We start from the raw sequence: 55,840 nt of genomic DNA, 5'->3' as shown, positions 1-55,840 counted from the left end.
CCTCGGTGAGCACCCGGTCGAGGTCGACCTCGGTGAACCCGGCGGTGATCCGCCCGATCCGGGAGAACGCCAGCAGGTCGTTGATCAGGCGCTGCATCCGCTGGGCGCCGTCGACCGCGAACGCGATGTACTGGTCGGCACGCTCATCCAGCTGGCCGGAGTAGCGGCGCTGGAGCAGCTGGCAGAAGCTGGCCACCTTGCGCAGCGGTTCCTGCAGGTCGTGCGATGCGACGTAGGCGAACTGCTCGAGGTCACGGTTGGACCGGGTGAGTTCCTCCGCCTGCACCTTGAGCTGCTCGTTGACCCACTCGATCTGGCCGCGTGCCTCGCGCACCTCGGCCAACTCGGTGGCGATCTTCTGGCGCATGCCGTCCACATCGGTGGCGAGGTCGGCCAGTTCCGGTGAGCCGCTGCTGCTGATGTGCCGCTCGTAGTCCCCGTCGGCGACCTCACGAACCTGCGCGGCCAACTCCACCACCGGGCGGCTGACCAGCCGGTCCAGGAGCAGGAGCAGGCCGGCCCCGGCGAGGATGATGATCGCGGCGGCGGCGATCTGGATCGACACCATGGTCTGGCTGCTGTCCTTGGCCGCGGCCGCCGAGGCGGTGCGCAGGGCCTGGATGTCGGTCTGCATCGCGTCGATCGCGGCGCGCAATGAGTCGAAGGCGGCGGTCGAGCCGGCCGCGATCAGAGCCTGACCGGCGTCCGGACCCTCGGTCCGCACCGCGGTGACCACCGGTTCGGCGACCTGGTCGTGCCAGAGCTGGGCGCGTTGCTTGACGATGTCGAGCGACGCCTGGATCGCGGTGTCCTCCGGGTTGATCAGCTCGTCCATGCGGGTCAGCAGGCGCTGTTCGTCGGCCATGCCGTTCGTGTACGGCCTGAGGTTGTCCTCCTTGCCGGTGATCGCGAAGCCCCGGATGCCGGTCTCCTGATCGACGAAGGCCGTGTTCAGCGACTCGCCGGCGGCCCGCATCGGACTGGCCCGGTTGAGCACGTCGTCGAGTTGGCGGTTGTGCTGGGTCGCGGTGATCGCGGCGAACACGCCGAGGACGCTGAGCAGGATGCCGACGGTGACGCACAACGCGGAGATTCGCCGGCGCAGGGTCCAGGTTCGCAGGTCGAAAATCTTCACCGGCCACCTCCGCGGGAGATCAGCAACATGGCCACGTCGTCGGCGAGCGGCCCGCCGTTGGCCTGCTCGGCCTGGCCGACCAGCCAGGCCGGCAGGGCCGGAAGTGGTACGCCCCGCGCGACCGGCTCGTCGAGCAGGTCGCACAGGCCCGCCACGTCGAGCCGCTCGGAGCCGTTGCCGACATGCCCTTCGATCAGGCCGTCCGTATACAACAACAGGGACCAGTCGTCGGGCGGCAGTTGCAGCACGGTGGGTGGGGCGGGGCGAGGGCGTACGCCCAGGACGATCCCGGGTTTGGCCGCGACCGGTTCGGCCCGGCCGGCGGCGAGCAGCACCGGCGGCGGGTGCCCGGCGAGCCGCACGGTGATCTGGTTGGCCGGGATGTCGAGCACCACCGACGCGACGGTGGCGAAGACCTCGCGGGCCCGCCGCTCGCTCATCAGCACCTTTTCCAGCGAGCTGAGCACCTGGTCCTCGGGTACGCCGCCGATCACCAGGGCCCGCCAGGCGACCCGGAGCTCGACGCCGAGCGCCGCCTCGTCCACGCCGTGCCCGCACACGTCGCCGACGATCACGTGCAGTTTGTCGTCACCCACCTGGACGACGTCGAAGAAGTCGCCGCCGAGCAGGCCCAGCGCCCGGCCGGAACGGTAGAACGTGTGCACCTGCACGGCTTCGGTGGACATCAGCGGCTGCGGCAGCAGGCCGCGCTCGAGACGAGCCGACTCGGCCTGGCGCAGCTCGACCTCGCGCAGCCGCTGGGCGTTCTCGTCGGCGCGTTTACGCTCGACCGCGTAGCGCAGGGCCCGGGTCAGCAGAACCCCGTCGACCTGCCCCTTGACCAGGTAGTCCTGGGCGCCCTCGGCGACCGCGGCCACGCCTAGGTGCTCGTCGGAACGGCCGGTCAGGACGCAGACCGCGGCGCTGCCGGCCACCGACAGCAGCCGGCGCAGGCCGTCGATGCCCTCGGCGTCGGGCAGTCCCAGGTCGAGCAGGATGCACTGGATGCCGCGCATCATCGAGGTGGCCTCACGCAGCGTGGTCGCCACCGCGAGATCGAACGGTGCGTCCGCCTCGCTCAGCAACTCGCGCACCAGGAAGGCGTCGCCCTCGTCGTCCTCGACCAGGAGGACGCGCAGGCGCTCCGGCTGGGCCGTGGAGCCGGTGCGGACGCGGGGGGCGACCGATCGTTCAGTCATGCCATTTCCCCACTCGATGTCACCGGACCGGACTCGAAGATGGTGTACCACTCCGGTCGGGCGCACAACTCCGCGGATCTCAAGTGTGATCCTCCGCGGCGACGCGCCGGGCGTGCTCGGCGATCACCTGGCCCAGGATGCCGTGCAAACGCCCGCAATCCTGGCAATGCAGGTTCTCGTCGAGGCGGCGGCCGCCGCAGCCGTTGCAGAGACCGCGGTCCTCCGGGTCGCGGTACGACGCCAGCGCCTTGCACAACGCGCGGATGACGTGGTCGCTCATCGGGAAGACGCCCTCGCCGAGCGCGGTGCGCACACCGACGATGGCGACCGGGTCGGCCCCTGGATTCGGGTCATAAGGGGCAACCGCGTCGATGAATTCGGCAAGGACTTCGGCCGGGTCGATCGGTGCGCTCACCCCGACAACGCTAGGCCACGCTTCAAACGATCTTCGGCCTACCCACTGTCGTACCCCTCCGCTTAGATGTCTCCATGAGCGCCCCCGCCCTGGCCGGCACCACCCACCGGGTGCCGGCCGCCCTGGCCGCCGTCGCCGCCCTGGTGGCGGTCGGCGCCGCCGCGATCTGGTCGGTCCAGCCCCCGGCCGGGCGCGACACCACCGCACCGGCCGCCGACTTCAGCGCGGCCCGCGCCTTCCAGCAGGTCGAAGCGATCGCCACGGAGCCGCACCCGGTCGGCAGCGCGGCGCAGGACCGGGTGCGGGAATATCTGGTCGGCACACTTCGCGGTCTCGGGCTCAGCCCGGAGATCCAGGACACGGTGTCGGTTCAGGGGGCAAAACTCTCCGCCAGCGCCGGTGGCGCCGGCTTCGCACACGTGCGAAACGTGGTCGCGACGATTCCCGGCACCGCTTCCACCGGCCGCGTCTTCCTGGTCGCGCACTACGACTCGGTGCAGGTCGGGCCGGGCGGCAACGACGACGCGGCCGGCACCGCCGCGATCCTCGAGACCGCCCGCGCCCTGACCAGCGGCCCCCGCCTGCGCAACGACGTGGTGCTGGTGCTCACCGACGGCGAGGAGGCCTGTGTCTGCGGTGCCCAGGCGTTCGTCGACCAGCACCCGCTCGCCCGGGACGGCGGCATCGTTCTCAACATCGAGGCACGCGGCAGCAGCGGCCCGGCGATCATGTTCGAGACCGCGAAGAACAACCGCCGCCTGGTCGACCTCTACGGGCAGGCGCCGAAGCCGGTCGGCACGTCCTTCGCCGTCGAGATCTACCGCTTGATGCCGAACGACACCGACTTCACCGCGTTCCGCGAAGCCGGGTTCACCGGGCTCAACTCCGCCTACATCGACGGGGCCGCCGTCTACCACGCCCCGACCGACGTGCCGTCCGCAATGGACACCGACAGCCTTCAGCACCACGGCGACAACGCCCTCGCGGTGACCCGGGCGCTCGGCGAACGCGACCTGTCCGCGCTGACCAGCGGTGACGACGCCACCTACTTCCCGGCGCCCGGCCTGCTGGTCCGCTATCCCGGGGAGTTGGTCCGGCCGCTGGCCGCGCTCGCCCTGATCGTGGTGATCGCGCTGGCCTGGCTGGCCCGGCGGCGTGCCCTCATCGACGGCAGGCGCCTGTTCACCGCGTCGGCGCTCACCCTGGTGCCGATCATCGTGGCGCCGCTGCTGGCCCAGCTCTACTGGGCGCTGCTCAAGCTGATCCGCCCGGAGTACGCGGAGATGCCCATCGACCCCTACCGCCCGGGGTGGTACAGGTTGGCCGTCGGCGCGATCGCCACCCTGGTCGTGCTGGCCTGGTTCGGCTGGTTGCGCCGCAAGGCCGGCCCGGCCACCCTCGCCATCGCCGGTCTCGGCTGGCTGGCCGTGCTCGGCCTGGTGCTGGCGGCGGTGACGCCCGGCGGTTCCTACCTGGCGGCACTGCCGGCGCTGGCCGGTGCGATCGCCGGCATCGTGGCGGTCCTGACCCGCGGCTGGTGGTCGGTGCTCGCGGTCACGGCCGGCGGCGCGGTCGCCGTGATCATCCTGCTGCCCACCGTGATCATGCTGTTCCCGGCACTGGGCCTGAGGCTCGGCGCCACCGGCGCCTTCCTCGCTGTGCTGCTCGGCCTGGCCCTGCTCCCGGTCCTCGATCTGATCCACCCGCGGGCCGAACGGCAGCACGGCCTGGACGCGCTGCGGGCCCGCCGCCGGGCCGCCCTGCCGACCGCCGCCGCGCTGCTCGCCGTGCTGATCTGCACGGTCGTCGGCCTGAGTGTCGACCGCTTCGACGCCAAGCACCCGGCGCTCACCCAGTTGATGTACGCGCTCGATGCCGACAACGGCACCGCGCAGTGGCTCAGCGACGAACCCCACGTGCAGAAATGGACCGCGCAGTACGTCTCGGGCGACCCGCACAAGGTCGACGAGGCGCTGCCCGCGTTCGGGCCGGAGGAGATGCGCACCGGCAAGGCGGAACCGGCCGCGTTGCCGGCGCCGAAACTGACCCTGGTGTCGGACACCCGGTCGGGTGACAGCCGGGTGATGAAACTCCGGTTGCAGCCGCAACGATCGGTCCGGCTCACCACGCTGCACGTCGCGTCCGGGGTGGACGTCACCGCGGCCACGATCGGCGGGCGTGATCTGGCCGTCGAGAAGGCCGAGGACGGGCCGTGGGGTTTCGGCTTCGTGTTCCACGCGCCGCCGGCCGAGGGTGTCGAGGTCACGCTGACCGTGCGGACCACCGGGCCGGTCAGGTTCCGGGTGATGGACGGCAGCGACGGGCTGACCGCCCTGCCCGGGTTCAAGGCACGGCCGGCCGGGGTCGGCATCGTCGGTTCGCACACCAGTGAACTGCTGGCGGTGACGGCCACCTACCGCCTCTGAGTCAGCGGCCGCGACCCCGGCGACCGGTGGGGGCGTCGTGCCGGAAGTGCACGAAGAGACGGCCCCAGTTGTCGCCGTCCTTCTCCACCCGGTGGTAGAGCTGCTTGATCTCCCGCTGGTCGAGGAAGCGCAGCACCTTTTTCTTCAGGGCGCCGCTGCCCTTGCCCGGGATGATCTCGACCATCGCGGCCTTCTTCTCGATGGCCTCGTCGATGATCCCGCGCAGGGCACGGTCGATCTCCTGGCCCCTGTTGAAGATGTCGTGCAGGTCGAGCTTGAGTTTCACGATCAGAATCCTATGCGTGCTCGGATTTGCCGAGCCACTCTTCGACCCGGCGGACGGCCTCGACGTAGTCGGCCTGCTGCTTCATCGCCGCCGCCAGGCGCAGGTGCGGCAGCGCCTCGCGAAAGCGGCCGGCCCGCTCCAGGGTCCGGCCTAATACATGGTGCGCGTAGTGATCCGACGGATCGTGCTCAATCAGCGCCCGGAGCTGGGCTTCCGCCCCGTTGAGCTGGGCCGAGTTGAAATATGCCCGGGCCAGCAGCTGGCGGACCGCGGTGTTGTGCGGCTCGGCCTCGACTATCGGCTCGAGCAGTCTGGCGGCTCCGAGCGGGTCGCCGGACTCGAAGAAAAAGGTGGCCCTGCGGTACTCCTCGAGAAGATCCACGTGCACGCTCCCCCACGCCCTCGCGCCGCCGACTCGGTCAACGCTGGCACAACATCGGGCCAACGGCGAGTGTTCCGACCCCCCAAGCTTCCCGACAATTCCCCTCATACAGCAACTTTGGCGCCGGAGAATGCCCAGCGTGGGGGACCTTTCGAGTCATGTCGTGTCCATGCCGGCCCGTCCACGATTCGGGCGCGCCCGGGCGACCGCCTTGGCGGTGTTCGCCTTCGCGCTGTGCCTGATGCTGTCGGGTGCCACCTCGTCGCCGGCGTTGCGCTCGCCGGCACTGCTGATCGCCGGGATGCGGGACATACCGTCCCCGCCGACCGGCACGCCGTGGCGGCCCGCGCCGGTCGACGCGAACGGCCTGAGCATGGTGTCGAGCGTCGACGGGCAGAAGTTCGTGCTGCACACCACGGCCGGGGACCGCACCTTCCTCCCCGGGGTTGACCTGGGCAACACCACGCCGGGTCACGTGCCGGCCGACGTCTCGGTCTCGGCGGCGCAGTACCGCGCCTGGTTCGCGGCGATGACCTGGCTGGGCATCCGGGTGGTGCGGATCTACGACATCCACCCGCCGGCGTTCTACCAGCAACTGGCGGCCTACAACCAGGCGAACCCGGATCGGCCGCTCTATGTGATGCAGGGCGTCTCGCTCGTCGGTGATGCGTACATAAAGAAGGGGAATCTCTACGACCAGCGGGTCACCGACGCCTTCCGGCAGGAACTGAAGGACGCCGCGCAGGCGGTGTCCGGGCAGTTGAACCGCACCACCCTGCCGGGGCGGGTCGGCGGCGAATGGACCGCCGACATCACCCCCTGGCTGGCCGGGTGGATCATCGGATCCGAGCTCGATCCGGCCGCGGCGGCCGCCACCGACCGCAAGAACGCCGACGCGAAGGCGATCTCCGGGAAGTACTTCCACAGCACCCCGGACGCGACCCCGACCGAGCGCTGGCTGGCGAACCGGATGAACGACCTGGCCGGTTACCAGGCGAAGAAAGGGCTGAGCGAGCCGATCGCGTTCGTGAACTGGGCGACCACCGATCCGCTCCGCCACCCGGAGGAGCCGCTGCGGCAGGAGGACCTGCTGCAGTTGGACGCCAATCACGTGCTGCCCACCGCGAACTGGCCGGCCGGAACCTTCGCCAGCTATCACGCGTACCCGTACTATCCGGATTTTTTGCGGCTGGAACCGGCGCTGCAAGCGCAGGCCGACCCCTACCTCGCCTATCTCGAAGCGCTGCGGAAGCACCATGACGGCATGCCCACGATGATCACCGAATTCGGGGTGCCGTCGTCGATCGGATCGGCGCACCTCGGGCCGCTCGGGCGCAACCAGGGCGACCACAGCGAGATCGAGGCCACCGAGATGACCGCCGAACTGCTGCGCGGCATGCAGGCGCGTGGGCTGGCCGGTGGGTTCCTCTTCGAGTGGGTCGACGAATGGTTCCGCTACACCTGGAACACGGTCGCCCACCAGGTCCCGAACCGGCGTCAGCTCTGGCGCGACCCGCTCACCAACGAGCAGCGCTTCGGGCTGCTGGCGATGGACGCGGCGCGCGAGACCGACCCGGCCGCGCTGATCGACGCGGACGGTGGCTGGCCGGCCGGGAAGGTCACCGCCCGGACCGACGAGTCGTATCTGCATCTCGAGATCAGGCTGGGCGATTCGCCGCCGGGGTCGCTGATGATCGGCCTCGACCCGCTGCCCGGCCTCACCGGCACGCCGATGGCCGGCAGCGCCGACCGTCGGCCGGACGCGATCTTCGCGCTCAATCTGGTGGGTCACACCGGGCAGGCGTACGTGCGGCGGCAACTCGATCCGCTGCAGCTCGACGGGAGCATCCCGGATTCGGCGCGCGGCCCGGCGCCGGACGGCTGGCGAGCCTACGAGCTGCTGGTGAACCGAGCCCGGACGGTGCCGAGCACCGGCGCGAAGCTGCCGATCGAGATGCAGAACGCGGGACTGGTGCGGCACGGGGTGTGGAACACCGACGACGCGAACGCGGACAGCCGGGCGCTGTGGCACCTCGACGGCAACAACCTGACCGTACGGGTGCCGTGGGCGATGATGGGCTTCGCCGACCCGTCGACGCACGCGGTCGGCGTGCCGAAGTCCGGCCGGCTGACCACCCAGCGCAGCCCGGGGGTGAGCGTCACCCTGTCGGCGTCCGGCACCGACCAGGCGCTCGGCCAGGTGACCTGGGACGACTGGAGCCAGCCGGCGGTAACCGAGCGGATCAAGCAGGGGGCGGAGCGGTTTCGCGACGCCGCTCTCGCGGTGACCAGCGACTGAGCATCAGCAGCGTCGCGCCCCCGGCGATCAGCAGCGCGCCGACCGTGACGAGCAGCATCGGGTTGCGTCCCGGGCGGTACTCGTCCGGGTAGTCGGCGCCCCAGCAGTAGACGTCGCCGGCGTCGGTCAGTGCACAGGTGCTGTCCCCGTCGGCGACGAGCTGCACGACCCGGCCCTTCAACCCGACCTGGACGAGGCGCGCCCGGCAATCGCCGGTGCACTCCCCTGCTCTCGCCTGTGCCGGTTGCGCCACCAGGAAGAGCGTCGCGAGCACGACCAAGATCGCTAATACCCGACGCATGATCCTCATGCAACCATTATGGGCGTTTTATACGCTTTCGAGAGTTTTCGACACGCGCCCACTGTCCGCCGCGACCTCGGCCAGCATCGCCTGACTCGTGATCGTGTCGGCGGCCGTGACCGTCGCGTAGCCGGCCACCTCGCTGGCCGCCCCGAGCCGGGTCGTCGCGGTCATCTGCGGTCCCAGAACGGCCGCCAAGGCGACCGCGGCACCCAGCGCCGCAAGACCCGAACGCCGCTTCCAGCCGAGCATCTGGTGCTTCATCGTCTGCGTCATAACCACCACGATCAGGGCGTACGGTGTCAGACGGCTGTGCGAACAATTTGCGCCTCCTGTGCGTCCGGGTCACAGGTGCTACACAGGAAGCGGAAAGGCGGCGCAAAGCGTGACCCGTGACAGTAGGGGCATGACGATGGCGAACCAAGAATCCGGCACCGAGCTCCGCCGCCCCGACGGTGGCCCGGTTCGAGTCCTCGTGGTCGACGACGAGCCGACGTTGGCCGAACTGCTGTCCATGGCCCTGCGCTACGAGGGCTGGGACGTGAAGAGTGCCGGCGACGGCCAGACCGCGGTGCGCACCGCGCGGGACTTCCGCCCGGACGCCGTCGTCCTCGACATGATGCTGCCGGACATCGACGGGCTCGAGGTGCTGCGCCGCCTGCGTGGCGAATCGCCCGAGGTGCCGGTGCTGTTCCTGACCGCCAAGGACTCGGTCGAGGACCGCATCACCGGCCTCACCGCCGGCGGCGACGACTACGTCACCAAGCCGTTCAGCCTCGAAGAGGTGGTGGCCCGGCTGCGCGGCCTGATGCGCCGGATGGGCCACTCCCCGATGCGGACCGAGTCGCAGCTCATCGTCGGCGACCTGTCCCTCGACGAGGACAGTCACGAGGTTCGCCGGGGCAGTGACCTGATCACGCTCACCGCGACCGAGTTCGAGCTGCTGCGCTACCTCATGCGCAACCCGCGCCGGGTGCTGAGCAAGAGCCAGATCCTCGACCGGGTGTGGAACTACGACTTCGGTGGCCAGGCCAACGTCGTCGAGCTCTACATCTCCTACCTGCGCAAGAAGATCGACGCGGGTCGCGCACCGATGATCCACACGATGCGCGGAGCCGGGTATGTCCTCAAGCCGGCTGACTGAGTCGCCCTCTCCTCGTCCCGCCCGCTGGCGCCGGCCGGCGGGCTGGTCGCTGCGCACCCGCATCGTGGCGACCATCATCGTGCTGCTCACCACGCTCGGCGTGGCCGTCGGCGGCACCGCCGAGATCTTCCTGCGCAAGCAGCTGTACGACCAGATCGACACTCGCCTCGACACGGCCATGCACCCGGGCCGCCCCAGCAACCAGCCGCAGAGCCCCAGCGGCGGAGTGTTCAAGCCGCCCGGCGGGTTCGACACCAGCCGCCCGTTCATCGGCTCGGAGATCGGCTCGATCTCGATCGTCTACGACCCCACCACGAACATCGTCGACGACGGCAGCGGCATCGTCAGCCCCAAGACCGAAGGCAGCTACGACACCGGGTACACCCCGCTGACCAGCGCGGCCGAGAACCAGTTGATGGCGCTCGAGGCGGACGGCACCAAGCAGGACATCGACATCGAGGGGTACGGCTCGTACCGGGTGATCGCCGAGGACACCGACAAAGGCACCATCCGGGTGATCGCACTCTCGCTCGACAACACCCGCAGCACGCTGCTCCGCGTTGCCCTGGTCATCGGCGGTGCCCTGCTCATCGCGCTGGCCATCGCCGGATGGGCCGGCGCGCTGATCGTGCGCGGCACCCTCCGGCCGCTGCGCCGGGTCGCGAGCACCGCCACCCGGGTCTCCGAGCTGCGGCTCGACCGCGGCGAGGTGCAGCTGGCACAACGCGTCCCGCAATCGGACACCGATCCGCGCACCGAGGTCGGGCAGGTCGGTGCGGCCCTCAACCAGCTGCTCGACCACGTCGGTAACGCCCTCGAGGCCCGGCACGCCAGCGAGATGCAGGTACGCCAGTTCGTCGCCGACGCCAGCCACGAGCTGCGCACCCCGCTCGCCGCCATCCGCGGCTATGCCGAGTTGAGCCGCCGCAGCCGGGCACCGATCTCCGAGGAGATCGCGCACGTGCTGAGCCGGGTCGAGTCCGAGGCCCAGCGGATGACCGGGCTCGTCGAGGATCTGCTGCTGCTCGCCCGCCTCGACGCCGGCCGGCCGCTCGGCCACGACCCGGTCGACCTGACCATGCTGGTGGTCGACGCGGTCAGCGACGCGCACGCCGCCGGGCCGCGCCACTACTGGCAGCTCGACCTGCCCGAGGAGCCGGTCACCGTGATCGGTGACGGCGCCCGCCTGCACCAGGTGGTCGCCAACCTGCTGGCCAACGCCCGCACCCACACCCCGGAGGGCACCACCGTCACCGTCGCGGTCCGGGCCGATCAGGACTCCGCGGTCCTGCACGTGATCGACGGCGGGCCGGGCATCGCGCCCGAGCTCCAGCCGCACATCTTCGAGCGGTTCGCCCGCGGCGACAGCTCCCGCTCCCGGGCGGCCGGCAGCACCGGCCTCGGCCTCTCGATCGTGCACGCCGTGGTCACCGCCCACCGCGGCAACGTGTCCGTGCAGAGCGTCCCCGGCCAGACCGTCTTCACCGTGGTCCTGCCGCTGCTCCCGCCGGACCTCATCCCAACAGCTGGTCAGTTGCCGCAGACGGCATCGCGGCCGCGGTGACGCGCTATGCTGTCCGACGTGTCTTGGACGTATCAGTGGTTTACGGGGCCGGCTCCAGCCGGTGCCTCGGTTATCACTGCATGACCTGAGACACCAAGCCAGAGCCGGCCCGAGGCAGCGACGACGTCGCTGCCTTTTGTTTTGCCCACGAGCATGCCGGCTCTCGCCTACGGGCGCCGGCTAAGGAGATGAACCACCGTGACCGTCCCCGAGGTCCAGCGCGTCCGTGACCAGCGCATCGCCGCGGTCGTTCCGCTGATGAGCCCCGCGCTGCTGCACCACGAGCTGCCCTTGACGGCCGATCTGCACGACACCGTGCTCGACGGCCGCCGACAGGTCGAAGACGTGCTCAACGCCCGAGATCCACGACTGCTGGTCGTCGTCGGCCCGTGCTCGGTGCACGACCCGGTCGCCGCCGGTGAGTACGCCGGGCTGCTGCGCGAACAGGCCGACCGGCTCAGTGACGACCTGCTCGTCGTGATGCGCGTCTACTTCGAGAAGCCGCGCTCCACGGTCGGCTGGAAGGGCCTGATCAACGACCCGGCGCTGGACGGCACCGGCGACGTCGGCACCGGCCTGCGCATCGCCCGCAAGCTGCTCCTCGAGATCGTCGGCCGGGGACTGCCGACCGCCGTGGAGTTCCTCGACCCGATCACGCCGCAGTACATCGCGGACACCGTGGCCTGGGGCGCGATCGGTGCCCGTACGGTCGAATCGCAGGTCCATCGGCAGCTGGCCTCCGGTCTTTCCATGCCGATCGGCATGAAGAACCGTCCCGACGGCAGCATCAGCACGGCGATCGACGCCATCCAGGCCGCGGCCGTTCCGCACGTCTTCCCCGGCATCGACTACTCCGGCACCCCGGCGATCCTGCACACCACCGGCAACCCCGACACCCACCTGGTGCTGCGCGGTGGCGGCGGCCGCCCGAACTACAGCGCCGCGGACGTGGAGGGTGCGCTGCAGCTGCTGCGCAAGGCCGGCGAGGCGGAGCGACTGGTGATCGACTGCTCGCACGGCAACAGCGGCAAGGACCACCTGCGTCAGCCGATGGTCGCCGAGGACGTGGCCGGTCAGGTCGCCGACGGGCAGCATGGCATCAGCGGCGTCATGCTGGAGAGCTTCCTCGTGCCGGGCCGGCAGGAGCTGGGTGGTTCGCTCACCTACGGCCAGTCCGTCACCGATGCCTGCATGGGCTGGGAACCGACCGTTTCGGTGCTGGAGAAGCTCGCTACCGCGTCGGCCAAGCGTCGCGCTCGGTAACTTACAGCGGGCACACAGGAATCCCACAAAAGCGGGACAGGGCGTACGTCGAGAGTTATCGAGTAAGAAAATCCACCAGCCTTCGTGGAGCCTCGATGACCTCGACGTTGCCCGCGCCACCCCCCGTGGTGGCCCCACCGCCGCCCCCCGCGGCTCCCACGTCCAGGTGGCACCGCCTCTGGCGCGGCAGACCGGACGACCCGGCCTGGGCGCGTCCGTCCCTGTACGCACTGCTACTGCTGACCGGTGTCCTCTACATCTGGGGACTGGATAAGTCGGGCTGGGCCAACGCGTTCTACTCGGCGGCCGCCCAGGCCGGATCGGTGAGCTGGAAGGCGCTGTTCTACGGCTCCTCCGACGCGGCCAACTCGATCACGGTGGACAAGACGCCCGCGGCACTGTGGGTGATGTCGCTCTCCGCCCGGATCTTCGGCGTCAACTCGTGGAGCATCCTGGTGCCGCAGGCACTGATGGGCGTGGCCAGCGTCGGCCTGCTCCACAGCAGCGTGAAGCGCTGGTTCGGACCGGCAGCGGGCCTGATCGCCGGCGCGGTGCTCGCGCTCACCCCGATCGCCGTGCTGATGTTCCGCTTCAACAACCCCGACGCGATGCTCGTCCTGCTGATGATCGCCGGTGCGTGGGCGACCTCCCGGGCGATCGAGAACGGCAAGACCAAGTGGCTGGTCTGGGCCGGCGTCTTCATCGGCTTCGCGTTCCTCGCCAAGATGCTGCAGGCGCTGCTCGTGGTGCCGGCCTTCGGCCTCGCCTACCTGATCGCCGGACCGCCCAAGCTCGGCAAGCGCTTCGTCCAGCTGCTCATCGCCGGGCTCGCCATCGTGGTCTCGGCCGGCTGGTACATCGCGATCGTCGAACTCGTGCCGGCCTCGATGCGACCCTTCATCGGCGGCTCGCAGAACAACAGCATCCTCGAGCTCGCCCTCGGCTACAACGGACTCGGCCGGCTCTCCGGCGACGAGACCGGCAGCGTCGGCGGAGGTGGCGGCGGCAGCGGCTGGGGTGAGACCGGGCTGCTGCGGATGTTCGACAGTTCGCAGGGCGGACAGATCTCCTGGCTGCTGCCCGGCGCACTGATCGTGCTGGTCGCCGGGCTGGTGCTCACCGCGCCGCGGATCCGCACCGACCGGCAGCGGGCCGGCTTCGTGATCTGGGGCGGCTGGCTCATGATCACCGGCCTGGTCTTCAGCTTCATGCAGGGCATCTTCCACGCGTACTACACCGTCGCCCTCGCCCCGGCGATCGGCGCGGTCGTCGGCATGGGGTCGGTTCTCCTCTGGCGCAACCGGCGCAACTTCATCGCCTCGGCGACACTCGCGGCGGCCATCGCGATCACCGCCTGGTGGTGCTATCACCTGCTGGCCCGCAGCTCGGACTTCCTGCCCTGGCTCCGTTGGGTGGTGCTGGCCGGCGGTCTGGTCGCGGCGGCAGGAGTGCTGGCTTCGGCGCTCATCACTTCGCGCCTGGCGGCGCGGCTGGGCGTGGTGGCTGCGGGTGCGTCGTTGGTCGCGGTGCTGGCCGGACCGGCGGCGTACGCCGTGCAGACCGCGTCCGAAGCGCATACCGGCTCGATCCCGTCCGCGGGGCCGTCGACCGGTGGCTTCGGCGGGCCCGGTGGCGGCGGGGGTCGCGGCGGCTTCGGCGGCGGAGGCGGGGGCGGGGGCGGGGGTAACCGAGGTGGTGGCCCCGGCGCCGGTGGCTTCCCTGGCGGCGGGACCACCGGCGGGACCACCGGCGGCGGTTTCCAGGGCGGCGGCAACGGCGGCGGTGGGATGCGTGGCGGCGGCGCGGGCGGCCTCCTCGATGCGGTCTCGGTCAGCGACGAGATGAAGGCACTGCTCCAGGCGGACGCCGACAAGTACACCTGGGTGGCGGCCACGGTCGGCTCGCAGAGCGCATCCGGCTACCAGTTGGCCACCGGCGATCCGGTGATGGCGGTCGGCGGCTTCAACGGCACCGACCCGTCGCCCACCCTCGCCCAATTCCAGAAGTACGTCACCGACGGAAAGATCCACTACTACATCGGGGGCAGCAGCGGGGGCAGCACGAGCACCGGCGGCAGCGACGCCAGCTCGCAGATCGCCCAGTGGGTGGCCGACAACTTCACCGCGAAGACCGTCGGCGGCACCACCGTCTACGACCTGACCTCGCCAACGTCCTGATCAGGCATTTATAGCCATCAACGGGCGGTCCCGGTTCCGGGGCCGCCCGTGCTCACGTTCACCCATTAGGGAAACGTTCACAAAGTAGAAAACGGACTCACAGTGTCCGCACAGTGTTGACTTACGCATTGCCTAGTTGAGTGGCCGACCTTGGATGACATGAGCCTTACGACGCTGCCTTCGCACGCCGCCGACTCGACCCGGTTCGAAGCTCCGGTGCTCGATGTGGTCGTCCCCGTCTACAACGAGGAGATCGACCTCGAGCCGTGCGTCCGGCGTCTGCACGCGTACCTCTCATCCCACTTCCCGTACCGGTTCCGGATCACCGTCGCCGACAACGCGAGCACCGACGCGACCGCCGAGGTCGCCCGCCGGCTCGCCGGCGAACTGCCCGGCGTCGCCGCGGTGCACCTGCCGGAGAAGGGCCGCGGCCGCGCACTGAAATACGTGTGGACCCACTCCGACGCGGCCGTCCTGGCCTACATGGACGTGGACCTCTCCACCGACCTGGGCGCGCTGCTGCCACTGGTGGCCCCGCTGATCTCCGGCCACTCCGACCTGGCCATCGGTTCCCGGCTGGCCCGCGGCTCCCGGGTGGTGCGCGGTGCGAAACGCGAGTTCATCTCCCGCACCTACAACCTGATCCTCCGCGGCACGCTGTCGGCCCGCTTCTCCGACGCCCAGTGCGGCTTCAAGGCCATCCGGTCCGACGTGGCCGAACGCCTGCTGCCGATGGTCGAGGACACCGGCTGGTTCTTCGACACCGAGATGCTGGTGCTGGCCGAACGGGCCGGCCTGCGCATCCACGAGGTGCCGGTCGACTGGGTCGACGACCCCGACAGCCGGGTCGACATCGTCGCGACCGCGCTGGCCGACCTGAAGGGGATCGTACGCCTGCTGCGCGCCTTCGGCTCGGGCCGCCTGCCGCTGGGCACGCTGCGCGAACAACTGGGCCGCAACCCCCTGCCGGTGGCCGGCGTCCCGGCCGGCCTGACCGGCCAGCTCATCCGCTTCGCCGCGGTGGGTGCGGCGAGCACGCTCGCCTACCTTCTTCTGTACGCGCTACTGCGCACCGGCGTGAGCATGCAGTGGGCGAACCTGATCGCACTGCTGGTCACCGCCATCGCGAACACCGCCGTCAACCGCCGGGTCACCTTCGGCGTACGCGGCAACGACGGCGCTTGGCGTCACCAGGCCCAGGGCCTGATCGTCTTCGCCGTCGGCCTCGGCCTGACCAGCGGTTCCCTGGCCCTGCTGGATCGCCTGTCGGCCCACCCGTCGAAGCCCGTGGAACTGGTCGTCCTGATCCTGGCCAACCTGCTGGCCACCGCGGTCCGCTTCCTGATGCTCCGCATCTGGGTCTTCCGCTCCCGCCAAGACACCCACACCCGGGACTGACCGCTGCCCGCGATGCGGGGGCGCATCGCGGGAAATCCCCGGCTTTCAGTCCCAACAGGAAGACGGCGCCGAAACCCCACTCGGCGCCGTCTTTCATTTCCGGCCGGCGCCAATCCCGCTCACCGCCGCGACCGCGGTGCTCAAACCTGCTCGCGGCCGCGACGGACACTACGGCGCCCAGGCCCCGCCTCCGGCCCCGCCGCACACTACGGTGGTCAGGCTCGCTTGCGGCCGCGGCGGGCGCCGCGGGCGATCAGTGCGGCGAAGACGGCGGTGCCGCATAGGGCGGCCAGGATGGCGGCCGGCCACCAGCCGAGCACGCCGAGGGTGATCGCGGCCAGCCAGATGACGATGGCCGTGAAGATCAGCGCGACGGGATAGCGTCTGCGCGGCACTGCCCGGAGTTCACCGCCCGACATGCGCATGCAGAAATCAGGATCATCGCGCCACATATGGCGCTCGAGTTCCGCCAAACGACGGCTGTCTTCCCTGCTCAGCATGTCGTCACCTCCGGTCGGCCCCGGGCCCGCCCCTGATCGAGGATCAACGCTCGATCGAAGCCATTGTTACTCGCCCGTTGCCTTCGTGATACCTCCGCGTATGCCACTTCCCGCCATACGTCCGTTTTACGCCCAGGACTGGCGGTCCACAGAGGTAACTCACTCGAAGACGACCGCCGCCTCCGGTACCTCCCGCGCACGCGCCACCTCGGCGGCCTCCTCCTCGACCTGCTTGCGGCGCGGGGCCGGCAGCGAGCCGAACGCGGTGACCGTTAGATCGACCCGTTTCCGGCCGGCCAACTTGGCCCGCCACACCCCCGCGATCTCGCCGTCGACCAGCAGCGCGCCCGGGTTGCCGAGCGTGCGCCACACCTCTTTCTGCTGGTCGCGATCGGGCACCAGCAGGTCACGGTCGCGGGCCTGCAACAACGGGTCCATCCCCGGAATCAGCCGCATCCCGCTCGGCCGGGAAGCGCCGGTCAGCGCGGCCACCTCGGACTCCGGCAACCATCTCTTCCGCCCGTCGACCGTGACCTCGGCCAGCCCGGCCGGCCAGACCCGTTTCATCTCGGCGGTGCTGCTGCCCAGGTATTTCGCCACCTCTGCGGGACTCGCCGGACCGAGGAACCGCAGATAGGTCGCGATCAGCTCGCCGACGCCGTCGTTCGCGGTGGGCTGGGGTGGTGCGTCCGGGATCGGGCCGAGCGTCGCCTCCCGCCCGCGCGACTGCACCTCCACCCCGCCGGCCAGGCCGGAGTGCTGCCAGACGTTGCCCGCGATGTGCTGGGCCCCGCAGCCTCGGCAGTAATAGGTGAGCTCCTTCGGAACCCGCGCGCTCACCTGGGTGCTCGCCTCGCCGCGCGGCATCGAGGTCGTCACCACCTCGCGGAACGCGGTGGCCGTGGCGGTGAAGGCGGCCAGGCCGAGCTTCATGCCCTCGGGGATCTGGCCACTCTTGATGCGCGCGGTCGCGTCGGCGTCGCTCACCGGCCACAGCTGTTTGACCAGGACGGCCAGGTCGGCGCGACGATGCAGGTGCGGAGCGCCGCGGGCCGACCACACCGTGATCAGGCGGTCGTCGTCGAGGCCGGCGCCGGTGCGGGCGGCCAGGGCGACCCGCTGGGAACCCGGTGTGTACTCCTGGATGCCGAGGTCGAGGACGGGCAGATCGGCGGGGCGTTTCCGGCTGCGCGCCGCCAGGCCCAGAGCCGCCACCCGGTAGGCCATCACCTGTGCACGATCGACGCTGACCATGGCACCTCCTCAACTAGGTGCGACGACCGTACCGCCGGGCTGCGACATTTTTCAGCCGTTCCAGCCGGGTCGCGGCCCGGTCCCCCGGGAGGTCCCAAGTGTCCAGACTGCTCGGGCCGTGCGGCCCCACCTGCAGGATCGGGGGTTCGCCGGTGAGCCGGTAACCGCAGCGGCGGGCCACGGCGGTACTCGCCACGTTGGCGGGGTCGATCCGCAGGAGCAGCCGACTCAGTTTCAGCGTGCCCCGCGCGTACGCCGAAAGCAGTGAGAGTGAGCCCGACCCGAGCCCGCGCCGGCGATGTTGCGCGCCCACCAGATAGCCGAGCTCGGCCTCCTTGAGGCCGGCGTCGACGCCGAAGAGCAGCACCTCACCGAGCGGGCGCCCGCCGTCCTCGGTGATCGCGAGCTGAATCCGGCGACCGGTGATCCGGCCCTGACGTGCGCGGTTGAGGTAGGCGAGGCCGGCCTCCGCGTCGAACGGGGTGGGCATCGGTGTCCACCGGGCGATGTCCGGCTCATCGAGCAGCGCGACCAGGTCGTCGAGGTCGTCCGGACGCCATTCGCGCAGGATGAGGCCGTCTCCCGTCAAGGTGAGCGGGTAGGGAAGACGGCTGGCGGTCACCACATGATCCTGCCCGGATGAACCCGGTTAAGGCCAGTAGCGATAGTCATGTCGGGCTCTTACTACCGACGAGTACCTAACGTGGACGGAGGGTGCACTGCGGTAGGAATGGGTCCCAGGGCATACCTTTGATCTCGTGAACGATCGGACTGCGTTGGTGGCGCGGCGAGGCGAGAACTACGGCGGGCGGTCCCGTGAGGAACGGGCGACCGACCGCCGAGACCGGATCCTTTCGTCGGCGTTGCACCTGTTCGGCACGCGCGCCTACGACGACGTGACCGTGGCGGATGTCTGCGCGGGAGCCCGGGTCTCGAAAAGGTACTTCTACGAGCACTTCGTCGACCGGCCGGATCTCGTCCGGGCGCTGCACCGCCAGCAGAACGAGTGGTTGCTGACGGGCATCGCCGGCGCCGCCCCCGAGTCGCCGGGAAGTCTCGACGAGATGTTGCGCCCGTCCGTGCACCGGCTCCTCGAGATGCTGCGCGCCAACCCCGAGCGGGCGCAGGTCATCTACATCAACGCACCGCGCATGGAAACGCGGCGGCGCGGCGTGCTGCGCGAGGACGCCCAGTTCCTCGCGGCGCTGCTGCGCCGGATGGGCGGTCGCCCCACTGATCCGCTCCGACACGAGCGGCTGCTGCTCGCGCTGGTGGCGGGCCTGAGCGAGGTCATCATCGACTGGCTGTCCCGGGACATGTCGGAGGACCCGGGACTCCTTGCCGACCACCTCACCGATTACTGCCTGGCCATCCTCAACACCCTGACCACGCCCTGACCTCAGCACTTCCGCGCCGTGATCTCGAGACCGGCGGCGCGCAGGCGGGTCACCAGAGCGTCGCCGAGCGCGGTGGCGGGCGTGAGCACGCCACCCTCGGACGGCGGCAGGGCATCACGATCGTGGACCAGCGCCAGCGCGGACTCGCCGAGCATGATGGCTGTGGCCGCGTAGCCCGGATCACCCTTGGCCTTGACTCGCGACGTGTAACGCTCGCCGGTGGTGGTCGTGGTGAACAGGTCCATAGTGAAGTGACCCGAGTTGCGGGCCCGCTCGCTCGGTCCTTCCCCCGGCTTGGGCAGCACCCGATCGAGCACGAACCTGGTCGGCGGGACGGAAAGACCCACGATCAATGCGCCCAGCCCCAGCTTGGTGGCGAACGCGATTACCGGTGACAGCGGTGACGCCCCCACGCTCATCGCCTCGCGGTAGCGGAACCGCCGCCCGTAGGCCCAATCGCGGAGCGCGTTGCTGCGCCGCACCACTCGGGTGTTGTAGGACGCCATCACGAACGGCGCCAGCGTGCCGCGCAGCCGGGGGTTGATCTCCTCGCCGCGCAGGAGCGCGACGTCGTCCTGCCGGCCCAGGTCGGGTTCGGCGGCCCGGTCCGGGCTCAACGAGTACGGGCTGGCGGCGAGCCGGCGCAGCTTACGGTCCTGCTTGACGGTGTCGAGCTGGTGACGCATCGAGTCGATGGTGCCGCCGCTCATCCCGCCACGCATGCTCGTGACGACCAGCGTGGTGTCGGTGAGCTCGCCGGCGCCGTCGGCCTTCACCTGCCGATCGAGGACGTGCACCCCGATGTCGGATGGGATCGAGTCGAAGCCGCACGAGTGCACGATCCGTGCGCCGGTCGACCGGGCCAGCTCGTGGTTGTCGTCGATGCTCTGCCGCGCGAACAGCACCTCGCCGGTCAGGTCGACGTAGTCGGTGCCGGCCGCCGCACATGCGCGCACCAGGTCTTTGCCGAACTTCGCATACGGCCCGACGGTGGTGATCACCACACGGGTGGAAACGGCCACCTTTTCAAGGGCCGGAGCGTCGGTGGCGTCGGCCACCAGGACCGGCCAATCGACGCCGAGCCGCTGCTTGACCTCGGTGAGCTTGGTCTCCGAGCGGCCGGCCAGGGCGACCCGGGTGCCGGTCGGTGCATGCTCGGCCAGGTATTTCGCCACCAGCACTCCAACAAAGCCGGAAGCGCCGTAGACGACGATGTCGTGTTCGCGGACGAGCTCGCTCATGGTTGCCGATTCTCCATCAGGTTTCCGACTCCGACCCGACAAGTTACCGATCAGTAATTCTAGATCGCCACGTATCGGTCATTCTCGTCATAAAGAAAGATCAAATGGGTCAATCACTGAGAAGAACGTCACCATCACCCCTTCAGGCTTGGTCGATGCCCGCATTCCGTGGTTACCGTCGGCCGGTCCGCAATTGCGGACACCGCGAGCGGATCGCCGAGTCCCTGCCGCCGCTCGCCGGATCTCAAACTCGTGGCAGGGAGCGGGGGACCCACAAGTTCCTCGGCGCGCTGGTCGCGCGCCTCGGGGTGAAGCCGCCAGGAGCGGCCGGGCACCTCAGCCCGAACCCGACAGCTGACCTCGTAGGCGTGGAGGTTTCTCTCTCATGGCTCAGATCCACAAGCATGCCCGCGTTTCGCGGGCGCGCAAGCATGCCCGCCTGGCGTTCGGCCTCACGGCCGCGGGCGTCGCGGGCACGGTTGCCCTGCTGGGTCCGGCTTCGCCGGCGCAAGCGTCCAGTGTGAACTGGGACGCAATCGCGCAGTGCGAGTCCGGCGGCAACTGGAGCATCAACACCGGCAACGGCTACTACGGCGGCCTGCAGTTCAGCCGTAGCACCTGGAAGGCTTATGGCGGCACGAAGTATGCCGCCACGGCCAACAAGGCGAGCAAGTCGGAGCAGATCCGCATCGCCGAGAAGGTGCGGGCCGGCCAGGGCATCGGCGCGTGGCCGGTGTGCGGCAAGAAGGCCGGTTCGTCGAAGCAGTACAAGAGCACGAACACCGGTGGCTCCAAGTCGTCGTCCTCGTCGAAGTCGTCCGCTCACAAGGCCACCAAGAAGTCGACGAAGAAGTCCACGGCTTCCACCCCCAAGGTCACCCGGTCGACGACGGTCAAGGCCACCGGCAAGCACTACGTCGTCCGCTCCGGCGACACACTGGCCGCGATCGCGACGAAGAACCACGTCAAGGGCGGCTGGCGCACCCTTTACCAGCTGAACAGCGGCACCGTCAGCAACCCCAACCTGATCTTCCCCGGTCAGCGCATCACGCTCTGAACCACACTCGCGGCCCGGTTGCCAATCCCCCACGGCGGCCGGGCCGCACCCCGCGCTCTCACGCGGGTGGGCGTCAGCCGGTCGGTTTCTGGAACTCCGGCTGGTCGAGCACACGCAGCCAGGAACCATCGGGCTGACGGCGCACCACCTGGGCGCGGGCGCCCGAGCCGTCTCTCGGCGGGGTTGAGGTCAGCGCCAGGTCACCGCTGATCAGCGTGGGCAGCGGCTCCTCAGGCTCGAACGCCGGCATGTGCGGCAGCGCTTCCTCCCACAGCTTCTGAATCGCGGCCCGGCCCACGGTCTGCTGCCCCGGTGGGTAGGCCATGACGGCATCCTCCTCGTAGAGCAGGGCGAGCCCTTCCGCATCCTTGTCGTTGGCACGCTCGACGAACAGTCGGGTCAGGTCTTCGGGCTTACGAGCCTTTTCGCGTTCGGTCATGGCTCCACCTTGCTCGGGTCGAGAATAGAAGTCCAACGCATGGTTTTTGTGAGAACTAGAATCTGCGGTTATGGAACTGCGCCAACTCGAGTACTTCCTGGCCGTGGCCGAGGAAGCCAACTTCACTCGCGCGGCCGAGCGCGTGCACATCAGCCAGTCCGGGGTGAGTGCCCAGGTCAAGGCCCTGGAAGCCGAGCTCGGCGCGGAACTCTTCGATCGGTCCGGCCGGGTCGCCCGGCTCACCGCCGCGGGTGCGGCCGCCCGGCCGTACGCCCAGGCCGCGCTCGACGCCGCCGCCGACCTGCGCGAGGCGCTCGACGAGGTCAAAGGGCTCGTCCGCGGCCGCCTCATCGTCGGCATGGTGACCGGCTGCGAGGTCACGCCGCTGTTCGCCGCGCTGGCCGCCTTCCATCGTGAGCACCCGGCGATCCAGCTGGAGCTCATCGAGGACAACTCCCAGCACCTGATCGCCTCGGTGATCGCCGGAACCGCCGACATCGCGCTGGTCGGCGTGGCCGGCGCCCCGCCGGAACACCTGGGCGCGCACGTGGTCGCCAACGAGGGTCTGGTCGCTCTGGTCCCGCCCGACACGCCGCCCGCGGGTTCGAAGGGCTTACCACTCGCCGAGTTGGTGTCCTATCCTCTCGTCACGTTGCCCGAGGGGACCGGGATCCGGGCCTCGTTCGACGAGGCGTGTGTGACCGCGGGCTTGATTCCTGATGTCGTGCTGGTCGCGTCGGCACCCGGCGCTGTTGCCGAGCTGGCGGCGCGCGGCATGGGAGTTGCTGTGTTGAGCGAGTCGATGGCGTCGGTGCACCCTGGTCTGGTGGCCGTGCCGATCACCGGGGTCGACGTCCCGGCGCTGCTCGCTCTGGTGTGGCGACCGCGGGTGAGTCCGGCGCTCTCCGCGCTGCTGCCGCACTGCCGAAGAGAGTTCGGCGACAACTGAACAGACCAGAAACCGCGCCCCACGCGGGCCGTGACTGCATCACGGCCGGGAGACCGACGCGGGGAGGCGGAGACGCGGCGGCGCGGCGCGGCGGCGTGGCGGCGTGGCGGCGCGGCGTGGCGGCGCGGCGTGGCGGCGCGGCGTGGCGGCGCAGCGTGGCGCGGCGGCGCGGCGTGGCGCGGCGGCGCGGCGTGGCGCGGTGGCGCGGCCGGGACGCCCCGTCGCGGTCGGGAAAGCGGCTGGGAAAACCGGTGCCTCGGACGCGGCGTGATCGATATCGTCGCGGGCATGACGGACAGTCCACTGCGGGAACGGCTCCGGAAGGCGCTGCCGGTTGCGATGAAGGCCCGCGACCGGGACGCCACGACGGCGCTGCGCGCCACCTTGGCGGCGATCGACAACGCCGAGGCGGTGACGCCCGCGGAGGGCGTGCCGGGAAGCCTGGCGATCGAGGTCCTGCCAGTCGGCGCGGGGGCCACCGAGGTGGCCCGCCGCACCCTGACCGAGCAGGAGGTCGAGCAGATCGTGCGAGCCGAGCTGGCCGAGCGGGAGACGGCCGCCGACGAGTACGAACGAGTCGGCCATCCCGACCGTGCAGAAAAGCTGCGGAGCGAGGCCCGATCCCTGGCCACGCATCTGAAGTAGGCGAAACAACACCGCCGCGGGCGGCGTCAGTCGCACTTCACCACGGGCGCCGCCGGGCCGACGCCCGCGCTGAGGACCGCGTCGGTCGCCTTTCGCCCACCGCGCACCCGCGCACCCGCGCACCCGCGCAACCGCGCACCCGCGGACCCGCGGACCCGCGCACGCGTCTGTGAGCGGCGGCGGGCCGGTGGTTGGCGGGGTTACAGGCGCAGGGCCTCCGGGATCGGGGTTTCGCCGGTGAAGAGTTCGAAGGTGACGCCGATCGTGGCCGGGGTTACCAGGCACGCGGCCAGCACGGCGGCTACGTCGTCGCGCGGGACGGGGCCTCGGTTGCCCAGGTCTCGGGTGACCGTTACGCGGCCGGTGCCTGGGTCGTCGGTCAGGCTGCCGGGACGGACGATCGTGTAGTCCAAGCCGCTGGCCACTACGTACGCGTCGGCTTCTGCCTTTGCCTCCAGGTATGGCTGCATGTCCGGGCCGGCGCTCGCGGGGGCCTGGGCTCCGATCGACGAGACCATTATGTAGCGGGTTACCCGCTCGGCCATTGCCGCGTCGGCCAGCTTCAGCGCGCCGCCCAGGTCGACCGTTCGCTTGCGGGCCGCGCCGCTGCCGGGGCCCGCGCCGGCTGCGAAGACCACGGCGTCGGCGCCCTTGACGTAGGGGGCCAGCGACGGGTCGTTCTCCAGATCGCCGATCACCGGCACGGCGCCTATCGCGGTCAGGTCGGCTGCCTGGTCGGGCTTGCGGATCAGGCCGCGTGCTGTGTGGCCGTCGGCGGCCAGAAGCTTCAACAGGCGGACCGCGATCTTGCCGTGGCCGCCGGCTACGAGGATGTCCATCCCCTAGTCATACCCCTATGGCCCTAAGGGGGATCACCGATTGAGGGTGGCCGGCCGGCTGCATAGCGTCACGGTCATGCCCTGGCTCAACGACCTCCTCGGCGGCCTTCCGCCGCTTCTGGTTTATGCGGTCGTGGCCGGGCTCGTCGCCGCCGAGTCGGCCGTCGTCGCTGGGCTGGTGCTGCCGGCCGCCACCGCGCTGATCGCGCTCGGTCTGCTCGCCAACGCCGGCACGGTGCAGATCGTCCCGGCGCTGCTGGTGGCGATCGCGGCTGCGGCCCTCGGCGGGACGGTGGGCTTTCACACCGGCCGCCGACGTGGGCCTCGGGTGCGGACGACCCGGCTGGGCCGCTGGATCGGGGACAAACGCTGGGACCGGGCCGAGAGACTGTTCGCCCGGCAGGGCGGCCGGGCGATCCTCCTTGGCCAGTGGATTGTCGGCGCGCGCACCCTGATTCCTCGGCTGGCCGGGATGAACGGCGTTCCCTACGGGCGATTCGCGGCCTGGCACACCCCCGCCGCGGTGCTGTGGTCACTGTGGATGGTGGGCGCCAGCTATCTGGCGGGAGCCTCCTACGACCTGCTCGCGGCCCGAGCGGGCCGGGCCGGCGGTGCGCTTGCCGCGCTGGCCGTGATGATCGTCGCCCTGCTCCTGGCCGGCCGCTGGCTGGGCCGCCACCCGCGCCAGTTTCGCCGCCTGACCGCCCGGCCCACCACATCGCACACACCCGATCCCACCGATTCACCTGACCCGGATCACCAGGGCGAGTCGACGAAGGTCCGGGCTTGGGCGCTCAGGCTCACGGAAGGCAGGCCGGGGCCGGCGCGGACCGGGCTCGGACGGCCGGCGTGGATGCGGGCTGGGTTCGCCGGCCTCGCGCGGGTGCGGCCGGGGCTCGGACGGCTGGACCGGGTGCGAGCGGGAGTCGGGCAGCCGGACTGGGTGCGGGCGGGAGCCGAGCGGCCGGACCGGATGCGGGCGGGAGCCGAGCGGCCGGACCGGATGCAAGCGGGGGCCGAGCGGCTGGGCTGGGTGCGGGCGCGGGTCGGGTGGCTGGGGTCGGGTGGTGGTCGGGTTCGGGGGCGGCGGGGCTCGGCTGGGTCGCTTGTTGATCTCGGGCTTGGGGTGGGGGCGCTCTTCTCGCTGGCTGCTCTGCTTGTTCTGGTGGTTCCGGTGGTGGTGCGGTTCAGTGGGCTGGGGGACGCCGACATCGCGGTCGCCAACTGGGCTCGGTCGCAGTGGACTTCGGACGGTTATCTGTTCGCGCTTGATGCGGCTACCTTTGCGGATCCGGGGGTGCTGTTCGCGGTCGCGGCGGTCGTCTCGGTGGGGCGCTGGTGGTGGATGCGGCATCGGCGTGGAGCGGACCTTGGGCTGCTCACGGCCGTCGGGCCGGTGCTGCCGGTCGTGCTGCTGGCAGCCGTCTACGCGGCGACCAGCCCGCCTGCCTGGGAGATAAGGCACACGCCCACGAGTGTGGTGTTCCCGGCGGTCAGTGAGTTCGACGGGTACATCCCGTTCGACGTGGCCGGAGTCATGGCGTCGCGAGCGGCTGGGCACACCGCCCAGCTCGCTGCCGCGGTCGGCCTGCTGGCCTGGATGCTTGCCGGGCGCCTGCCCTGGAAATGGCGGGTCACGGTGTGGACCGCGGCCGCCATCTACGTGGCGACCTGCGGCGGCGCCTGGGTCTATCTGGGGTGGAGCCGGATGAGCGAGACGGTCGCCGCGGTGGTGATCGGCGCCGCCTGGGCAGCGTTGAACGCGGCCATCTGGTCGGCCCCCCGCGTCGATGCCGCGCCGAAAGCCCCCGCTCCGGCGCCGGTGATCGCATAGCACAGCCCCAGCCCCCAGCCCCTGGCAACCGGCAACCAGCAACCGGCAACCAGCAACCTTCCCGTCGCGCAGCTGCCTGGTCCAGGCGGCGGCCGCCCGCCCGGCATCGCACAGCCCGGCGTCGGCCATGCATAGCGCCGACGCCGCTACCCGTAGGAGACGTGCTCGAATTTGGCCGAGGGCAGAGAAGGTCAGGAGCGCGGTCGGCCTCGGCGCACGGTTTCGCGGGCGCCGGACGTGCCGCAGCCCGATGGAATCTTGGGGATGTCAGGGGATTCGGGCTACTGCTCCGTAGATGGAGACGTCGGCGGCTGACGGGCGGACGTCCGATGTGGGATGCCAGTCGCTTACCGCGACGATGCCGGGTGGCACGAGTTCCAGGCCGGTGAAGAAGCGGCCGAACTCGCTGTGGTTGCGGGCTCGGGCGTCGGTGCGGCCCGCGGCCAGCAACTCCTCGTGCTTGGCCACCTGCGCCGGCGGGGCGTGGTCGAGGGTCAGGTTGCTGGCCACCAGGTAGCTGCCGGGCGGCAGCGCGGCGAGCAACTCCCGGACGATCCGCTCGGCTTGGTCGTCGTCGTGCAGGAAGTGCAGCACGGCGACCAGCAGCAGAGCCACCGGCTCGCGGAGGTCGAGCACCGTGCGCAGCTCGGGGCGGCCGAGGATGAGCTCGGGTGAGCGCAGGTCGGCCTCCACATATCCGGTGCGGCCGGTGGGGCTTCCGACGGTGAGTGCGCGGGAGTGGGTCATCACGATCGGGTCGTTGTCCACATAGAGCACTCGGGCGCTCGGGTCGACCCGCTGGGCGATCTCGTGCGTGTTGTCGGGCACCGGCAATCCGGTGCCGATGTCGAGGAACTGCCGGACCCCGGACTCGGCCAGGAATCGCACGCTTCGGCGGAGGAAGGCACGGTTTTCCAGGGCGGCGACCCGCGCGGTCGGGAAGGCCCGGATGATGAGGTCACCGGACTCCCGGTCGGCCGCGAAGTGGTCCTTGCCGCCGAGCCAGTAGTTGTACCGCCGGGCCGGATGCGCCACTGACGTGTCGAAGCGATCCACGATCAAACTCTACATAGGAATGCCAATCGTCGTTCCACATCCAGAGTCGGGTCGGGGTAGGCGAGTTGGTGCAGGATCATCCCGTCCATCTGGTCGAGGATCAGCTCGCACATCTCCTCCGGGTCGGGCATTCCTACTGCTCGCAGCCACTGCGCCCCGAAGCGCCGGATCTCCCGCGCCGACTCGGCCAGCGCCTGATGCGCTTCCGGGTGCAGTGCCGCCTCGACGAACAACCCGTATCGGGCGACGGTCAAGACCCGGTCGGGCCCGACGGCCCGGCGGACGAACGCGGCGAGCGCCACCACCAGCTCGGCCGGCGTACGCGGTGTGACCAGCGCGGTCAGGGCCGCCCAGGTCGCCTGTTCCCGCGCGACGAAGCGCGCGGCCATCGCGTTGACCAGCGCTTCCCTGGTTTTGAAGTAGTTCGACGCCGACCCGGACGGCAGCCCGGCGGCGGCGTCGACCGCCCGATGGGTGAGCCGGCGGGATCCCTCGCTGCCCAGCACCGTGATGGCGGCGTCGAGCAGCACCTCTTGACGTGACGGCATGTCGGCAATACTACATCGGTAGTTCCGAAACTACACCTGTGGTAGCATCCGCAGCATGGGGAGAACCGCAGCGATCATCGGCGGTGGCATCGGCGGCCTGTCCGCGGCTATCGCCCTCCACCGCACCGGCTGGCAGGTCACCGTCCACGAGCGACAGACGACGACCCCGGCCACCGGCACCGCCCTGGGCATCTGGCCCGCCGCCCTCCGCGCTCTCGACGAGCTCGGCATCGGCGACCAGGTCCGCGCTCTGGGCTGCGCACAGAATCACGGCGAGTTCCGCCGCCCGGACGGCAGCGTCATCACGAGACTGGCGGTCGACCAGGGCGGCGACCGCGTCCACCTGCTGTCCCGTCCCGCACTGCTGGCCACGCTGAAAGAGGCGGCCAGGGAGTGCGATCTGCGGTTCGGTGAAACCGGCGGCCTGGGCGGAAAGAGCGACCTGGTAGTCGCGGCCGACGGCGTCTTCAGCGGCAGCCGCGAGAAGCTGTTCGGCGACCGCTACCGGGCCCGCTACGCCGGGGCGACCGCCTGGCGCGGCTTCCTCGACGGTCAGCCCACCGACACCTTCACCGAGGTGTGGGGCGCCGGCGTGAAATTCGGCGTCACCCCGATGGAGGGCGGCCGCACCAACTGGTATGCGTCGGCCGCCGCGAAGGAGGGCGACTGGCGGCCCGGCGCCGAGCTCACCGCACTGCGGGAACGGTTCGGGACCTGGGCCGACCCGGTCGCCCGGGTGCTGAGCCAGGTCACCGAGCAGAGCATTCTCCGGCATGACGTGTACGTCGCACCGAAGCTGCCGTCGTACGTACGGGGCAACGTCGCGCTGATCGGCGATGCCGCTCACGCGATGACCCCCGACCTCGGCCGGGGAGCCTGCGAAGCCATGATCGACGCCGTCGAACTGGCGGCCGCCCTGCAATCGGCCGAGGGCCTGGCGGCGTACGACCGAAAGCGTCGCCGGACCACGCAGCGCCTGGCGCGGATGGCCGGGGCCGCCTCGTGGATGACGCGTCAGCGGCATGCGGTGCCGTTGCGCGACGGCCTGCTCAAGGTGTCCGTGCTGGCCGGTCCGCCGGGGTGATGTCATACGCTCCGTGCCGGATGCGGTCGGCCGGCACCCCCATCAGGTCCAGGCGGTGCAACGTCGCCTCGACCATCGACGGCGAGCCGAAGACGTAGAAGTCGTGGTCGGGCCAGGGTCCGTGGCGGGCCACGAGGTCGGCGACGGTGGCCTGCTCGCCGTGTTCGTCGGGTTCCTCGCTGGTGGCCCTGATCACGGTGAGCCACGGATGCTGCCGTTCCAGCCGGGTCAGGTCGTCCCGGTCGTAGAAGTCGTCGCGCCGCCGCTCGCCGCGGAACAGGTGGATCCAGCGGGTGCGGTTGAAGCGGGACAGTTCATCGATGAGCGCCTTGGCCGGGGCCAGGCCGGTACCGCCGGCTACGAAGATCACGTCGCGGCGGGAGTAGGGGTCGAGGGCGAGGGCGCCGTGCGGTTCGCTGAGCCGCAGCATGTCGCCGGGCTTGAGACGGTGGACCAGCGCCGCCGACACCCCGGCCGGGTCACCGGCGCGCACGTGGAATTCCAGCGTGCGGTCTGGCCGCGGGGCGTTGGCCATGGCGTACGCCCGGGACTGCCACGGACGGTACGGGCACTCGATGGTCACGTGCTGCCCGGCATGGAACGGCAGTGGCACGCCCGTACGGCACGTGAACACGGCGACGTCGGGACCACGTCGATCGTGCGTAAGCACCTGGGCGTGCCACCCGTCCATACCGCCAGCGTCCTCGATCTGCCAGTTCGGGGACGCACCCGAGGTGCGACTTGACCTAGAGGTCGGACAGCTCGACCGTGGGATCGGCGAGGCGCGCCGGGTCGACGACCGCGCCCGAGCGAATGAGCGCCTCGACCGGCTCCACCACGTCCCAGATGTTGACGTTCATACCGGCCGCCACCTTGCCGTCGACCAGCCAGAACGCGATGAATTCCCGGCCGGCGAGATCGCCGCGGACGACCACCGTCGGCTCGGTGCCGGGCGCGACCCAGCCGATGTACTCCATACCGAGGTCGAACTGGTCGGTGAAGAAGTAGGGCAGCCTGTCGTAGGAGACGTCCTGGCCGAGCATGGCTTTGGCGGCGACCGGGCCGGAGTTGAGGGCGGTGGCCCAGTGCTCGACCCGGATGCGGTGCTTGAGCAGCGGATGGTCCACGTTCGCGATGTCGCCGGCCGCGAAGATGTCCGGGTCGCTGGTGGCCAGCCGGCGGTCGACCAGCACGCCGTTGTCGACGGCGAGCCCGGCGTCGGCCGCGAGCCGCACGTTCGGGGTGACGCCGATGCCGGCGATCACCACGTCGGCGGGCCGGGTGCTGCCGTCGGCGAGCCGGACCGAGTCGCCCTCGACGGCCGTCACGCGGGTGCCACCGAGCAGGGTCACTCCGTTGGCTCGGTGCAGGTCGGCGAAGACTGCGGCGACCTCGGCGCCGAGCACGTTCTGCAGCGGCAGCTCGGTGCTGCCGACCACGGTCACCTCGGCGCCGCGGCTGCGGGCGAACGCCGCAATCTCCAGACCGATCCAGCCGGCCCCGGCGATCACGACCCGGGTGCCCTGGTGCACCGCCGAGGCGATCCGGTGCGAGTCGGCGAGGGTGCGCAGGGTCAGGGCGCCCGGCAGCGGCCGCGGGCTGGAGCCGGTGGCCAGCAGCAGGCGGTCGTAGTCGACCGAGCCGCCGGCGAACGCAACGGTCTTGGTAGCGCGGTCGATGCCGGTGACGGTTGTGCCGGTGAGCAGCGTGACGTCGTGCTCTTCGTACCACGAAGGGGCGTGCACGTAGACGCTGTCCGGCTCGTCGTTGCCGAGCAGCAGACCCTTGGAGAGCGGCGGACGTTCGTACGGCCGCTCGGTTTCCGTCCCGATCAGCGTGACCGGACCGGCAAAGCCTTCCTCCCGCAGGGTTTCCACCGCTTTGGCACCGGCCAGGCCGCCGCCCACCACCACGTAGGTCATGCCCCTATCCTGGCAGCAGCTCCGCGGCGATGCGATCGACGACGGTGGCGCCGTCGCTGGACCGGAACTTGCGGGCGAACAGCTTGCGGTGCCCGGCCTGCTCGGTGACCTCGGTGGCCGGGTGCTGCGACGGCGCCCAGCGGGCCACCTTCAGCCGGTCGAAATCGTCCTCGGTGAGCCAGCGCGGGTGGTACGAATGCGCCCGCGGCCAGTCCAGATACCACGCCCCCGAGGCGTTCAGTTCCAGCGCCGACTCGCCGAACAGGCTGCGGCTGGCCAGCATCGACGCCGCGAACGACTCGTCCGGCACCAGCGTGGTGCTCCAAAATTTGATCAGGTCGGGACGCTGGTCGACGAGTTCGAGCAGCCGGATCGCGTGTTCCCGGCTGTAGATCTTCCACTGCGAGGCGGCGCGCAGGGTCAGCTCGGCCGGGACCTGCCGAGGCCAGGGCAGGCGCAGCGGGAACCCGCGGACGTAGAGAACCTGGTTGTTGCGGGTGAGGTATCGGAACCGGAACCGCCACAGGCCACCGTCCTTCTGCCGCGGGGTGTCCCAGTCCTTGTACGGCACCGGGACGTTCCACATCCAGGTGCGCCCGGCCCAGCGGTCGAGCTCGTCGTGCAGCTCCTGCACCGGCAGCAGCGGGAAGCAGGCGCCGGAGAGCACCGCGATGTGCCGCGCGTTGGTCCAGGCCAGCGCGTCCCGCACGGCCTGGAGTTCGGCCAGCACCAGCGACCAGCTCGACAGCGTGGTGGGCTGCCGGTCACAGAACCGGACGTTGCCCGCCCGGGTGCTCTCCTGCATGGCACGGAAGGTCGCCGAGGGGGTACGCGCATCGCAGTGCACCACGATCGGCGTGTCCGGCAACGCGTTGACCAGGCGTCCGAGCTGCGGGGGATCCGCGTGCGCCAGGACCGCGACGGCCAGCGACGTCATATATATCTGCCTCCGTAGTAAATCCGGGCCGTCTCTTCCAGCCGGGCGGGTCGTTTGACGGTGGCTCGGCCGATGGCGGGGACCCGCACCGGCACGCGGGCCGAGAACGTCGTGACCTCGGTCAGCATCGGCACCTCGACCGACTCCTCGACCAGCGACGGCTCGTGCACCGGGGTCCTGCTGATCTGCCGGAAGATCATCACGAACCAGCCCACCGTCGCGATGCCGAGGACCACCCGGCCCGCCATCACCGGAAGGCTCTCCGGGACGGTGGCGGCGGCGATCGCGATCGCGGACGCGCCGACCATCTGCAGCAGGAGGCTGATCGGCGCCCGCCCCGGCGAGACGTCCCGGCCGGCCCAGGCCAGGAACAACCACACCATGATGTACGCGACGAGCGTGGCGACGGCCGAGCCCATCAACCCGAAGTGCGGGATCAGCAGCAGGTTGAGACCGAGGTTGACCAGCGCGCCGAGGAAGTTGGCCAGCGCGATCGATCCGGTGCGGCCGTAGGTCATCAGGGTGCGGGTGACGGCCAGTTGCGCCGCGAACGGCACGATCGTGACCAGCACCACGCTCACCAGGAGCTGCAGGTCGTCCGGACGGTACTCAGCCGGCGCCCAGATCCGCAGCACCAGCGGGGCCCCGAACCCGAAGCCGAGGATCACCGGCACCATCAACCGGCTCAGCGCGTCGCGACTGTCCCGCAGAACGGCGCCGCGCTGGCCCTCCTCTTCGATGCTGAAGAACCGCGGCATCCAGGCCGAGCTGAGCACCGACAGCAGCAGCATCGGCATGCCGGCGACGTTGTAGGCGACCTGGTAGCGGGCCACCTCGGCGCTGCCCAGGGCGGACTCGACCACCAGCCGGTCGGAGCTGGTCAGCACGAACGTGGCCAGCGTCGACGGCACCAGCGGCAGCGCGAAGAGCAGCGCCCGGCCGACGAACTCGACGTCGCGCGGCCGGACGAACGCCGGCGGGATGAGCACGAGCGCGATCAGCAGCGCGAGGCCCTGGGCGAGCGTCTGTCCCCAGATGAAGTTGTCGGCGGTCGGCGCGATGCCCTTGGACAACCCGAGGCTGACCGCCTCGGCGACGACCGACTGCATGAGGCCGACCACGGCGAACGCGCCCAGCCGGTCCTGGCTGCGGAGGAGGCCGAGCGAGACGTTGGTGACCGCCGACAGACCCGCCCAGATCACCGCGAGCTTGACCGTGCCGAGGTTGTCGGCGAGGCCGAGCGGCCCACTCCACAGGCCGACCGTGGCCCACGCCGTGAAGGTGAGCGAGGCACCGGCGAGCAGACCGAACCCGATCAGCCGGCGCGCACCGAGCAGGTTGTCGTGGCCGGAGTGCTCGCGCTGCACCGCCTCCTGGAGGCCGAACCCGGCCAGGATGAAGATGATCTGCATGACCGCGTTGGCCGAGGTGACCGTGCCGAACTGCTCGGCGCCGAGGACCCGGGTCAGGATCGGGGTCAGCAGGGCGGCGCAGAGCAGCTGCACGGCCCAGATCGCCAGGTAGGCCGAATCGCGCCCGAAGAGTTGAGCGACGTGGCTCTTCTCCTCGGTCTCGACTGAAGTCTCGACTGACGTGCCGGCCATCAAGAACCCGTCCCCGTTACCGCGGTGTACTCCCAGACCACCGTATCGCCTTCGGTAAAGACCTTCGTCCACAGCGAGGACGCGCTGAACGCGTCCCGCAGCGCGGCGAACTGCGCCTTGGTGTGCAGGCCGTACTCGAGGCCGTAGTAGTCGTTGGTCGGCGACCAGATCGCGTACAGGTGGAAGGCGCCGGCCGTGTTGTCGTCGGCGTACTGCACCAGCTGGCCGGACATCCGGGTCATCGTGCTGTCGGCCGGATCGGTGAGCGTGTAGGCCTGCGGATCGATGTCCTCACGGTCGATCGTGACGTACGTGCCGTCCTCGGTCGGCGGCCCGTTCGGCAGGTCGCCGGGGCCGACGCTGAGCAGGTAACTGACGGTGTTCTGGCGCTGGAGGGCCTGCGCCTCGAACCACTTGATGGCGTCCCGGTCGGACGGCCGCATCACCGCCGACGCGTCCATCCCGAACGCCGCCACGTTGAACGTCACCGCCAGGGTCATCAGCACCGCACCCAGGCCGAGGTTGACCCGCCGGGTGCCGAGTTCCGCGAACACGCCGACGGCGAGGATCGACAACCACGGAATCGCGAACAGCGCGGCCCGGAAGATCCCTTCATTGCCGTACGCGTTGACCGCGAGGACCGCGACGCCGACCGAGGGCGCGAGCGCGAACGCCCAGGCGGCCGGGTCTTTCCGGCGGCGGACGAGCGTCACCAGGGCGAGGAGGCCGATCACCAGGATCCCGACGGCCAGCGCGCCCGAGGACGCGCCGACGATCGGCAACCGCTCCAGGCCGCTGGTCACCGCGGTCTCCGGCGGGCGGAAGTTGCTGGCGTTGCCGACGTCGCCCAGCGAGACGAACCCGCCCAGGTCACTCCAGTGCGCGAAGGCCCAGGCGAACGCCTCACCGATCAGGGCGGCCGCGAACCACCACGGCCTGAGCTGCCGGAACACCGCGAAGAGGCAGAGCGTCCCGCCGATGATGTACGGGCTGAGCTGGTGCGTGACCGTGACGGCCGCGCCGATGCCGAGGATGCCGGCGAGCCGGGGCCAGGTCGGCAGTTTCGACAGCGCGAGACCGAAGATCGCCAGGCCGAGGACGAAGCCGACCGACTGCGGCGAGAAGTAGTCGGCGCCGATCGGGTCGGCGATCACGCCGAGCAGCACCGCCAGCCACGGCAGGGTGCGGCCGCTGAGCACCTGACCGGCCAGGTATCGCATGGCCGCGATGCGGCTCAGGCCGATCAGCACCGGCCACGCCGTGGCCAGGCCGAGCGGGTCGCGCAGGCCGGTGACGTCGGAGAACCAGGCCATCGACGAGAAGTAGCCGGGCCAGCTGTTGTAGACGCCGACCGACGAGTCGAGGTGGTGGTTCTCCCGGATCTGCTGGATGAAGTCGAGGTGCTTGGCGGCCGACTGCGACCGCGGCGCGTCGTAGACCAGCGCGGCGGTGCCGGTCAGCACCAGCATCAGCAGGGTCACGCCGACGGCCAGCACCATCTCGTCGCCGGAGCGGGACATGGCCAGCGCGATCAGGATGAGCGCGAGACCGGCGTACCAGATGGGGCCGATCTGGGTGAGGAAACCGCCGATGCCCGGATCGATGTGCCGGTGGGTGAGTGCCGCGACCAGGCACAGAACAGCGCCGCCGACCGCGATCGCCAGCGGCGGGCGGACGGCCGGCCACGGCCGGATCGGCAGCGCCGGCCGGTCACGGACCGCCCGGATCACACCGAGGACGTGCACCGGGGCGGTGACCAGGACGACCATCGTGGCGGCGAGCGACGGATGCCAGGCGTTGCCGTACAGCATCAGGACCGAGATCAGGATCAGGATCACCAGGGATCCCGAGGTGGCCGCCATGGTGCGCAGGGACAGGCGCATCGTGCGGTGCAGCGCCCACGGGGCGGCACCGGTGCCGAGCAGCAGATAACCGCCGAGGCCGAGCACCCGCAGGGGCTCGGCGCCGACGATCAGACCGACCAGACCGATCAGCAGGAACAGCAGGCTGAGCGAGGAGAGGACCAGACGGGCAGGGGCGGTCCGCCCCGGCGAGTCGGTGAAGTCCGTGGCCTTCGGTTCCTCGGCCGGCGCCGCGGCTGGGCGGTAGGTGGTGATGGTCAAGAGCCTACGACCGTTCGCCGGACGGCCTGGCGGGATCGGGCGTAAAGCAGCGGACCGGCCAGGTTGCCGGCGAGCTTGCGGCGCCGGACGCCGCGCGGCGCGGGTACGGCGCCGGTGAGCTGCCGGATCGCCTCGGGGTTGGCCCGGGCGAGGTGCACCAGACCGGCCGGGATCCGGCGCAGGATCTCGCGGCGGGTGGTGTGGTCCAACAGAAGCTTGGTCAGGTACGCCGTCAGGCCGCTGCCGTAGCCGTACATCTGGCGCAGCAGCGACTCGTCGTCGGCCCGGTGGTGGTGCCAGGCGACCGCGGACGGTTCGTAGGCGATGGCCGCCCCGTCGAGCAGGATGCGGACGAAGATGTCGAGATCTTCCCCACCGCGGGTGAGGGTGCCGGCGCCGAGGGCCTCGTCGAACCCGCCCAGCCGCAGCAGCAGTTCCCGGTCGAAGGCGAAGTTGGCGCCGGTGCCGAACAGGCCGGCCGCGAACGGGTAGAGCACGCCGTACCGCGCCCGCTCCGACATGTCGTAGAGCTGCGGCTTGCACCGGCTCCACCAGGCGGAGACCCGGGCGTCGAAGTAGGCCTCGGACCGGTTGGAGATCTGCGCGGTGCAGACCAGCCCGGTCACGCAGCCGACGTCCGGACGGCGGCTCATCCCGCGCACCAGGCCGTGCACCCAGCCCGTGTCGACCGCGACGTCGTCGTCGGTGTAGGCGATGTAGCGGCCCTTGGCGGCGGCGAGCCCGGCGTTGCGGGCCCAGGACAGCCCCGGACGAGCCTCCCGGACGTAGCGGAACCGCTCGTCGATGGCGGCGTACTTCTCGACCAGCCGCTCGGTGGAGTCGTCGCTGGGCGCGTTGTCCACGATCAAGAACTCGACATCGGGGTAGGTCACCGCGGCCAGCCGGTCGAGGCAACCGGGAAGGGCGCCGCTGCGGTCCCGGGTGCAGACCACCACGCTCACCAGACCGGCCGGCTCGACCAGGTTGGGGCAGGTGGCGGGCTGGGCCGGGGCAAGCCAGCCGGCCCGCTCGGCCTCGGCCGGAACTCCGATGCCCTCGGCGGTCAGGTGCTCCGCGATGGCGTCACCGAACGTGGACCACAGGACACGGCGGATCGCCTCGACGTCGGCCGAGGTGCCCGAACGCTGCAATGCCAGGTAGCCGAGGGGCTCGCCGTGCAGCCGCACCAGCACCCGCATGGTGGACTCGTCGGTCGGGTCCACCATCGAGGTCGGCGGTCCGTCGCCGGCGATCTCGAAATCGCAGCACCAGACCCCGGTGCGCGCGGCGGTGGTGGTCAACATTCGGGCTCCATCGGTGCTCAGGTGTGGTGCGCGGGAGGGAAGTTACGCGGCCGCTGATGTCAGCCGACCGTCACCTGACCTCGATGGAAGGACTCGACCACGTAGCCGAGAACCGTGCTGCTCAGGCCGATCACGACGACGCCGGCCCGCAACAGGCCGGCCGGCCGGCGGACGGCACCGGTGACACCCTTGATGACCGCGGACGGCAGGGTCACCCGAACGTAGCGGCGTTCCGAGGAAAGACCGGCTTCGGTCCCCTGCAGGAGGGAGACGATGCGCTTCGAGCGGCCCTCGTGGTAGCAGCGACTCACGAAGTACTTCATCGTCTGCCGCACGGCCGGCACGTAGTGGTCGACCGCCGAGAACGGATCGAACACCACCTTATAGGTGGAGTCGTGGGCCGAGACCCGGATGCAGAACTCGGTCTCCTCGCAGCCCACCGGCTTGGTGCCGACCCGGCCGATGGCGTCGGAGAAGCCGCCCACCTTGCCGAAGATCGTGCGGCGCACCGCCATCGAGGCGCCGATCGGGTTGCGGATGGTGGTCTTCTCCTCGGGCAGGCCGCGGTAGCTGCAGCCGACGACCCAGCCGAACTCCTCGGGGAACCAGCGCGGTGCGCTGCCACCCTCCCAGTTGGGGCGGACCGTGGTGCCGGCGACGGCGACGTCGTCGCTCGCGAAGGCCGTCCGGAGACCGGCCACCCAGCCGGGACGGGCGACCGCGTCGTCGTCGAGGAAGGCGACCACATCACCACGGCTGGTCTCGACGCCGGTGTTGCGGGCGTCCGAGAGGCCCTTGCGGCCGGCGTTGGGAACGACGCGGGCCTGGGGAAACTCGTCCCGGGCGCGGGCCAGGAGACCGTCGTTGTGGTCGATCACGACCACCAGTTCGTCGCCCTCGCCGAGCTGTTCCTCGACCGAGACGCAGGCGCGCCGAAGATCGTCCCAGCGCCAGTCCGCGTAGCTGCAGATCACCACGCTGATCGTGCGACTGACGGCCGGGGTCTGGTCGGCGTACAGATCAATCTGATGCACCGGGTCCTTGATCCTCTCCACCACAGCAATCGCGAAACATGCTGTTCATTCATCCGAAAAAATGTCGGAGAATTACCAGCCATGTCGTTCCGCACGAAGGCAGGGGGTGGCCTCCGCGCCAGTCACAATACGGCCCCGGATGACCCATTCTTGAATGGGCGGGAGTGGCTGTACCGACTCGTGTGACAGAAATATCTGTCCGTTTCCCGTGCTCGGACCCACGGGCAAGCCTTCGACCGGTTTTCCCCTTGCTGCTCAACCGATCGAGGCCGGGCATCCACCGTGGGTGCCGAGTGGTGTGCATTGCTACAAGACGGCGCCCAGCCGATCAAATCGGTCTAAAGACCGCAAATCAGCTGGGCGTTTTGGCAGCTTTTTAGGCATTAGTTAAAATTGAGGCCACCGGTACGCGTGCGCTTCAACTCGAAGAATTCCGGGTACGACGCGAGCGCCACGGCACCGTCGAAGACCCGCACGGCCGCTTCGCCGCGCGGAATGCTGGACAGCACCGGACCGAAGAAAGCCACTCCATCGATGTGAATCGTGGGAGTGCCGACGTCCTCACCGACCGGGTCCATGCCCTCATGGTGACTGCGCCGCAACTCCTCGTCATATTCGGTGCTCGACGCCGCCTCGGCCAATTCGGCGGGAAGTCCCACCTCGGCCAGCGCCTCCCGGATGACCGCCGGGAAATCTTTGTTGCCCTGGTTGTGGATGCGGGTGCCGAGCGCGGTGTAGAGGTCGGCGAGCACCTTCTCGCCGTGCTTGGCGGCAGCCGCGGTGACCACCCGGACGGTGCCGAGCGACCGGTCGATGAGCTCGCGGTACTCCTGGGGCAGGTCACGGCCCTCGTTGAGCACGTAGAGGCTCATCACGTGGAAACGGAGATCGATCTCCCGCTGTTTCTCGACCTCGAGAATCCAGCGGGAGGTGATCCAGGCGAAGGGGCAGGCGGGATCGAAATAGAAGTCGACTCGTGTCACGCCTCGACGGTACGTCGATCCGGGGCCATCGACTCCACCGCAGCCATGATCAAATCGATGCAGAACGAGAAGTAGTGCTCGGTGTCCGGCGCCCGGGAGTAGGTCGCGCCGAACGCCACCATCATCGGGAACCGGTCGGCCGGCAGGCTCTCCAGCATCAGCCGTTTCTTCCGGCGCCACTCCGGGGCGTCCTCGACCGGCACCGTGGCCGGGCAGCCGGGCTGCGCGTTCACCGCCCCGATCGCGGCGTGCAGCAGGTAGGACGCCACCCAGTAGGCCTCCTCGACGCCGAAACCGCCCGCGGCGAGCAGGGCGAGGGCGTCCTCCGTCGCGCGCTGGAAGCTCTCCCCCTCGTCCTTGGCCACCGAGTGCATCAGGTCGGGCAGGCTCGGGTGCTCGCGCATGACGGTGACGAGCACCTCAACCATGGCGCGCAGCTGCTTGGCCCACGGGTCGGCGGCCGAGCGGTCGGCCCGGAGCGAGGCCAGCGCGTGGTCGACGATGCCGACCAGCAGCTCGTCCTTGCTCTTGAAGTGCCAATACAGCGCCATGGGCGTCACGCCGAGCTCCTGCGCGAGCCGGCGGATCGTGATCGCTTCCACGCCCTCGTGGTCGCCGAGGCGCAATGCCCTCTCGACGACCGTCGTCCGGCTCAGTCTCTCCGCTGCCACTTGACAACCATACAACGTACAGGTGTCATGTACCTCGTACATGTACGGCGTACAAGGACAACGTATAGGGAGAACCCGTGGAGAAGAACCGGCGGTGGTGGGCGCTCGTGGCGGTGGCGCTCGGCACCTTCATGACCTACCTCGACAACAACGTGGTCAACGTGGCTCTCCCGTCGATCCAGCGCGACCTCCACCTGACCATCTCCGGCCTGGAATGGATCACCAGTGCGTACGTCCTGGTCTTCGCCGGGCTGCTGCTGGCCGGCGGGCGGATCGCCGACGTGCTCGGCACCCGCGGCGCGTTCTTCGCCGGGCTGGCCGTCTTCACCCTCGCCTCGATCGGGGCCGGCCTCGCGCAGAACGAGGAGATCCTGATCGGCGCCCGAGCCGTGCAGGGCGTCGGCGCCGCACTGCTGACCCCGGCCGCGCTGGCCCTGATCACCCAGCTCTTCCCGGACGCGCGGGAACGCGCCACCGCGATCGGCGTCTGGGGTGGCGTCGGCGCACTGGCCCTGGCGATCGGCCCGTTCACCGGCGGCATCCTCAGCCAGCACGTCTCCTGGGGCTGGATCTTCCTGATCAACGTGCCGATCGGCGTGGCTACCGCGGCGCTGGCCGCGGCATCGTTCCCGGCCGGCCGGCGGGGTGAGGCAAAAGGCTTCGACCTGCCCGGCGTCGCCAGCTCGTCACTCGCACTGTTCGCCCTCACGTACGCCCTCATCGAGGGTGAGTCGAACGGCTGGACGTCCGGCACCATCCTGGCCGCCTTCGGCCTCGCCGCGGCGGCGGCGATCGCGTTCGTGGTCATCGAGAACCGCTCCGCCAACCCGATGATGGATCTGAGCTTCCTGCGCAGCCGGGTGTTCTCGGGCGGTCTGCTGGTCATGGGCCTGTGGGCGTTCGGTGTCTTCGGCATCTACTTCTACATGGCCATCTACCTGCAGAACGTGCTCGGCTTCTCACCCACCGAGGCGGGTTCGGCGTTCATCCCGATGGCGCTGATCATGGCGGTGATGGCGACCGTCGCCCCGCGGATCGAGGCCCGGTTCGGTGCCGGGCGCACGGTCGCGGCCGGGCTGGCGCTGATGGCGATCGCGATCGGCGGCATCGCCAGCTACGGCGAGGGCACCAGCTACACCGCCCTGCTCCCCTGGTTCATGCTCTACGGGATCGGTGGTGGCGCGCTCGTCCCGCTGAACAACGTGATCATCGGCGCCATGCCGGCCGGCCGGGCCGGGATCGCCTCCGGCATGCTCAACGTCTCGCGCGAGGTGTTCGGCCTGCTCGGCATCACCATCCTCGGCGCGATCCTGACCAACCGGTCCAACGCCGCGACCGGCACCGAGCTGCACCGCTACCTGGCCGGTTACCAGTTCTCGCTGGTCGTGGCCGCGATCCTGGTGGCGCTCGGCATCCCGGTGGCGCTGTGGTCGCTGCGCTCGGTGAAGCAGCCGGCAGCATCCGCGACCGAGCTCGAGCCGGTGCTCGTCTGATCGACCGTCCGGCCGGCGGCAACTCGTTTGCCGCCGGCCCCTCAGTGGCGCCACTTCTGGTTACCGGTGCCGCTGCATTCCCAGACCTGCACGGCCACGCCGTCGGCGCTGCTGCCGTCGGGCACGTCCGCGCACTTCACGACCTCGAGGTTGACCAGGTCGAAGGAGCTGTTCAGATCCCACTGCGCGGCGGTCGAGCCGTCACAGGCCCCGGAGCCGATCCGGCCGCCGTTGCCGTTCCCGAGAACCCGCACGCAGCGGTCGAGAACACGCAGGCTGCCGTCGCCGCGGATGTCGAACTTCTGCGCGTCGGTGCCGTTGCAGGTCCACATCACGATGGCGCCGCTGCCGGTGTCGAGCTGGAGACAGGTGCCGGTCTGCATGTTCTGCACCGGGCTGCCGACGGCGGCGGCCGGCTGTTGCACCGTCCCCGCGGTGGTGGCCGCGGGCTGGGCGGTGGTCGCGGTGGGTGCCGCGGCGAGGGCCGTGGTAACCGCAACGCCCGGCGCCTTGGTCGCGGTGGGTGCCACCACCGGCGCCGATCCGGAGGGTACGGGTACGGCGGGGGCCGGTGACCCGCTCGCGGGCGTCGGCTCGGACGATGATCCCGAGCTCGGGACCGGCGCGGCCACCTCGTCGGCGCCGGCGTCGCTGAGCACCGGGCGTCCGGCGATCACGGCGACCAGCAGCAGGACGGCGGCGACGCCGGCCCACCAGACCACCCGGCCCCGCCGGCCCTTCGGCTCGGGCAGCTGGACGGTGTCGACCTGCTTGACCACGGTCGGCCGGGCCGGCGGAACGGGGCTGACCGGTGCGGCCACACCGTCGGCGGCCGCTCGGAGCAGTTCCTCGGCCTCGTCGGCGCCGATCCGCTCGGCCGGCTCCTTGCGCAGCAGCCCTTCGAGCACCGGCTGCAACACGCCCGCCTGCTCCGGCGGCCGGGGCGGCTGGGTGGCCAGGGCGGCGAGCGTCGCCACCGGCGACGACTTGTCGTAGGGCGGCCGGCCCTCGACCGCGGCGTACAGGGTGGCGCCGAGCGACCAGAGATCGGCGGCCGCGGTGATCTCGTCGTCCAGGGCACGTTCCGGCGCCAGGTAGGACGGCTAGCCGAGCACGATGCCGGTGCTGGTCATGCCGGAGTCGCCGGTGGTCGCGGCCAGTCCGAAGTCGGTGAGCACCACCCGGCCGTCGTCGCCGATCAGCACGTTGGCCGGCTTCACGTCCCGGTGCAGCACGCCGGCCCGGTGCGCGGCCCGCAGCGCGGACAGCATGTCCAGCCCGATCACGGCGACCCGCTCGGGGGCCATCGCGCCGTCGTCCCGGACCGCCTCGAACAGCGAACGGCCGACCACGAGCTCCATCACGATCCAGGGCGAACCGCCGTCGTGGATCACGTCATGGATGCGTACGACATTGGGGTGATCGATGCGGGCGATCGCCCGCGCCTCGCGGATCGCCCGTTCCCGGAGGTCGCGGATCTCGGCTTGGGGCAGGCCGCGGGGCAGCACCAGTTCCTTGAGCGCGACGTCCCGGTCGAGCAGTTCGTCGCGCGCCTGCCAGACCCGGCCCATGCCGCCCTCGCCCAGCGCCTCTACCAGGCGGTAACGTTCGGCGATCAGCTCGGACACGACGGAACCGTACCGGCCGTACGCCAAGATCCCGCCGAGTGAAAATCGGCGTCAACAGTTTGTCGATGCCGGCCGTAGGCCGCATCCGCCCTGGTTAATGCGGGTGATCGTCAGCGTCGGATCAGGGCGCGCTCCCACATCGCGGGAACTGTGAGAAGTCCCGCTCTCCCGCCACTGTGGACCGGACCCACGCGGCGGACCTGCTGGCCTGCGTAGATGAAATAAGCCTTAAGGCTTGATCCGTTCATGGGAGCGCTCCCGTAACTCCACCTGTAGCGAAGGTTGTGCCCTAGGTGGAAGGCGCGGATCCCAATGTACAGATCTCGATCCCGATTCACTCGCGATCGCCGCTGGCAGATCGCGGCGGTTGCCGGCGTCGCGGTCGTCGTCGCCGGTGTCGGCCTGGGCGTCGCCTCCGCCGACGAGGCGGTGCCGACGGTCAACTGCCCACAGGTCACGATCGGCGTGGCCGTGCCGGCCCAGCAGCAGGCCGACGTCCAGCGCAACCTCGAACTGCTCAACACCCAGATCAGCGAGGCCAACAACCGGCTGCGGACGACGGTGGGCCAGGGTGGGGCGAACTTCATCCAGAACGCCATCCTCGGCCCGCTGAAGGACAAGCGCTTCGCCACCATCAACCGGATCGAGACGGCGATCGGCCGCAACGCCGCGAAGCCCGACCTCAACGCCGAAGGCCTGGCGCCCTGCACGCTCAACCAGGGCGGCGGTGCCGCCCCGGCGCAGAACACCGCCCTGCCCACCGCGGCCGCCTCGGCCTCGGCCGGCGGCGACGGCCTGCCGACGGTCAGCTGTCCCGAGGTGTCGATCGCGGTGGCTATCCCGGCTCAGCAGCAGGCCGACGTGCAGCGCAACGTCGAGCTCCTGCAGACGCAGATCGACGAGGCCAACGCGCGGATCCGGTCCACCGTCGGCCAGGGTGGGGCAAACTTCATCCAGAACGCCATCCTCGGCCCGCTGAAGGACAAGCGCTTCGCCACCATCAACCGGATCGAGACGGCGATCGGCCGCAACGCCGCGAAGCCCGACCTCAACGCCGAAGGCCTGGCGCCCTGCACCCTCGACGACTCCGCCGCGGAGCCGACCGCCGCGCCCACCACGGTCGCACCGACCACCGCGGCGCCCGCGCAGCCCGAGGAGGAGGCCACAGTGGCTCCCAATGGCTCGCCGGTGGAGGTCAACGGCCAGCTCAGCGTGTGCGGCGTGCAGCTGTGCAACGAGGCCGGCACGGCCATCCAGCTGCGCGGTATGAGCAGCCACGGCCTGCAGTTCTTCCCCAACTGCGTGAACGCCGGCTCGCTGTCGGCGCTGCGCAACGACTGGAAGGCCGACTTCATCCGGCTGTCCATGTACGTGCAGGAGGGCGGGCTGGAGACCGACCCGACCGGCTTCACCAACAAGGTGAACGGCCTGGTCGACCAGGCGACGGAACTCGGCCTCTACGTGGTCGTCGACTTCCACATCCTCACGCCCGGTGACCCCAACGTGAACCTGGGGCTGGCCAAGACGTTCTTCCAGAACGTGACCGCGAAGCACGCGGACAACAACAACGTCATCTACGAGATCGCCAACGAGCCGAACGGCGTCAGCTGGGACGGCATCAAGAACTACGCCGACCAGGTGATCCCGGTAATCCGGGCGAACTCGCCGGACAGCGTCGTGCTGGTCGGCACCCGCGGCTTCTCCTCGCTCGGCCTCACCGACGGCAGCGACGAGAAGGAGATCCTGGCCGACCCGGTCGACTTCAAGAACGTCATGTACACGTTCCACTTCTACGCCGCGTCGCACGGCGCCGACCGCCGCGCGGTGGTCGCGCGGGCGGCGAAGGAACTGCCGCTGTTCGTCAGCGAGTTCGGCACGCAGACCTTCACCGGCGACGGCAGCAACGATTTCACCAGCACCGACGCTTGGCTGGACCTGCTGAAGGCCAACAAGATCTCGTACGGCATGTGGAGTCTCTCCGACGGCCGCGAGTCCAACTCCGCGTTCAAGCAGGGCACCTGCGCCGGCACGAACTTCGACGGCGCCGGCGTCCTGACCGAGTCCGGCCGCTACATCCGCAGCCGCATCCTCACCGGCGTCGGCAACCCCAACTGATCCACCCAGCACACACGGCCGCACCCCTGGCAGGGTGCGGCCGTGTTGTTTGTCCGGGCGGCCTTAGCCGGGCTTTAACGGTCGCACAGCGTGCGCATAGGCCCTTCCCAGCGATCCTTTGGTCGTACCGAACGACTGGGAGGTCGACGTGATGAACAAGAAGCGGATGGCGGCAGTGGTGGCCGGCGGCGCGCTGGCGGCACTGGGGGTCGCCGGCACCGCGCTCGCGGCCGGAGCCGACGACGCCGCACCCCGGGTGGCGGTCTCCGCCTCGCCCAGCGCCGGCGGCTCGCCCTCGGTGAGTGTGGCGGCGGTGCAGCCGTCGTCGAGCGCTTCCACCCGGCACACCGGCACCGACGACCACGGCGGCCGGCGGGCCGAAAAGGATGACGACCACGGCGGCCGCGCCACGGAAAAGGACGACGACCACGGCAGTCGCGCCGCGGAGAAGGGCGACGACCACGGTGGTCGCGCTGCGGAGAAGGGCGACGACCACGGCCGGAACCGTGGCTCGGAGAAGGGCGACCGCCACGGTGGTCGTGGGTCCGAGAAGGGTGACGACCACGGCAGTGACGGGCACGGCTCGGACGACTGAGAACTAACACGGCAGGCGTCGGGCCGCGGCCCGGTGCCTGCCGTGACTGCTCACGGCGTACCCAAGAGGTCAGGGACCGGCGATCTCCAGCCGGACCGATGCGCCGCCGGAGGCGGATGTGCCGACCTCGAAGCCGGCGGCCACCTGCCGGGCGATATCCAGGCCCAGGCCGGTGGATCCGCCGCCGGAGGCGCCGCGCGGAGCGGCCTCCGCCGCGAAGCCCGGCCCCTCGTCGGCGACCTCGAGCACCGCACCACCGCCGGGCCGGGGGTGCAGGGCAACGGCGAGGCCGGTCCCGTCCGGGGTGTGCGCGAAAACGTTGCCCAGCAACGCGTCGAGGGCGGCCGCCAGGTCGTCGGCCGCGACCGCGACCGGCAGCGGCGAGGCCGGCAGGTCTCGGGTGAGGACGCGGCCGGTGTCCTCGGCCAGCACCGCCCAGAAGGCAGCCCGGTCGGTGACCACCGCGGTCGCGTCGCAACTGGCCGCGACCGGCGCGACCTCACGCCGGCGGGCCTGCTGGATCACCGCCGTCACCGCCCGTGCGACCCCGTCGGCCGCGGCGGCGACCCGGGCGGCCTCCTCGGGGTCGCGCAGCGACTCGGCCTCCAGGCGCAACGCCGTCAGCGGGGTGCGCAGGCGATGGGACAGGTCGGCGACCCGCTCGCGTTCGGCGGCCAGCAGGTCCTGGATGCGCCCGGCCAGATGGTTGAGGGCACCGGCCACCTCGCGCAGCTCGGGCGGGCCGGACGGCTCGGCCCGCGCGGTCAGTTCGGCGCCGGCCAGCCGGTGCGAGACCGCCGACAGTTGAGTGATCGGCACGACGATGGTCCGGGCCAGCCGGTCCGCCACCAGCAGGCCGAGCAGCACCAGGGCGACGCCGAGCGCGGCCAGCGTCAGCCAGGCCCGGCCGACGCCCCGGGTCAGTTCGGCGTCGGTGACCACCGTGCGCACGACCGTGACGCCGCCCGCGCCGACCACCGGAACCACCAGTTCCTGGCCCTCGGCGGTGATCACGGTGAGGGCCTGGCCGCGGGCCGCGGCCAGCCGCACCGCGGGGGTGGTCGCGGCGGGCGCGCCGATCACGCTCTGGTCGGGGAGGAAAACCGTGACGGGTACGGGCTGGACCGGCACCGCCAACCGGAGCGCGCCCGGGTCACCGGCCAGCGGAACGATGGTCTGCACCACGTCGTCGGCACGGCTCAGTGCCCGGTCGACGGCGACCTGCCGGACCAGCAGCGCCACCGGGACCAGGAACGCGAGCAGCACCAGCACCGTGGTGGCCCCGACCAGCAGGGTGAGCCGGGCCCTCACGACGACGGCTCGCTCAGCTTGACCCCGACCCCGCGCACGGTGTGCAGGTAGCGCGGCTGCTGCGCGGTCTCGCCGAGCTTTCGACGCAGCCAGGACAGGTGCACGTCGACGGTCTTGTCGGTGCTGCCGTAGGGCACCTGCCACACCTCGCTCAGCAGTTCCCGTTTGGTCACCACCTGGCCGGGCCGCAGCGCGAGGTGGTGCAGCAGGTCGAACTCGCGCGGGGTGAGCTCTACCGCGTTGCCGTCGAGGTTCACCGTGCGTGCTCCGGGATCGATCCGCAGATTGCCGACCGTGATGGTCGGGGACTCCTCCGCGGAGGTGCCGCGGCGCAGCACGGCTCGGATGCGGGCGTCCAGCTGAGCCGCCGTGAACGGCTTGACCACGTAGTCGTCGGCGCCCGCGTCGAGCAGCCGTACCATTTCGGTCTCCTCGTCCCGGGCGGTCGCGATGATCACCGGCACCCGGGAGACCGCCCGCAGCATGCGCAGCAGCTCGCGGCCGTCGAGGTCGGGCAGGCCCAGATCCAGGACGATCAGATCGGGCTTCTCGGCCAGCGCGGTCTGCAGGCCCTCCATCGCGGCCGGCGACGCGGCCACGGCATGGCCCCGCTCGCGCAGGGCGCGCAGCAGGGTGGCCCGGATCGCCGGGTCGTCCTCGATCAGCAACAGTCTCGCCACGGCTGCACGCTAGTCGCTGTGACCTGCCCACCGACGGCTTCTTAACCCTCCTTTATCCGTGCCGGGGGCCCGTCTTAGGGTCGGAGGCCGCAGAGTAGGCGTATGCGTTTCCTCGATCGGCTGGGCCGCCGGCCAATGATCATCGTCGCCGGGTGGATCCTGGCCGCGGTGCTGGCCGTGCTGGTCGGCGTCGTCGGGATCGGCCTGGTCGGGGCGGGGCTGACGTCCCGGCAGGGCTCGCCGATCAGCGAGCAGGACGTGGAGCGGGCACTCGGCACGTCGTCGCCGTCGGCTTCCCCCTCGGCGGCACCCTCCGAACAGGTGGGTGCGGCCCCGCAGGACGTGCAGGCGATCCAGACGGCCGGCGGCACCGTCATGGTGTCCTGCGAGCGGATCGAGTCGATGGCACCGGCCCAGGGCTACTCGGTGCACGAGCAGGACGACCGGGAGGGCGAGTTCCGCGGCAACCGCGACAACCACGACCGGGTCAAGGTGGAGCTGTCCTGCGCCGGCGGAGTCCCGCATCTACGGGTACGCGAAGAGGACTAGGTGCGAAGCCGGGAGGCGCGGTGGCTGCCTCCCGGCTTCACTGTGGGGACGGGAGAATCAGATCTTGCCGGTGCCCGCGGGCGACGAACCGGTCGAGGTGACCACCGTGTTCGGGGTGTTCTCGAAGTAGTTGCGCTCGACGTACACGCCCGCGTTGCAGGTCGTCGCGACGCCGTACGTCCCGCTGTTGTAGTAGTAGTTGTTGTAGACGTGCACCGGGTTGCCGAAGCGCACCCGCGGCCCGCGCTGGTCGCAGTTGCGGAAGTAGTTGTGGTGGTAGGTGACCCGCAGGTGACCGGTGTCCTCGGCGGCGTTGTCGTCGCTGTGCCCGAGCAGGTTGCACTTGATGTGGTCGTGCTCGTAGTTCCAGGACACCGTGATGTAGTCGGCGGGCGTGCGTGATGTCGACCAGGCCGTCGTAATAGTCGGTGCCGCTGGTGGTGTCGCTGGACAGGTCGAGGTGGTCGATCCAGACGTGGGTGGCACCGTCGATGTGGATGGCGTCGCCGTTGCCGGTTCCGGCCTCACCTTGGCGATCTTCAGGTTCCGGATGATGACGTTGTTGACGTCATTGATCTTGAACCCGCATCCGGTGAGCCCCGAGCTGGAGCCGACCCCGACGATGGTCTTGTTGGCCGCCACGGTCACGTCGGCCGAGCAGCTGAAGTTGCCGTTGACGGTGATCGTCTGCGAAGTGCTCGACTTGGCCGCGGTGGTCAGCGCCGACAGGCTGGTCACCGTGACGGTGGTGCTGGTGGAGCCGCCGCTGGTGCCGCCGCCCTGGGTGGACCAGCCCTCCTGGTTGAAGGTGGCGGCCGAGGCGGCCGGGACGGAAACCAGAAACGCGACGGCGGTGGCGGCGAGCGTGGCGGTGGCGAGCAGGGGAATTCGCCACGAGTGCAGGGAAGCGTGGGTGGACATCAGAACCTCCGATGCGGCGGATCACCCAGACCGGGAGAGCGGCCCGCGGGGGGACGGGACGACCGGTAAGCGCTTTCCTGGCTCAGGACCGTATCCATTTGTTTCAATTGAGTCAATGATCGATAACCATCTATGTCATCCCATGCGAGGTGAACCTCGATCCGGATCTCGACGACCGGCGGCGGTGGGACGAGGATTCGCCGGCGCACCGCCCGGACCGACCGGCCCGCCAGCCAGCCGATCACGGCGAAGGTGAGCTGCTGAAGGACCTGCTCGACAAAGCTGTGATCGAGGTTCATGACCCGATCGTCAGAGGGCGATCTGGGAAAACGTCTGAACGTCAGCGACCGTCGAGGAGCGCCCGGATCAGGGCGGCCTGCGGGGCCCGCAGGGTCTCGTAACCCGCCAGTGCCGAGGTCCACTGCCGGTGCGCCGTGTAGGTGTCCCCGGCGTCCTCGGCCAGCTCACCCAGGTGATGGTGGGCCCGCGCCTGCTCGAAGACGCTCCCCGAGCGCTGGGCCGCCGCGATGGCCTGCTCGAACGCGCCGGCCGCCCGGTCCGCGGCGCCGATCCGCTGATAGATCTCGCCGAGCGCGTTGAACGTCATCGCCGCGTCCATCCGCAGCTCGAGCCGCTCGAAAACGGCCAGCGACTCGGACAGATCGGCGATCGCCTCGCGGGTGCGGCCCAGCTCGGCCTCGGCCAGGCCGATCCCGCGCAGGGTGATGGCGGCGTTGCGATCCGAGCCGGACCGCGCGTAGAAGTCGCGGACCGGGCGCAACTCGTCGAGGAAGAGCTGGTAGTCGTGCTTCTCGTAGTGCAGCCAGGCGAGGTTGGCCCGGGCGGTGTTCTCCCCGTGCTCGTCACCCACCACGGCGAACAGTTCGCGGGCCCGCCGGTAATACGCCGCGGCGCCCGCCGGGTCGCGCTGCTCCAGAAGGGCCAGCCCGAGATTGTTGGCGATCATGGCCTCGGCCCGGCGGTCGTCGCAGCGGAGCGCGGCGGCCAGCGCGGCCTCGTGCGTGGCCGTCCACGGTTGCCAGCGTTTGGCCAGGTAGTAGTAGCCACGCAGGGTGTAGGCGAGCTGCCAGCAGAGCTCGTCCAGCCCGGCCTCGGCGGCACCGAGGCAGGCCCGCTGGAGGTTGCCGTTCTCCGCCACCAGCCACTCCAGCGCGGTGTCGTAATCGGGCAGCGGCGGGACCGCCGCCTCCCGGTCGAGCAGGGCCAGCGGCACCCGATACCGGTGCGAGGTGATCCGGCGGTCGGCGGCGTCCGCCGTACGCAGGAAGTAGTCGGCGAGGCGATGCAGCGCGGCGGACCGCTCGGCCGCCGGCACCGAGGCCGAACCCTGCTGCCGGGCGAAGACCGCGACCAGGTCGTGGAACTGATAGCGGTCCGGCCCACGATCGGCGACGAGGTGGCGATCGCCGAGGTAGCGCAGGTGACGCCGGGCATCACGCTCCGAGATCTCGGCCAGCGCGGCGGCCGAGTAGGCGTCGAAGGTTCCGTTGGTGTGCAGACCCAGCAGCATGAACGTGCGGGCGATCGGGTCGGGCAGGTCGTTGAGGGAAACCCGGAACGACGCCGTCACGCTCCGGTCGTCGTCGTCGAATTCACCGAGTCGATCAGTTTCCACCGAGAGTGCCGCCTCCAATGCGGTCAGTGAGTAACCCTGACTCGCACGGTAACGGGCGGCCGCGATCCTGATCGCCAGCGGCAATCGCCCGCACAGGTCGACGATCCGGCGCAACACGTCGTCGCCCGTCCCGGCCGGCAACGACTCGGGGCCGGCCACGGCCCGGAAGAGAGCAATCGCGTCCGGCGGCGCGAGCACGTCGAGCGGCAGCACGAACGCATCGTCCAGGGCGGTCAGCCGCCGCCGGCTGGTGACGATCGCCGCGCACCCGCCCGGTCCCGGCAGCGCCGGGCGCACCTGGGCGGCGTCGCGCACGTTGTCGAGCACCAGCAGCAGCCGCCGGCCGTCGATCAGGTCCTGGTAGAACGCGGCCAACTCGTCGAAGTCGACCGGGATCACGGTGGCGTCGACCCGCAGCCGGCGCACCAGCCGGTCGAGCGTCTCGGCGGCGGTCAGAGCCGCCCGCTGCTCGCTGTATCCGTGCAGGTCAAGGAAGATCACTCCCTCGGGGAAGGCGTCGGCCATCGCGTGCGCGGCCCGCACCGCCAGGGCCGTCTTGCCCGAGCCGCCCATGCCGTGGACGGCGCAGACCGGCGCCGTCTCGATCGCGGCGATGATCCGGCCCAATTCGTCCTCGCGGTCGGTGAAGTTCCGGTCCGGGCCGGGCAGTCCGGAGATCGGCCGGTCGCCGACCGGCGCGTGTACCGCGACCGTGGCGCCGGGACTGCGCAGCGCGCGCTGGTGTGCCGCCTGCAACTGCTCGCCCGGTTCGAGGCCGTACTCGTCGGCCAGCCGCCGATGCAATCGGCGGTAGATCTCGCCGGCATCGTCCCGGCGGCCCAGCGCCGTCAGCGCGTCGATGAACAGCGCGGCCGCGCCCTCCCGGATCGGCGCGGCGGTGACGACGTCCCGCAACAGGCGGACCACCTCGTCCGGCTGGCCCTGACGGGCCTCGATCGCCGCGAGTGCCTCCACCGCCACCAGCCGCTGCTCGGTCATGTCCCGCCGCAGCGGCTCGAGCCGGTCGCCGACATCGGACAGTGGATCACCCCGCCACAGGCCCAGCGCCTCGCGCAGCAGCGCCGCGGCCTGCTGCGGCTCGTGCCGTTCGCGTTCCGTGCGGGCCCGCGCCACCAGTCGGCGGAACCGGTGCCAGTCGACCGCGTCGGGGGTGACCAGCATCCGGTAGCGCGGTCGCCGGCTCTCCAGGACCGCGTCGACACCCGCCCTGCTCAGGACCTTCCGCAGGCCGGAGACGTAGTGGTACGCGCTGTCCCGGGTCGCCGCGCCGGGCGAGCCCCACACCGACGAGATGATCTCCTCGAGGCCGGCGCCGCTCTCGCCGCGGATCAGCAGCAGCGCCAGGACGGCCCGGGCGGTGGCGCCGCCCACGTCGAGCGGCCCCTCGTCGGCGAGCACCCGCACCGGCCCGAGAACGGTGAACCGAACCGACGCGTCGACCATTCACCATCTGTACCTCATGGATCACTCGATGTGAACTTTCAGATCCACTTCAGAATCGGTGGAGGCCGATTCCCGGGTGCCGGGCCGACAGTCGGGACCATGGACACCCAGCCCGTACTGATCAAGCTTTTCGACACCGGGATGGAAATCACCGTGAGCGGTTCGCCGGCCGCCGTGGCCGCCCTGCTCGAACGACTGCAGCCGGGCCGAGCCGGCGGCCGCACCCTCGCCGCGCTCACCGCGCAGGAGGCGGCGATCGCGGCCCTGGTCGGCCAGGGTTGCACCAACCAGCAGATCGCCCGCCGGCTGGCCATCTCGCGGCACACGGTCAACTTCCACCTACGACAGATCTTCCTGAAACTGGCTATACGCTCGCGGGTGAACCTCGCCGTGCTCGCCCATGCCGACCACGAAGGGCACGATGGTGACCGCCGAGACTGACGTCTTCCTGTGCTACTCGTGGGCGAACAAGATCCGGGCCGACGCGTTGCGGGACGCCCTGACCGCCGCCGGGCTCAGCGTCTTCCAGGACGAGTCCGGGATGCGCGACTACGACTACCTCACCGAGCGCATCGACGCCGCGCTGCGGGCCACCCGCGCGCTGGTCGTGCTCTGCACACCGGCCCTGCTCAGCAGCGAGTACTGCCGTCAGGAGATGCACTTCGCGCTGCTGCGGTCGTACCGCCTGCACCGCAGCCGCGCCCGGGTGCTCACCGTCCTGCAGGGCATGGAGATCGCCGACGTCCGGCCCGAGCGGCTCAAGCACTGGCGGCTCCCCCGCACCGACTCGGACCTGAGCGAGGTGTCCGAGCAGATCGCCGCACACGTCACCCGGCTGGGTGCCGCCGATCCGCGCCGGCTCGGCGACGCGCCCGAACCACCGCGGGCACCCCGGCGCGACCCGCACGAGCTGTACGGCCGGGAGTTCGAGCTGTGGCACCTCCACGACGCGCTGTTCCCCACCGATGACCCACTCGCCGGCGGCCAGGTCGCGGCGCTGACCGGCCCGGCCGGCCAGGGCAAGACGATGCTGGCCGAGCAGTACGTCCGGCTGTTCGCCGACGACTTCCCCGGCGGCGTGTTCACCGCCGCCAGCGCCGCGCCGCCACCCGGCCGCCCCTATCTCTGGCTGGTCGACAACCTGCCCGACGACATCGGCAAGCCGGAATTCGACGCGCGGCGCGCACCGACGCCGGAGGGCCGGACGCTGGTGATCGCCCGGCAGGACCTGCGGGATTGGGTAGGCCGCGACAAACATCTGCGGCTCGGCGGTCTCGGCCACAAGGCCGGGCTCGCCCTGCTCACCTCGCGCCGGCCGGTGGCCGACCGGCGGGAGTACGGCGCGGCCCGGCACGTGGTCGACACGCTGGGCGGGCATGCGCTCGCCCTGCGCCTGGCCGCCGGCCTGGTGACCGCACCGGGCTTCACCGGCTTCCGCGACCTCGCCACGGCGCTCGACCATCCCGATCGCGACGCGCTCCTGCTGGCCGAGCAGTTGCGGCCCCGGCTGCCCACCGACCACATCGGAAGCGTCGCGGCCACCATGGCGCGGGCCGTCCGCGCGGTGCCGGCGGCCGGCCGCGAGGCGCTGCTGGCGGCGAGCGTGCTCGCTCCCGCTCCGCTGCCGGTGGTGCTCCGGCCCGCCGACGGCCTCGGCGAGATCGTCGAGCGGCAACTCGCCGAGGTGCTGCCGGACGGGACGACGCTGGTCCATCCGCTCGTCCACCGCGCCGTGCGGACCCTGTACCGCGACGACCCGCGCCGCCAGGCTCTGCGGCTGGCCGCGGTGGAGCGGCTCGGCGAGTTGCTCGACGCCGGCCGTGAGCAGCACCGGCCGAGCTCCGACCTGGCCGTCCTGCTGCCACACGTGCGGGCGGTCGCCGCCGAGATGCGCGACCTAGACGAGTGGCACCTGCTCAACGAGGCCGGACGGGTGCACACCGAGCTGGGCGACAGCCGCGCCGCGCTCGAACTCTACGACCGCCTGCACGAGGTGTGCCGGGCCGAGCTGGGCGAGAGCGATCCGGTCACGCTCGCCGTGCGGCTGGGCCTGGGCACGGCGTACGGGCTGCACGGCGACCACCGCCGGGCCCTGGCCCTCCTGGAGGACGCCCACGCCCGGCTCACCGATCCCCTCGATGCTCTCACCGCCCTCAACAACATCGCCGTCGTGCACAGCTCGGCCGGTGCGCACGAACTCGCCCGCGATCTCTACGCGCAGGTGCACGCGGCGCGCGCGGAGAGCCTCGGCCCGGGACATCCGGAGACGCTGGACGCACTGCACAACCTGGCCATCGCCACCGGCCGCGCCGGCGACCGGGAGACCGCCCGGCGACTCAAGGCCGAGGTGTACGACGCGGTGCGAACGGTGCACGGTGACGCCCACGAACGCACCCTCGACGCGCTCGGCAGCCTGGCCGTGACGACGCTGGAACTGGGTGACCGGGATCGTGCCCGGCAGCTGTTCCGCCAGGTCTACGACCACGGGCGCAGCGCGGACGCCGCGACCAACCGGGCCGCCGCCGAGGACGACCCCGACCTGGTGGTCTCGTTGCTGACCGAGGCGTACGAGATGCGGGTCGCTCGGCCGGGACCGGCCCACCCGCGCACCCTGCGGTCGCTGCGTTCCCTGCTGATCGAACAGTTGCGCCGGGCCGGTTCGGCGCCGGCCGGCGCCGAACCGCTCGGCGTTCTCGAGCCGGCCGCGACCCTGCCGGACGGGGTACGGCCGGAGGACGTCCGGCTCGACGCCGACGACATGGACGAGCGGGCCGAGCTGTTCGAGTTCGCGAGCACCCACTACGACCAGCAGGTGAAGCTGTCCGGGACGGACTCGACCGACACCGCGCTGGCGATCGGCTACCTGGCCCACGCGACGGCCGCGCTGGACCAGATGGACATCCAGTTCGACGAGGCGTGGGCGCTCATCGACAACGCGGCCGACGGCCTGGCCGAGGACCTCGGCCCGGACCATCCGGCCGGCGTCGCGGCCGATCTGGTGCGGCGCTGGATAGCGACCCTCGGCGGCCCTGAGTGATAAGAGCGGCCTTGCGGCAAAAAGCAGTGCCGCCGGCGGCAACGTGATAAAGAGCCCCATTGCCCGGTCCGCCGGAGATGTGCTCAATGCTCGGAAATCGAGCGGTTCGGCCGGTTGAAAGCCTATAACAGGAGGTGCGTAGAGGTTTCCTAGACGCGATATCCGAGGAGCTCGCATGACTACAGTCGCCCCCCGCCCGATCACCACCCGGCCCTATCCGGTCCGGAGGCAGGTCAAGGGTTCGGCGCTGACGCGGATCCTGCGGACGACCGACGCGAAGCAGATCGGGATCATGTACATGATCACGTCGGTCGTGTTCTACATGATCGGCGGCGTCATGGCCCTCCTGATGCGGGCCGAGCTGGCCCGCCCGGGGATGCAGTTCCTCTCGCCCGAGCAGTACAACCAGCTCTTCACCATGCACGGCACCGCGATGCTGCTGTTCTTCGCGACGCCGATCGTGTTCGCCTTCGCGAACTTCGTGGTGCCGATGCAGATCGGCGCCCCGGACGTGGCCTTTCCCCGGCTGAACGCGCTCGCCTACTGGTTCTACCTGTTCGGTGTGTCGATCGCCATGTGCGGATTCCTCACCCCGGGCGGCGCGGCCGACTTCGGCTGGACCGCTTACTCCCCGCTGAGCGACTCGCTGCACTCCCCCGGCATCGGCGGCAACATGTGGGTGGTCGGCCTCGCGCTGTCCGGCCTCGGCACGATCCTCGGCGCGGTCAACCTGATCACCACGATCCTGACGCTGCGCGCCCCCGGCATGACCATGTTCCGGATGCCCATTCTGACCTGGAACATGCTGGTCACCAGCCTCCTGGCGATCCTGGTCTTCCCGTTCCTGGCCGCCTCGCTGTTCGCTCTTGCCGCCGACCGCGTCCTCGGCGCGCACGTCTTCGACGCGGACACCGGCGGCCCGATGCTCTGGCAGCACCTCTTCTGGTTCTTCGGCCACCCCGAGGTCTACATCATCGCCCTGCCGTTCTTCGGCATCATCA

General features: G+C 70.5%; 50 protein-coding genes, 1 pseudogene and 1 riboswitch (1 of these 52 cut by a window edge). Of the genes and pseudogenes, 20 read left to right on the top strand and 31 right to left on the bottom strand.

Going from position 1 to position 55,840, the window contains the following annotated elements:
- From Ato02nite_RS36595 to Ato02nite_RS36585, 3 genes are all read right to left on the bottom strand, one after another.
- Window positions 1–1,135, bottom strand: partial view of a sensor histidine kinase gene (locus Ato02nite_RS36595; protein ID WP_213011271.1) — the 5' portion only. The gene continues 470 nt to the left of window position 1, outside the view; 1,135 of the gene's 1,605 nt are visible here — the first part of the coding sequence; the start codon lies at window positions 1,133–1,135; its stop codon lies beyond the left edge, outside the window.
- Complete coding sequence (locus Ato02nite_RS36590; RefSeq protein ID WP_213011270.1) at window positions 1,132–2,334, bottom strand: PP2C family protein-serine/threonine phosphatase; 1,203 nt, start codon at window positions 2,332–2,334, stop codon at window positions 1,132–1,134. Before Ato02nite_RS36590 ends, Ato02nite_RS36595 begins: the two co-directional genes overlap by 4 nt.
- Before the next feature lie 79 nt (window positions 2,335–2,413).
- Window positions 2,414–2,749, bottom strand: coding sequence for a hypothetical protein (locus Ato02nite_RS36585; protein WP_213011269.1), 336 nt, complete (start codon window positions 2,747–2,749; stop codon window positions 2,414–2,416).
- A 74-nt stretch (window positions 2,750–2,823) separates the two neighbouring features.
- On the opposite strand from Ato02nite_RS36585, the gene Ato02nite_RS36580 reads away from it, so the two are divergent.
- Window positions 2,824–5,175 carry a M28 family peptidase gene (locus tag Ato02nite_RS36580; RefSeq protein WP_213011268.1) on the top strand — a complete coding sequence of 784 codons (2,352 nt, stop codon included), beginning with the start codon at window positions 2,824–2,826 and terminating at the stop codon, window positions 5,173–5,175.
- 1 nt (window position 5,176) lies between these two features.
- Here Ato02nite_RS36580 and Ato02nite_RS36575 read toward each other — a convergent pair whose 3' ends face one another.
- Window positions 5,177–5,461, bottom strand: a complete 285-nt coding sequence (locus Ato02nite_RS36575; RefSeq protein WP_213011267.1) for a Smr/MutS family protein — start codon at window positions 5,459–5,461, stop codon at window positions 5,177–5,179.
- A 10-nt stretch (window positions 5,462–5,471) separates the two neighbouring features.
- The gene (locus Ato02nite_RS36570) at window positions 5,472–5,843 is read right to left on the bottom strand and encodes a tetratricopeptide repeat protein (RefSeq protein ID WP_203803525.1); all 372 of its coding nucleotides are present in this window, start codon (window positions 5,841–5,843) and stop codon (window positions 5,472–5,474) included.
- Between the two features lie 139 nt (window positions 5,844–5,982).
- Between Ato02nite_RS36570 and Ato02nite_RS36565 the strand changes: the two genes are divergently transcribed.
- Window positions 5,983–8,142, top strand: coding sequence for a hypothetical protein (locus Ato02nite_RS36565; RefSeq protein WP_246607898.1), 2,160 nt, complete (start codon window positions 5,983–5,985; stop codon window positions 8,140–8,142).
- Here the strand turns inward: Ato02nite_RS36565 and Ato02nite_RS36560 are convergent.
- Together Ato02nite_RS36560 and Ato02nite_RS36555 are read right to left on the bottom strand one after the other, a co-directional pair.
- Window positions 8,087–8,452 carry an RCC1 domain-containing protein gene (locus Ato02nite_RS36560; RefSeq protein ID WP_213011265.1) on the bottom strand — a complete coding sequence of 122 codons (366 nt, stop codon included), beginning with the start codon at window positions 8,450–8,452 and terminating at the stop codon, window positions 8,087–8,089. The two genes, Ato02nite_RS36565 and Ato02nite_RS36560, sit on opposite strands and share 56 nt — an antisense overlap.
- Before the next feature lie 18 nt (window positions 8,453–8,470).
- Window positions 8,471–8,719, bottom strand: a complete 249-nt coding sequence (locus Ato02nite_RS36555) for a hypothetical protein (RefSeq protein WP_213011264.1) — start codon at window positions 8,717–8,719, stop codon at window positions 8,471–8,473.
- 130 nt (window positions 8,720–8,849) lie between these two features.
- Here Ato02nite_RS36555 and Ato02nite_RS36550 point away from each other — a divergent pair, with 130 nt between their 5' ends.
- From Ato02nite_RS36550 to Ato02nite_RS36530, 5 genes are all read left to right on the top strand, one after another.
- A complete protein-coding gene (locus Ato02nite_RS36550; RefSeq protein WP_213011263.1) occupies window positions 8,850–9,587 on the top strand; it encodes a response regulator transcription factor in 738 nt (245 codons plus the stop codon).
- Window positions 9,565–11,151 (top strand): sensor histidine kinase, encoded by a 1,587-nt coding sequence (locus tag Ato02nite_RS36545; protein ID WP_213011262.1) that lies wholly within the window; start codon window positions 9,565–9,567, stop codon window positions 11,149–11,151. Before Ato02nite_RS36550 ends, Ato02nite_RS36545 begins: the two co-directional genes overlap by 23 nt.
- A gap of 198 nt (window positions 11,152–11,349) precedes the next feature.
- Complete coding sequence (locus Ato02nite_RS36540) at window positions 11,350–12,414, top strand: 3-deoxy-7-phosphoheptulonate synthase (protein WP_213011261.1); 1,065 nt, start codon at window positions 11,350–11,352, stop codon at window positions 12,412–12,414.
- Window positions 12,415–12,509: 95 nt separating this feature from the next.
- The gene (locus Ato02nite_RS36535; RefSeq protein WP_213011260.1) at window positions 12,510–14,591 is read left to right on the top strand and encodes an ArnT family glycosyltransferase; all 2,082 of its coding nucleotides are present in this window, start codon (window positions 12,510–12,512) and stop codon (window positions 14,589–14,591) included.
- 159 nt (window positions 14,592–14,750) lie between these two features.
- Entirely contained in the window at window positions 14,751–15,989 is a 1,239-nt protein-coding gene (locus Ato02nite_RS36530; protein WP_213011259.1) for a bifunctional glycosyltransferase family 2/GtrA family protein, read from the top strand.
- Between the two features lie 215 nt (window positions 15,990–16,204).
- Here the strand turns inward: Ato02nite_RS36530 and Ato02nite_RS36525 are convergent, their stop codons facing one another.
- From Ato02nite_RS36525 to Ato02nite_RS36515, 3 genes are all read right to left on the bottom strand, one after another.
- On the bottom strand, window positions 16,205–16,441 hold the full coding sequence (locus Ato02nite_RS36525) for a DUF3040 domain-containing protein (protein ID WP_246607901.1): 237 nt from the start codon (window positions 16,439–16,441) through the stop codon (window positions 16,205–16,207).
- Window positions 16,442–16,648: 207 nt separating this feature from the next.
- Window positions 16,649–17,743, bottom strand: coding sequence for a DNA glycosylase AlkZ-like family protein (locus tag Ato02nite_RS36520; RefSeq protein ID WP_213011257.1), 1,095 nt, complete (start codon window positions 17,741–17,743; stop codon window positions 16,649–16,651).
- A gap of 13 nt (window positions 17,744–17,756) precedes the next feature.
- Entirely contained in the window at window positions 17,757–18,365 is a 609-nt protein-coding gene (locus Ato02nite_RS36515) for a GNAT family N-acetyltransferase (RefSeq protein WP_213011256.1), read from the bottom strand.
- Window positions 18,366–18,501: 136 nt separating this feature from the next.
- Here Ato02nite_RS36515 and Ato02nite_RS36510 point away from each other — a divergent pair, with 136 nt between their 5' ends.
- Window positions 18,502–19,140: a TetR/AcrR family transcriptional regulator gene (locus Ato02nite_RS36510; RefSeq protein ID WP_246607897.1), complete on the top strand. Its 639-nt coding sequence runs from the start codon at window positions 18,502–18,504 to the stop codon at window positions 19,138–19,140.
- Between the two features lie 2 nt (window positions 19,141–19,142).
- Here Ato02nite_RS36510 and Ato02nite_RS36505 read toward each other — a convergent pair whose 3' ends face one another.
- The gene (locus tag Ato02nite_RS36505; RefSeq protein WP_213011255.1) at window positions 19,143–20,381 is read right to left on the bottom strand and encodes a saccharopine dehydrogenase family protein; all 1,239 of its coding nucleotides are present in this window, start codon (window positions 20,379–20,381) and stop codon (window positions 19,143–19,145) included.
- Between the two features lie 225 nt (window positions 20,382–20,606).
- Window positions 20,607–20,765, top strand: a riboswitch (cyclic di-AMP (ydaO/yuaA leader).
- A gap of 1 nt (window position 20,766) precedes the next feature.
- Here Ato02nite_RS36505 and Ato02nite_RS36500 point away from each other — a divergent pair.
- Window positions 20,767–21,438, top strand: a complete 672-nt coding sequence (locus Ato02nite_RS36500) for a LysM peptidoglycan-binding domain-containing protein (RefSeq protein ID WP_213011254.1) — start codon at window positions 20,767–20,769, stop codon at window positions 21,436–21,438.
- 73 nt (window positions 21,439–21,511) lie between these two features.
- Here Ato02nite_RS36500 and Ato02nite_RS36495 read toward each other — a convergent pair whose 3' ends face one another.
- On the bottom strand, window positions 21,512–21,877 hold the full coding sequence (locus Ato02nite_RS36495) for a YybH family protein (protein ID WP_213011253.1): 366 nt from the start codon (window positions 21,875–21,877) through the stop codon (window positions 21,512–21,514).
- Window positions 21,878–21,947: 70 nt separating this feature from the next.
- Between Ato02nite_RS36495 and Ato02nite_RS36490 the strand changes: the two genes are divergently transcribed.
- Both Ato02nite_RS36490 and Ato02nite_RS36485 read left to right on the top strand, forming a co-directional pair.
- Window positions 21,948–22,826, top strand: coding sequence for a LysR family transcriptional regulator (locus Ato02nite_RS36490; protein ID WP_213011252.1), 879 nt, complete (start codon window positions 21,948–21,950; stop codon window positions 22,824–22,826).
- A gap of 288 nt (window positions 22,827–23,114) precedes the next feature.
- Entirely contained in the window at window positions 23,115–23,471 is a 357-nt protein-coding gene (locus tag Ato02nite_RS36485) for a GatB/YqeY domain-containing protein (protein ID WP_213011251.1), read from the top strand.
- A 200-nt stretch (window positions 23,472–23,671) separates the two neighbouring features.
- On the opposite strand, the gene Ato02nite_RS36480 is transcribed toward Ato02nite_RS36485, so the two are convergent.
- Window positions 23,672–24,310, bottom strand: coding sequence for an SDR family oxidoreductase (locus Ato02nite_RS36480; protein ID WP_213011250.1), 639 nt, complete (start codon window positions 24,308–24,310; stop codon window positions 23,672–23,674).
- Between the two features lie 76 nt (window positions 24,311–24,386).
- Between Ato02nite_RS36480 and Ato02nite_RS52075 the strand changes: the two genes are divergently transcribed.
- Window positions 24,387–26,144 (top strand): VTT domain-containing protein, encoded by a 1,758-nt coding sequence (locus Ato02nite_RS52075; RefSeq protein ID WP_246607896.1) that lies wholly within the window; start codon window positions 24,387–24,389, stop codon window positions 26,142–26,144.
- Between the two features lie 267 nt (window positions 26,145–26,411).
- Here the strand turns inward: Ato02nite_RS52075 and Ato02nite_RS36470 are convergent, their stop codons facing one another.
- Together Ato02nite_RS36470 and Ato02nite_RS36465 are read right to left on the bottom strand one after the other, a co-directional pair.
- On the bottom strand, window positions 26,412–27,200 hold the full coding sequence (locus Ato02nite_RS36470; protein ID WP_213011249.1) for an SAM-dependent methyltransferase: 789 nt from the start codon (window positions 27,198–27,200) through the stop codon (window positions 26,412–26,414).
- Window positions 27,201–27,202: 2 nt separating this feature from the next.
- On the bottom strand, window positions 27,203–27,748 hold the full coding sequence (locus tag Ato02nite_RS36465) for a TetR/AcrR family transcriptional regulator (protein WP_213011248.1): 546 nt from the start codon (window positions 27,746–27,748) through the stop codon (window positions 27,203–27,205).
- A 55-nt stretch (window positions 27,749–27,803) separates the two neighbouring features.
- On the opposite strand from Ato02nite_RS36465, the gene Ato02nite_RS36460 reads away from it, so the two are divergent.
- On the top strand, window positions 27,804–28,832 hold the full coding sequence (locus Ato02nite_RS36460; RefSeq protein ID WP_213011247.1) for an FAD-dependent oxidoreductase: 1,029 nt from the start codon (window positions 27,804–27,806) through the stop codon (window positions 28,830–28,832).
- On the opposite strand, the gene Ato02nite_RS36455 is transcribed toward Ato02nite_RS36460, so the two are convergent.
- The 9 genes from Ato02nite_RS36455 to Ato02nite_RS36415 all read right to left on the bottom strand — a co-directional run bounded on the left by Ato02nite_RS36455 (window position 28,798) and on the right by Ato02nite_RS36415 (window position 39,410).
- Entirely contained in the window at window positions 28,798–29,523 is a 726-nt protein-coding gene (locus Ato02nite_RS36455) for an FAD-binding oxidoreductase (protein ID WP_281419879.1), read from the bottom strand. The two genes, Ato02nite_RS36460 and Ato02nite_RS36455, sit on opposite strands and share 35 nt — an antisense overlap.
- A 55-nt stretch (window positions 29,524–29,578) precedes the next feature.
- Window positions 29,579–30,754, bottom strand: coding sequence for an NAD(P)/FAD-dependent oxidoreductase (locus Ato02nite_RS36450; protein ID WP_213011245.1), 1,176 nt, complete (start codon window positions 30,752–30,754; stop codon window positions 29,579–29,581).
- Between the two features lie 4 nt (window positions 30,755–30,758).
- Window positions 30,759–31,691 carry a beta-1,6-N-acetylglucosaminyltransferase gene (locus Ato02nite_RS36445; protein WP_213011244.1) on the bottom strand — a complete coding sequence of 311 codons (933 nt, stop codon included), beginning with the start codon at window positions 31,689–31,691 and terminating at the stop codon, window positions 30,759–30,761.
- Complete coding sequence (locus tag Ato02nite_RS36440) at window positions 31,688–33,295, bottom strand: lipopolysaccharide biosynthesis protein (RefSeq protein ID WP_213011243.1); 1,608 nt, start codon at window positions 33,293–33,295, stop codon at window positions 31,688–31,690. Before Ato02nite_RS36440 ends, Ato02nite_RS36445 begins: the two co-directional genes overlap by 4 nt.
- Window positions 33,295–35,418: a hypothetical protein gene (locus Ato02nite_RS36435; RefSeq protein ID WP_213011242.1), complete on the bottom strand. Its 2,124-nt coding sequence runs from the start codon at window positions 35,416–35,418 to the stop codon at window positions 33,295–33,297. The genes Ato02nite_RS36440 and Ato02nite_RS36435 overlap by 1 nt, the downstream gene beginning before the upstream one ends.
- On the bottom strand, window positions 35,415–36,722 hold the full coding sequence (locus Ato02nite_RS36430) for a glycosyltransferase family 2 protein (protein ID WP_213011241.1): 1,308 nt from the start codon (window positions 36,720–36,722) through the stop codon (window positions 35,415–35,417). The genes Ato02nite_RS36435 and Ato02nite_RS36430 overlap by 4 nt, the downstream gene beginning before the upstream one ends.
- 59 nt (window positions 36,723–36,781) lie before the next feature.
- The gene (locus Ato02nite_RS36425; protein ID WP_213011240.1) at window positions 36,782–37,756 is read right to left on the bottom strand and encodes a glycosyltransferase family 2 protein; all 975 of its coding nucleotides are present in this window, start codon (window positions 37,754–37,756) and stop codon (window positions 36,782–36,784) included.
- A gap of 383 nt (window positions 37,757–38,139) precedes the next feature.
- Window positions 38,140–38,739 carry a mycothiol-dependent nitroreductase Rv2466c family protein gene (locus Ato02nite_RS36420; protein WP_213011239.1) on the bottom strand — a complete coding sequence of 200 codons (600 nt, stop codon included), beginning with the start codon at window positions 38,737–38,739 and terminating at the stop codon, window positions 38,140–38,142.
- Complete coding sequence (locus tag Ato02nite_RS36415) at window positions 38,736–39,410, bottom strand: TetR/AcrR family transcriptional regulator (RefSeq protein WP_246607895.1); 675 nt, start codon at window positions 39,408–39,410, stop codon at window positions 38,736–38,738. Before Ato02nite_RS36415 ends, Ato02nite_RS36420 begins: the two co-directional genes overlap by 4 nt.
- Before the next feature lie 77 nt (window positions 39,411–39,487).
- Between Ato02nite_RS36415 and Ato02nite_RS36410 the strand changes: the two genes are divergently transcribed.
- A complete protein-coding gene (locus Ato02nite_RS36410; protein ID WP_213011237.1) occupies window positions 39,488–40,903 on the top strand; it encodes an MFS transporter in 1,416 nt (471 codons plus the stop codon).
- Window positions 40,904–40,944: 41 nt separating this feature from the next.
- On the opposite strand, the gene Ato02nite_RS52885 is transcribed toward Ato02nite_RS36410, so the two are convergent.
- Window positions 40,945–41,286 carry a ricin-type beta-trefoil lectin domain protein gene (locus Ato02nite_RS52885; protein WP_213011333.1) on the bottom strand — a complete coding sequence of 114 codons (342 nt, stop codon included), beginning with the start codon at window positions 41,284–41,286 and terminating at the stop codon, window positions 40,945–40,947.
- A 480-nt stretch (window positions 41,287–41,766) separates the two neighbouring features.
- Window positions 41,767–42,531, bottom strand: a pseudogene (locus Ato02nite_RS52065) (serine/threonine-protein kinase); the annotation flags it as partial.
- A 312-nt stretch (window positions 42,532–42,843) separates the two neighbouring features.
- Here Ato02nite_RS52065 and Ato02nite_RS36395 point away from each other — a divergent pair.
- Together Ato02nite_RS36395 and Ato02nite_RS36390 are read left to right on the top strand one after the other, a co-directional pair.
- Complete coding sequence (locus Ato02nite_RS36395; protein ID WP_213011236.1) at window positions 42,844–44,646, top strand: glycoside hydrolase family 5 protein; 1,803 nt, start codon at window positions 42,844–42,846, stop codon at window positions 44,644–44,646.
- 151 nt (window positions 44,647–44,797) lie between these two features.
- A complete protein-coding gene (locus Ato02nite_RS36390; protein WP_213011235.1) occupies window positions 44,798–45,241 on the top strand; it encodes a hypothetical protein in 444 nt (147 codons plus the stop codon).
- A 69-nt stretch (window positions 45,242–45,310) separates the two neighbouring features.
- Here Ato02nite_RS36390 and Ato02nite_RS36385 read toward each other — a convergent pair whose 3' ends face one another.
- Both Ato02nite_RS36385 and Ato02nite_RS36380 read right to left on the bottom strand, forming a co-directional pair.
- The gene (locus Ato02nite_RS36385; protein WP_213011234.1) at window positions 45,311–46,552 is read right to left on the bottom strand and encodes a sensor histidine kinase; all 1,242 of its coding nucleotides are present in this window, start codon (window positions 46,550–46,552) and stop codon (window positions 45,311–45,313) included.
- Window positions 46,549–47,232, bottom strand: a complete 684-nt coding sequence (locus Ato02nite_RS36380; RefSeq protein ID WP_213011233.1) for a response regulator transcription factor — start codon at window positions 47,230–47,232, stop codon at window positions 46,549–46,551. Before Ato02nite_RS36380 ends, Ato02nite_RS36385 begins: the two co-directional genes overlap by 4 nt.
- 102 nt (window positions 47,233–47,334) lie before the next feature.
- On the opposite strand from Ato02nite_RS36380, the gene Ato02nite_RS36375 reads away from it, so the two are divergent.
- The gene (locus Ato02nite_RS36375) at window positions 47,335–47,781 is read left to right on the top strand and encodes a hypothetical protein (RefSeq protein ID WP_213011232.1); all 447 of its coding nucleotides are present in this window, start codon (window positions 47,335–47,337) and stop codon (window positions 47,779–47,781) included.
- A 57-nt stretch (window positions 47,782–47,838) separates the two neighbouring features.
- On the opposite strand, the gene Ato02nite_RS36370 is transcribed toward Ato02nite_RS36375, so the two are convergent.
- Genes Ato02nite_RS36370 through Ato02nite_RS36360 form a run of 3 tightly spaced genes read right to left on the bottom strand, consistent with a single transcriptional unit; the run spans window position 47,839 to window position 51,802 of the window.
- Complete coding sequence (locus tag Ato02nite_RS36370) at window positions 47,839–48,702, bottom strand: pectate lyase family protein (RefSeq protein ID WP_246607892.1); 864 nt, start codon at window positions 48,700–48,702, stop codon at window positions 47,839–47,841.
- Entirely contained in the window at window positions 48,702–49,001 is a 300-nt protein-coding gene (locus Ato02nite_RS36365) for a hypothetical protein (RefSeq protein ID WP_213011231.1), read from the bottom strand. The genes Ato02nite_RS36370 and Ato02nite_RS36365 overlap by 1 nt, the downstream gene beginning before the upstream one ends.
- A gap of 41 nt (window positions 49,002–49,042) precedes the next feature.
- Window positions 49,043–51,802 carry an AfsR/SARP family transcriptional regulator gene (locus Ato02nite_RS36360; RefSeq protein WP_213011230.1) on the bottom strand — a complete coding sequence of 920 codons (2,760 nt, stop codon included), beginning with the start codon at window positions 51,800–51,802 and terminating at the stop codon, window positions 49,043–49,045.
- Between the two features lie 99 nt (window positions 51,803–51,901).
- Between Ato02nite_RS36360 and Ato02nite_RS53360 the strand changes: the two genes are divergently transcribed.
- From Ato02nite_RS53360 to Ato02nite_RS36345, 3 genes are all read left to right on the top strand, one after another.
- Window positions 51,902–52,243 carry a helix-turn-helix domain-containing protein gene (locus Ato02nite_RS53360; RefSeq protein ID WP_213011229.1) on the top strand — a complete coding sequence of 114 codons (342 nt, stop codon included), beginning with the start codon at window positions 51,902–51,904 and terminating at the stop codon, window positions 52,241–52,243.
- Entirely contained in the window at window positions 52,203–54,839 is a 2,637-nt protein-coding gene (locus Ato02nite_RS36350) for a toll/interleukin-1 receptor domain-containing protein (RefSeq protein ID WP_213011228.1), read from the top strand. The genes Ato02nite_RS53360 and Ato02nite_RS36350 overlap by 41 nt, the downstream gene beginning before the upstream one ends.
- Before the next feature lie 175 nt (window positions 54,840–55,014).
- The coding region (locus Ato02nite_RS36345; protein WP_213011227.1) for a cytochrome c oxidase subunit I at window positions 55,015–55,840 on the top strand (826 nt) is incomplete at its 3' end.

This window comes from Paractinoplanes toevensis (assembly GCF_018332695.1).
Lineage (GTDB): Bacteria > Actinomycetota > Actinomycetes > Mycobacteriales > Micromonosporaceae > Actinoplanes > Actinoplanes toevensis.
The sequence above is the reverse complement of the archived record's forward strand: the minus strand, read 5'-3'. Positions and strand labels throughout refer to the sequence as shown.

What these genes read in the sequence shown, in the direction of transcription:
- Ato02nite_RS36485 (WP_213011251.1), top strand. Translation starts at nt 23,115, where the DNA reads ATGACGGACAGTCCACTGCGGGAACGGCTCCGGAAGGCGCTGCCGGTT.
- Ato02nite_RS52885 (WP_213011333.1), bottom strand. Translation starts at nt 41,286, where the DNA reads ATGCAGACCGGCACCTGTCTCCAGCTCGACACCGGCAGCGGCGCCATC.
- Ato02nite_RS36390 (WP_213011235.1), top strand. Translation starts at nt 44,798, where the DNA reads ATGAACAAGAAGCGGATGGCGGCAGTGGTGGCCGGCGGCGCGCTGGCG.
- Ato02nite_RS36545 (WP_213011262.1), top strand. Translation starts at nt 9,565, where the DNA reads ATGTCCTCAAGCCGGCTGACTGAGTCGCCCTCTCCTCGTCCCGCCCGC.
- Ato02nite_RS36445 (WP_213011244.1), bottom strand. Translation starts at nt 31,691, where the DNA reads ATGACGTCGCTGGCCGTCGCGGTCCTGGCGCACGCGGATCCCCCGCAG.
- Ato02nite_RS36440 (WP_213011243.1), bottom strand. Translation starts at nt 33,295, where the DNA reads ATGGCCGGCACGTCAGTCGAGACTTCAGTCGAGACCGAGGAGAAGAGC.
- Ato02nite_RS36490 (WP_213011252.1), top strand. Translation starts at nt 21,948, where the DNA reads ATGGAACTGCGCCAACTCGAGTACTTCCTGGCCGTGGCCGAGGAAGCC.
- Ato02nite_RS36465 (WP_213011248.1), bottom strand. Translation starts at nt 27,748, where the DNA reads ATGCCGTCACGTCAAGAGGTGCTGCTCGACGCCGCCATCACGGTGCTG.
- Ato02nite_RS36460 (WP_213011247.1), top strand. Translation starts at nt 27,804, where the DNA reads ATGGGGAGAACCGCAGCGATCATCGGCGGTGGCATCGGCGGCCTGTCC.
- Ato02nite_RS36560 (WP_213011265.1), bottom strand. Translation starts at nt 8,452, where the DNA reads ATGAGGATCATGCGTCGGGTATTAGCGATCTTGGTCGTGCTCGCGACG.
- Ato02nite_RS36535 (WP_213011260.1), top strand. Translation starts at nt 12,510, where the DNA reads ATGACCTCGACGTTGCCCGCGCCACCCCCCGTGGTGGCCCCACCGCCG.
- Ato02nite_RS36430 (WP_213011241.1), bottom strand. Translation starts at nt 36,722, where the DNA reads ATGTTGACCACCACCGCCGCGCGCACCGGGGTCTGGTGCTGCGATTTC.
- Ato02nite_RS36370 (WP_246607892.1), bottom strand. Translation starts at nt 48,702, where the DNA reads ATGTCCACCCACGCTTCCCTGCACTCGTGGCGAATTCCCCTGCTCGCC.
- Ato02nite_RS36550 (WP_213011263.1), top strand. Translation starts at nt 8,850, where the DNA reads ATGACGATGGCGAACCAAGAATCCGGCACCGAGCTCCGCCGCCCCGAC.
- Ato02nite_RS36525 (WP_246607901.1), bottom strand. Translation starts at nt 16,441, where the DNA reads ATGTGGCGCGATGATCCTGATTTCTGCATGCGCATGTCGGGCGGTGAA.
- Ato02nite_RS36455 (WP_281419879.1), bottom strand. Translation starts at nt 29,523, where the DNA reads ATGGACGGGTGGCACGCCCAGGTGCTTACGCACGATCGACGTGGTCCC.
- Ato02nite_RS36500 (WP_213011254.1), top strand. Translation starts at nt 20,767, where the DNA reads ATGGCTCAGATCCACAAGCATGCCCGCGTTTCGCGGGCGCGCAAGCAT.
- Ato02nite_RS36590 (WP_213011270.1), bottom strand. Translation starts at nt 2,334, where the DNA reads ATGACTGAACGATCGGTCGCCCCCCGCGTCCGCACCGGCTCCACGGCC.
- Ato02nite_RS53360 (WP_213011229.1), top strand. Translation starts at nt 51,902, where the DNA reads ATGGACACCCAGCCCGTACTGATCAAGCTTTTCGACACCGGGATGGAA.
- Ato02nite_RS36375 (WP_213011232.1), top strand. Translation starts at nt 47,335, where the DNA reads ATGCGTTTCCTCGATCGGCTGGGCCGCCGGCCAATGATCATCGTCGCC.
- Ato02nite_RS36505 (WP_213011255.1), bottom strand. Translation starts at nt 20,381, where the DNA reads ATGAGCGAGCTCGTCCGCGAACACGACATCGTCGTCTACGGCGCTTCC.
- Ato02nite_RS36365 (WP_213011231.1), bottom strand. Translation starts at nt 49,001, where the DNA reads ATGAACCTCGATCACAGCTTTGTCGAGCAGGTCCTTCAGCAGCTCACC.
- Ato02nite_RS36395 (WP_213011236.1), top strand. Translation starts at nt 42,844, where the DNA reads ATGTACAGATCTCGATCCCGATTCACTCGCGATCGCCGCTGGCAGATC.
- Ato02nite_RS36360 (WP_213011230.1), bottom strand. Translation starts at nt 51,802, where the DNA reads ATGGTCGACGCGTCGGTTCGGTTCACCGTTCTCGGGCCGGTGCGGGTG.
- Ato02nite_RS36520 (WP_213011257.1), bottom strand. Translation starts at nt 17,743, where the DNA reads ATGGTCAGCGTCGATCGTGCACAGGTGATGGCCTACCGGGTGGCGGCT.
- Ato02nite_RS36495 (WP_213011253.1), bottom strand. Translation starts at nt 21,877, where the DNA reads ATGACCGAACGCGAAAAGGCTCGTAAGCCCGAAGACCTGACCCGACTG.
- Ato02nite_RS36555 (WP_213011264.1), bottom strand. Translation starts at nt 8,719, where the DNA reads ATGACGCAGACGATGAAGCACCAGATGCTCGGCTGGAAGCGGCGTTCG.
- Ato02nite_RS36530 (WP_213011259.1), top strand. Translation starts at nt 14,751, where the DNA reads ATGAGCCTTACGACGCTGCCTTCGCACGCCGCCGACTCGACCCGGTTC.
- Ato02nite_RS36450 (WP_213011245.1), bottom strand. Translation starts at nt 30,754, where the DNA reads ATGACCTACGTGGTGGTGGGCGGCGGCCTGGCCGGTGCCAAAGCGGTG.
- Ato02nite_RS36350 (WP_213011228.1), top strand. Translation starts at nt 52,203, where the DNA reads ATGCCGACCACGAAGGGCACGATGGTGACCGCCGAGACTGACGTCTTC.
- Ato02nite_RS36480 (WP_213011250.1), bottom strand. Translation starts at nt 24,310, where the DNA reads ATGGACATCCTCGTAGCCGGCGGCCACGGCAAGATCGCGGTCCGCCTG.
- Ato02nite_RS52075 (WP_246607896.1), top strand. Translation starts at nt 24,387, where the DNA reads ATGCCCTGGCTCAACGACCTCCTCGGCGGCCTTCCGCCGCTTCTGGTT.
- Ato02nite_RS36580 (WP_213011268.1), top strand. Translation starts at nt 2,824, where the DNA reads ATGAGCGCCCCCGCCCTGGCCGGCACCACCCACCGGGTGCCGGCCGCC.